Genomic DNA, 57,671 nt, shown 5'->3' with positions numbered 1-57,671 from the left:
GCCCTTGTCTCAACAAGATAATTAGAGAGGAGTCAGAGTCTAAAGCAGGGTCAATGCGCTTGAGGTGGTTACGCCATGCTGAAGGGCGGAAGAAAAGCCAGAAAAGTAGTTGCAAGCTACCGAGTATTAAGTTGGGGTGCTGTTGGGGTGCATCAGTGTAGGCGTTGGGGGGTAGTTGTGGTGAGGTCAACGTTTTTGCATTCCTAACGCGGTGTGCAACTTTCTCTCAAACCTAACCCCCAGCCCCTTCCCTACAAGGGAAGGGGAGCAAGACTTAAAGCCTCTCCCCGCTTCGGAGAGAGGTTTGGAGAGGGGTTTTAAGAATAAGTCGCACATCGCACACTCCTATTTAATACTCGGCTTTGCTGAATCAGGATATTAAAGAGCTTCACGCAAAAGCTCAAAGAATAATTTATAGGTTAATTAGCAACGCTAACTTTTATTTCACTTTTTGATAGTTTGCACCCCAGGATATGCAAGAATTTTGGCGTCAACAGTTAGCAAAGGAGAGTTGTAAATTCTGGCAGTGGCTACAATAATTTGGTCAGATGGATCTCGGTGAAAACCTGTGAGTTTGGTTGATTCAACGATAATTGGTATTGTTAGTTCGAGTAGCTGCACTCCTGGATAAGCTAAAGCTGCTGTTAACCACTCGTCAACTGAAATTGAAAAAGCAAGTTTGCGATTCTCAACCAGTTTGGCGACTTCCCAACAAGAAATAATGCTGACTCCTAGTCCTTGAGATTGATATTCTTCAATGTAATCTCGATATTTCTGGTTTAGTCGTTCATTATTATCTACCCACCAAATCCAAATATGGGTATCTAAAATTATCATTGCAAGACTTCCCAATCCTCTATAGGTACAGCAGGCTCAAAAGGATCATCATAGTGAATAACCGTTCCCCGCAAAGGATAAGGATTAGATTCTGAAGGTTGGGGAAAACGTTCTAAAACAATGATTTCTACTGCTTCGCCAGCCTGAAACGGTAAATCCTCAAGAATCAAGGTTCCGTTTTTAGTTAACTTTGTTTCAATTCTGTGTGCTTTCATGGTTACTCTGCTAGTTCTGAAATTAATAAATCAGTAAATGGTTTTATTTGTCGTAAGCCTTCCCTGCGCCAATTATCATCATTCTCCCCTTCTTCTAAGTTAAATAATCTTTCTCTACACAGAATTTGTAACAACAGTGGCCAGCAGCAACTTTGTCTCAAAATCCACTCCACATCTTCGTCAGTGAAAGCAATGGGCGAACTTGCTATCAATTCTCGCGCTTCTGTCTCAGTCAATGCTTCCAGATATGCCGTGTAGCCAAAAATATTGAAAAAGGGCGAACTGTGTCCTGTGTTTCGCGCCATTTCAATCGGTGATTCGGGGGTAGCCAAGACAAATGCTAGATTCCCCCCTGTGCCGTTAGTTGCCAAAGACCGCAAACATTCCCAAAAGCCATCATCTAATTCTGGACAGCGTTGCAATCCAACGCCAATCTCATCCAATAAAATGACTGTGGGAAAATGCAAATTATCGCTGACTACCTGCATGAAACGATCTAAATCGCAAGGTGTCGGCACTTGCATCTTCAGTGATTCTAGGATGTACTTTAGTAGTCCTTCTCGGCTTTGCATTCGTGCGTCTTGCAAGTCTACAAAAATCCAACAGTAATTTTCTGGATGTGGTAGCCAGTCAGATTTTTGCTCAGGACGCAGCTGTTCTGCTGGCGTGGTGGTGATATTTTTTAAGTAGTGCAGCAGGGATGTTTTACCGCTACGCTTTTTGCCGATAATGGCGGAGTTTTGCAGTGGATGGCGTTTGAGTAAGTTGAAGAGGCGTTTTAATTCTTTTTCGCGTCCAAAAAAGTAACATGGCTGAGTGATGGGTGCGCCTGTGATGAAGGGTGATGCTTCCCCGTTAGTTGGCTGAGGTTTAGGCGGTTGAGTTTCTGGTTCTTGGTATGCAATGTCTTGCCACTCTAACCCCAGTTTTTTGCTAAGTTCTACAAAATTTAGATAGTCAACAGGTTTGCCAGTGAGAAAGTTTTTGACTGTGGAGAGAGAAAATCCTGTGTCAGTAGCCAAAGACTGCTGGCTAGGATAGCCGTTACGCTGAGGTGTTGACTTAACTTTTTCAATATACTCTGGGGCTACTCGGAGCGATCGCGCCATCATTCCTCATCGAGAAACTGCTGTGAGTATATCAGGTTTTTATACTCGCTAAAAAGCTTTGCTTTTTAGCGATAACCTCTTGCACTCCATAAATTATAGTCATCCTGAAGTTAACCGATAATCAACTAAAACTCATCTAATCAGTGAATCTGTCGCAACTTAGTTCTCAACCAGCACCTAGTTTTAATGGTGAATATAAGAGATTAAGGGCTTTAAAAATGAAACGAGAACTAGGAATTATGCAAATTATCTTATCACTTTGCGGAGTAATGATGTTTAGTACAGTAACCTACGCTGCTATCAATATGGTGAATGGTCAATACCAAGTTGAAATATCGCTCAATACTAAGGGACTCATTATTAAGTCAGATATTGACAAAAGACAATGCAAACCAGTAGAGGATATTGCCCAAAAGCAGGAAAGCACAAATTTAGGCCAGAAGACAATTAATTATGAGTAAAAATCAGTCATGAGCTAGAAGTTATTGACTCTAACTCATTGTGAATGAACTTCTGAGCTTCGTCGATGAACTTCTGAGCTTCGTTGATGAACCTCTAAGCTTCGTCGATGAACCATTGAGCTTCGTCGATGAACCATTGAGCTTCGTTGATGAACCTCTGAGCTTTGTTGATGAACCATTGAGCTTCGTTGATGAACCTCTGAGCTTCGTTGATGAACCTTTGAGCTTCGTTGATGAACCTTTGAGCTTAGTTGATGAGTCTTTCATACTCGTGAATGAACCTTTGAGCTTTATGGTTTTTTTACGAACCGCAAAGGACGCATTCGCGCAGCGTCTCGTCAGAGAAGAACGCAAAGAAAGAGAAGAAATATGTCTATAAATTAAATGAAGTAAAGCGGTGCGTTAGCCAAAGGTTAACGCACTCTACCAAAACACTAAAGGAGTTAGGAATAAATAACTCCTAACTCTTGTAAAGACGAGATTAATCGCGTCTCTAATTTTTACACCGCACAACTCAACTCGCCGGCTTTTTGACTGAAGCGGTGATTTTCCCGATAATCTACGGGACAATCTATCACGGCGGGTACATCTTGAGCGAGGGCTTCTTTGAGTACCGGAATCAAATCTAAAGCAGATTCAACTCGGTAGCCTTTCAAACCCATACTTTCGGCATATTTGACAAAATCAGGATTACTAAAATGTACAAAAGATGAGTTTCCTTTGCCAAAGTGATTTTCTTGCTTCCACTCAATTAACCCATAACCGCCATCATTGAAAATTATGGTGACAAAGGGTGTACCGACACGCAAGGCTGTTTCTAATTCTTGAGAATTCATCATAAAGCCGCCATCGCCTGTTACAGCCACGACTTTGCGGTTGGGATAAACGAGTTTTGCTGCTAAAGCTCCAGGAATGGCAATACCCATAGCTGCGAAGCCATTGGAAATTATGCAAGTATTGGGGCTATGGCAATGATAATGACGAGCCATCCACATCTTATGTGCGCCAACATCTGAGATGACGATATCATCTGGGCCCATCACTTGCCGTAAGTCATAAATTAACTTTTGTGGCTTAATAGGAAATCCGTCATCATGGGCGTACTGTTCGTAATCAGCCCGAATCTCTGATCTTAAACTAATGGCAAAAGGATCGGGTTTACCTTGTCGGTCTGCTAATTTTAAAATCTCATAAAGGGAATCTGAAATATCTCCCACTACTTCGGCGTTAGGAATATAACTACTATCAATTTCCGCCGGACTTACCCCAATATGCACAATGGGAATTTCACCATTACGATTCCATTTTTTGGGGGAAAACTCAATCAAATCATAGCCGATCGCAATTACTAAATCAGTGTTATCAAAGCCACAGGTAATATAATCTCTTTGCTGTAATCCCACTGACCACAAAGCTAATTGATGTGTGTAGGGAATAATGCCTTTACCCATGAAGGTATTGGCAACAGGGATATTCAGCAAAGTGGCAAATTGCGTTACGGCATCACTTGCGTGAGCGCGAATTGCCCCATTTCCGACTAGAATTAATGGGTTAACTGCTTGGCAAATTGCGGCCGCTGCTGCCCGAATGCTGGCAAAAGATGCATAAGTTTTTTCGCTATTATCCTTACGCAAAGGTTTGCCTTCGACGGGCATGGCAGCAATATTTTCTGGCAAATCGATATGAACTGCACCAGGTTTTTCTGATTGCGATCGCTTAAATGCTTTCCGCACTACTTCTGGTGTAATACTCGGTCGCACAATCTGCTTATTCCATTTGGTAACAGGTGCAAACATTGCCACCAAATCTAAATATTGATGAGATTCGATGTGCATTCGGTCTGTCCCCACTTGACCAGTAATCGCCACTAAGGGCGCACCATCGAGGTTAGCATCTGCTACCCCAGTCATCAAGTTGGTTGCCCCAGGGCCAAGAGTAGAAAGACACACTCCGGCTTTTCCTGTTAGGCGTCCGTAGACATCGGCCATGAATGCTGCACCCTGTTCATGACGAGTCGTAATAAATTTAATGGAAGAATGTTTTAGCGCTTCCAAAACGTGCAGGTTTTCTTCGCCAGGGAGTCCAAAAATATATTGCACTCCTTCATTTTCTAGGCACTGCACCAATAATTCTGCTGTATTCATTTTATTTCCTAACTATTTATTTTGTCATTTGTCCTTTGTCATTAATCATTTGTCATTTTTTTGGCTAATGACCAATGACCAATGACTAATGACTAATCATTTGACCCACACGGTTTTAAGATTGACAAACTCATGTATACCTTGGATACTCAATTCTCTGCCATATCCAGAACGCTTGATGCCACCAAAGGGCAACCGAGGATCGGATTTGACCATACTGTTGATAAACACTGCACCTGCTTCGATTTCCTCAACTAAGCGATCGCTCTCTTGGTTGTTGGTTGTCCAAGCACTTGCACCTAATCCAAAGGGGATGTCATTAGCGAGTTTAATGGCAGCATCGATATCTGGAACCCGGAATAACAAGGCTACCGGGCCAAAGAATTCTTCTTTGGCAATTGATGCTTCAAGCGGGATATCAATGATAATCGTTGGCGGATAAAAGTTACCTGGACGATCTGATAAAGGATGTCCACCGGTGAGGACTTTACCCCCGCTTTTGGTAGCAGCTTGCACTTGTTGGTCTAAATCCTGGAGAATACCAGGAGTTGCCAGTGGGCCTAAATCGGTATCTGATTGCATGGGATCGCCTACTTTTAGCGCCTCAAATTTTTCTAAAAGCAATTTTTCAAATTTGTCTGCGATCGCTTCTGCGACAATAAAACGTTTTGCTGCAATACATGATTGCCCGTTATTCAACATCCGTGCTGTAGTAGCTGTGACAACTGCTGTCTCTAAGTCAGCACTTTCTAACACAATAAACGGGTCACTTCCTCCTAATTCCAAAACTGTTTTTTTAATTTGTTTGCCGGCGGCGACGGCGAGGGATGCACCTGCGGGTTCGCTTCCGGTCAAGGTGGCAGCTTTTATGCGGTCATCAGCCATCAAATCGGCGACTTTAGCAGCGCCTATTAATAGAGTTTGAAACGCACCTTCAGGAAAACCTGCGCGTCGGATAATATCTTCAATTGCCAAGGCGCATTGCGGCACATTGGAGGCGTGTTTGAGTAAGCCGACATTTCCCGCCATGAGTGCCGGTGCAGCAAAGCGGAACACTTGCCAAAAGGGGAAATTCCACGGCATCACCGCGAGAATCGCACCCATTGGTTGATAACGAACAAAACTTTGGCTAGCATCAGTTTTTACACTGACATCAGCTAGAAAAGCAGGGGTGTGTTCGGCGTAGTAGCGACAGACGGCGGCGCATTTTTCGACTTCTGCGATCGCAGCTTTAAATGGTTTACCCATTTCTAGAGTCATTAACTTAGCAAAGTCTGCTTTGTCTTGCTCTAAAATCTCAGCAGCTTTTTGCAGCCAATGCGATCGTTCAGAGAAACTCGTCTGACGATACTTTTCAAAAGTCTGATTAGCTAAATCGAGTTTAGCGGCAATTTCTGCATCATTGAGTGGCTCAAAGGTTTTGAGCGTTTCCCCAGTAGCGGGATTAATGGTGGCGATCGCCATTACCTGACCTCCCGTTAAAAAATAGCTTCGGTAGGCTTCCTAGTGTTACACAGATCAATTCTGGAAGCTACCACCCAAATTCTAGTCTTTTAACCCAGAATTGGTTGCTTAATATTACAATTTTGCAATTATTTTTGAAATAAAATATACAAGATAACTATGTATTTATCTTGAGAAGTTTGTCATTTATCCTTTGTTAGTCGTTTTCCCAACACTTAACGACTAATCATTGTTGCCACTTGCTGCAAATTTGTTTGATAAATTTTTACTAATCGATCAATACCTTTGAAACGATAATCTCCCATTTCCTTAAAGTCTGAAGGCAGTGAAAGCATTTTATGAGTGGCTTGACTAATCACGCATTCACTAGGGGGACAAACTGCTTCCATGCGAGCAGCAAGATTAATCGTTGCGCCTAATGCCGTATAATCCACCCTTTGGGAACTACCAACATCTCCCACCACAGCTTTACCGCTATTAATCGCAATACGTAATTGCAGGGGTTCGTGCCAAAAACCATTGGCATTAAGATGTTCGAGACGAGTGAGCATTCCCTTGGCAGCAGCAACAGCGCGATCGGCGTGATCTGTTTGCGCTTCTGGAGCGCCAAAAAATGCCATAATACAATCGCCAATATACTTATCTAAAGTGCCGCCGCAGGTAAACACTTCTTTTAGCATCTCTTCAAATAAATTATTTAATAGTTTAGCGATCGCAGTTGGTGTTAATCGTTCAGAAATTGCCGTAAAGCCAACTAAATCTGCAAACAAAATACTGATTTCGCTCTCGGTGGGAGCTAAACGACCACCCGGTAATCCACCTACAGAGATCAACTGCTGTACAACTGCTGGAGAATGATAACGTTCTAGCCGGTGACGAATCATTTCTTCAGTTTTAAGTTTTTCTACCAATAGCCAACGTTGCACACTAGAAGCCACAAGGTTTGCTAAAGCTGAAAAAAAGCTCAATTCTTCCTCGCCTTCATTTGCCCAATGGTAAGAAGAAAGGTTGGCATCGGCATACAGTACACCCACAACTTTATTCTCATCCCATAAAGGCACCGCCATCGCGCTGCGGATGCCTTTGACCAAAATACTCTGTTCACTAGCAAACCGTTCATCCTGATGAGTATCACCGGTTTGAATGACGACTTTTTCCTCAAATACTTTTTGACAGATACTACGACTAATCCAACTACCATCAGAGGGGAGATGTTTCTGTTGGGAAACGTTTCTAGTGGCAGCATTCATTAGTTCCAACTGACCGCAACCATTGACATCAATTAATAATGCCAAGCGTTCGATACTATCAAGGTAACGAAAAACTACTTGCTGAACTTGAGAAAAAATCTCTTCTATGGACGCTGCTGCGCAGAGATTTTTCGCTATGTCTACTAAGTCTTTGAGACGGGCAATGGTTTGGTCTTTATTGCTGATGTTCCCATCCTTGCTATCAGCTGCAATCCATTGCTGTTGTAATTGTTCAACATTGTGAAGGATTGTTCTTTGCTCATTAATATCTGAAATTCCCGGATACTCTGGTTGGGAAACAGGATTTGTGAGCAATACTACCAGGCTAACATTGCCTAGCCAAAGGATATCGCCGTGATATAACTCTTGGGGAGAGTTAACAAGATATTTATTAACCTGCGTCCCGTTTTTGCTGCCAAGATCCTCAATAGTCCACACACCTTCAGCCGTTTTCACCAAGCGAGCATGGTTGCGGGATACTCCAGCAAAAGGTAAGTACAAGTTACATTCCGGCAAACGACCAATTGTAAATACATTTTGGTCAACTGCGATCGTTGTCTCGGTATCTCCCTCTTGTAGGCGTAGCGTGAGTTCAGTCATGAGTGTGATAGATCCATCGAAGCTAGAGGTCAAGCAACTTTAAGGTAAGTTATACCCTACAGGTTAACCTTCACCTTTTCTTTATGACACTGTTAACTGCATTCCGACAAGTGTATGTGACGGATATTACATCAAAGGAAGTAATTATGCTGGAGCGATCGCGTCTGGGGCATCGCCTGAAAATATAATATTTATTCAAACTCACCAAAGCCGAGCGTCCAGATTTTTGAACGCTATTCACTCGCTACTCAAAAACGGGCTGAAAATGCTTGAAATCTAGTTAGGTGGTAATTCCAAACTCATTTCACCCAATAACCCCTTGCGAAAATCTGTTAAAAGTTGCCTTGCAGCTCGCTCTATATCACCTTTGTAACGATGCTCTGCCAAGGCGTGCAAATAGGTATCTCCGGTGTCTGATGTCGAATCAAGTTGGTAACGGGACTGTAATGGTTTCTTTGGTAATAAATCTGCGGCTACAGCTTCTAAATAGTTGAGTAAATCCACTAGGGCTGCTGCTACTAGCTGATTATCGTAAGATGCTTCACCGATATCATCACAAATAGCTAATTTCAATGCTGCATCTTGGTCTTCCAATCTTAAAGGGATAACACCAGGAGCATCTAATAATTCCAAATGTTCGGAAATTCGCACCCAGCGCAGTTGTCGAGTCACGCCAGGACGGGCTGCACTTTCCACGACTCGCTTTCCCAACAGGCGGTTAATCAATGCTGATTTACCGACATTAGGAAAACCAATCACCACAGCCCGGACTGGACGAGGTAACATCCCGCGATCGCTTCTTCTTTGATTGAGTTCTACTCCAGCGGCTTGCGCTGCCCGCGCCACTTCTGCTATACCTTTACCATGTTGAGCGTTGGTAAAATAAGGGACTTCTCCTTGACGTTTAAACCAATCTATCCATAGCGATCGCATTTGTGGTGTAATCATATCTACTCGGTTAAGAATCAACACCCGTTTCTTACCCTCCACCCACTCACCTATTTGGGGATGGTGAGTCGCTAAGGGAATCCGAGCGTCTCGTACCTCAAACACCACATCTACGCGCTTCAGCTGTTCTTTTAGCTTCCTTTCAGCTTTCGCAATGTGACCTGGATACCATTGAATCAGGTTTAATCTATAGTTTTGAGTTATAGCCATAATCAATTACCAAATAAATTATTATCACTTATTAATTATCATTCACTGAGGCTTGATGTAAAATTAGACGATTGCCATCAGGGTCATAGGCATAAATTTCTCTGCCGTGGGAAGCAATGGAAATGTTTCCTGGTGGAGGATAGCCCAAAGTAGTTAGGTGAGCGATCGCATCTTCTAAGTTACTCACCTCTAAACACAAACTTATCTTACTTTTGGTATACACAGCTTCGCAAAGCGTATCCTCAAGAAGCTGCTTATCCTTAGACATGGCTGCAAATTCCGACTCGTTTGTCTTCTTCGGTTTAAAAATACCTAATCGCGTACTACCTAAATTAAACTCAGCATAGACATTCGGAATCAAAATAACTGGCTTTTCCTCTAGCAATTTAGTATAGAAATTTACTAATTTATCAAGATTAACCGATGCTATAGTGATAAATGCGTTAGTGTACTGGAAAACCATATTTGCCTATTGCCTTTTAAACTTTTAACTTACACAGCATAGGCAGCCAAGATGTCAACCTTAGAGAAATTTTATTTTACAGGTATTTTCAGATTAATAAAACATAGTGATTTAACTAACCGCAAGCATCATTTTAGGATTGGGGATAAATAAAATACCCGTATCAAAACTGATAATATTGAGCTGCTTGCGACATATTAAATTGTAATAGCTTCTCCTCTCCCAACTTGTATCGTAAACTGGGCTTGAAGGGCGAAATATCTAAACTGCGAATAATTTCTGCTGCCACAGCCTTGGCTAGTAGAGGTGGTACAGAGTTACCAACTTGCCTAAATCCGTGCCATTTGGTTACATGAAACCTAAACCAATCTGGGTAAGAATGTAATCTTGCCGCTTCCCTAACTGTGATACAGCGAGGCGTGGATGGATGAATCGGTCTAGGAGATGTGAAAGAACCCCTGTACTTGTCTGTTCCGGCTCTTAAAGTATTACAGACACCAGCAGGATGCAGCTTATAAAAACGACTAATTTTTTCTCTCTCACCTTGTTGAGTATCCTGAAAACGTTTAATAGTTTCCGCCGAATGTTTTGTTCTTAAGCTTGATGAAAGTATTCGCAAATCATCTTCTCGTTTGTAAGAATAATCATTATCTAGGCATTTAATACCACGAAGTACAAGAGCATAGTTACTAGGCTTTCCATATTCTGCTACAACCCAATCTCTTGTTAGTAACTCAGGATATTTTTCTATTTCAGGTAAATCTATAATTGCATCCGATACTGTAGGACTCAATGGAATCTCAGAAATTTTTTTAGTAGTTAAGTTATTTATTAGCGCCTGTTTAGTAATCGGCTGAGGGTATTTTGGTAATTCTACATCTTCCCTTGCACCTATAAGAAATAATCTCTCACGGGACTGTGGTACTCCATAATTTGCAGCGTTGAGAATTTGGTACTTTTCTTCTACCTTATAGCCATTAATTCTAAATTCGCTAATCAAGCTTTGAAGGATTTGTTTATGTTTACCAACTGTGATCCCCCGAACATTTTCCATTACAAAGAATTTCGGTTTTAGCTCAAAAACCAGCCGATGAAAGTGAAAAACCAAAGAGTTTCGCGGATCGTCAACAGCCCTTTTACCAATTAGGGAAAATCCTTGACATGGCGAACCACAAATTACCACATCAATTTCGCGATCGCCAATCTCAGACCGATTCCTAATTTCTTCCCCCGTTGTATCTACAACACTTTTACATAACACTGAGCAATAAGGGAAGTTAAACTCATGTGTTGCACAGTGTATAGGGTCGATTTCCACAGACGCTAGCACATCAAAACCAGCTTGCTCAAAGCCAAGAGTCATACCGCCCGCGCCAGCAAATAAGTCAACTGCGATCGCTCTTTGTTTTTTCATCTCATAAGCCATGACATCCCAATCTAAGTTCGTAATTTATAATGACGCTCGCGGACTCGCTACCGCTACGCTAACATAATTCGTAATTACCCAATGATAAATGCGGCTTCTGGCAAAAACAGGTGCTTCACACTTATTTTATTCATAAATAAACTGATTGATTCTCTATTTTTAATTATTTTTAATTACGAATTACGAATTATTTGGTCGCATTTGTAAAATTTCTTGAGCAGCGCGATCGCACACTCCAACTTCTCCCAAACTTCGCCGCATTTCCTCATAATCTAGCAAAGTTTGCTCTCTACGATGGGGATTGAGTAGCAGTTCCATCGCTGCTTGGATAATATTTTCTGGTGTGGCTTGTTCTTGTAAAAATTCTGGCACAATCGGCTTCATCACTACTAAATTAGGTGGTGATGCGAAGGTTATAGAACCTTTGAGGATTTTACGAGCTATCCAAGCAGTCAGGGAACTTAGACGGTAAACTACAACTTGCGGCACTTTGAACAGAGCAAGTTCTAAATTGACAGTACCAGATTTACTAATGGCTAAATCAGCCGCAGCAAAAACTTCCATTTGTTGACCTGATACAACTGTCGCCCGTAAACCGTAACGCTCAATAGCCTCCTCAATTGGCTGTCTATAGACTTCCAGCGACAGGGGAATCCAGAAACGAACTTCAGGTAATTTAGCTTGAATAGTTTGGGCAGCTTGAAAAATAGTTGGTAAAAGATATTTTAGTTCTTGGCGACGAGAAGCGGGGAGCAGTGCGATCGCAATCTCTTCTGGTGCAATCCCCAGTGTTACACGGGCTGCTTGGCGACTAGGAGCGTCTTGCATTCGGTCAACTAAAGGATGCCCTACCCAACTAACTTCTGCCCCTTTTTCCTGAAAGTAACGGGCTTCTTGTGGGAAAATTGCCAACAGCTTATCTGTAAAACCGATAATTCGGTTAGTTCTACGCAAACTTAATGACCAAGCCCACTCTTGGGGAGCGATGTAATATACCACAGGCACATCTGGTAACTGCCGTTTCATATAAGTCCCAATTTCCAGATTGGGAGTCATATAATCAATCAGCACCACTAAATCTGGTGGATTTTCTTTTAGGGAAGCGATCGCTTGACGTTGCACCTGGAGAGTCGGTAAAACATAAGGTAGCCCCTCTAGAATACCCATTGAGCCAATACTACTGGTATTTCCCAGCAGAATTGCCCCAGCCGCGACCATTTTTTCGCCACCCAGTGCCACAATCTCTAATTCCAACCCAATCGCCACAGCTTGACGCTTCAGCGCTGTAATTAGCAGCGACCCTTGTAAATCGCCAGATACTTCGCCAGTGCTGATAAATATCCGCATTTGATAATTGGAGTGAGTAGTTAGTAGTTAGGCAATAAATAATTAGGAGTGAGGAGTTAGGAGTGAAGAGTTAAAAATTTAAGCCATCAGCTCATAACTCCTAACTTATAATTCACGATTCATCACTAACGCCTTTTTTGCCTTTACCGGGAATCAAGCCACGTCTTCCAGGCATCTGAGAAAGTAGCAGAAAACGACGTAAATGCTGCAACTGTTCGCTATCCCCTAACAATTCCAACTTTTCCAAAGCATCCTTAAAGGACAAATCAGAACGGTAGAGAATGCGGAAAGCTTTTTTCAGCATAAGTAAATCTGCTGAATCCATACCAGACCGTTTGAGTCCCACAATATTCAGGGTTCGCACCCGCGCGGGATTTCCCTCCACCAGCATATATGGGGCTACATCCCGGTCAATACGTGCCATGCCTCCTACCATTGCGTGTCTACCAATACGTACAAATTGATGGACACCTAAAACCCCACTCAGCCTAGCGCGTGACTCTATATGGACATGACCAGCTAACGCCACAGAGTTAGCAATCACTACCTGGTCTTCAATCACGCAGTTATGAGCCACATGGACATAAGCCATCAACAGATTGCCGTCACCAATTACCGTCGCTTCACCAGCACCGGTAGCGCGGTTAATCGTAACGTACTCACGAATTAAGTTGTTATCACCAATTTTGACCCAGGTTGGTTCTCCCACAAACTTGAGATCCTGGGGTTCCATGCCGATGGCTGCACCTGTAAAAATCTGATTTTGCGCCCCAATTTCACAAGGCCCCTCTAGCACTGCATGAGCGCCGATTATTGTTTCAGGGCCCACTTTGACATGCGCTCCAATCACAGCATAGGCACCGACTTGCACTGTATGGTGGAGTTCCGATTTCGGATGAATTACAGCAGTTGGATGAATTAGCGTTTTCAAGGGTGAATCTCCAGAACTGTCTTGATAAGCCAATGCCGGGCCGGGTTTGTGAGGCAGCGCGTTACTCTGGTTAAGAGAGTTATACTGACTACCATCCCATTGAGGCGGCTGGCATTGTTGAGCGTGAAGTATTTCAGTGAACGTAAGTGTCGGGCAAAGCAAGTTAAATGTGTTTGTGAGTGCGTCTCGTACAGAGGGTGTCGAAAATCAAGAAATTATTAAATGCTGTTGTGGATTTTTTTTTACTGTTATCCTTTTTCGGGATTCAGTAGGGGCATTTCACGGCTATGCCCATACCACGAAAGCAAACTTTTAGTTAACTAAAGAAAACATTAATTCCCCTTCACAAGCAAGTTGACCGTCAACTTCGGCACGACTTTGCATCTTACCGAAACGACGTTGTTTTACCCATAACAGTTCCACCGTTATGACTAGTTGATCCCCCGGTACAATCTGGCGGCGAAAGCGAACTTTATCGATACCAGCAAAGACAAAGAGTCCGCCTTCTACCGAAGACATTTGAGTTAGGACAATACCCCCAACTTGTGCCATTGCTTCAACAATTAGCACCCCTGGCATCAGTGGACGTTCAGGGAAATGTCCTTGAAAATGGGGTTCGTTGATAGTAACATTTTTAACGCCAACAGCTTTTTTACCTGGAACGTAGTCAATTATTTTGTCTACAAGTAAAAATGGGTAGCGGTGGGGTAACAATTTCTGAATTTCTTCAGATGTGAAAGTTGTTTTAATTTCAGAACTGATTGTAGTCTCATTTATAGCCTGTGATTCAGTAGATGTAGGTGTAGTCGTATCGATTGTATTCACTTCAGTGAGGATTGACATTGGCCGTATAGTTAGTTGATTTTTCATCTGAAAGTTGAGTAGGCAAGCGTATATCGAAAGCCTTAATCATCGTGGATTTTAGACTTGAGAAGCAATCCCCAATCTAAAATCCCCAATCTAAAATTTTTTGAGCCAGTTGAATGTGTAAATTATGACTAGCTTTATACGCTAAAAAATGAGCGATCGGAAAAGTTCCTAATAAACTCAAATCTCCTACTAAATCCAAGATTTTATGACGGACTGGCTCATTTGCAAATCTCAATGGTGGATTTAGCCAGCCTTCTGGGCCACAAACGAGTGCATTATCCAAACTGCCACCTTTAATTAACCCTGTTTTTTGTAAGTGTTCAATTTGATGCAGTAACCCAAAAGTACGTGCCGGAGCAATTTCCGCAGCAAAGCTAGCAGAAGTTGTTCCTTGTTCTGCGGTTAGTGACCAACTATGCCATTGATTACCAATGGCGGGTAGGTCAAAATCAATACCGTAACTAAAGCGGGTTTCTGGTGCTGGGAGGGCAGATACAAAGGCATCTCCTTGATAGACCCATATTGGTTCTGTAACAACCAAGGGAACTTGGTTGTTAACGGGTTGTGATACTAAGCCAACTTGGGCAATGTTAGCTGTCCACACACTTGCTGAACCATCTAAAAGTGGTACTTCAGGGCCGTCAATTTCAATACGGGCATTATCCACACCCATACCCGAAAGGGCTGCCAACAAATGCTCTACCGTGCGAACTGATACCTCACCCTTACCCAACTGAGTTGAGAGAACAGTGTGACTAACTGCCGCAACTTGGGCTGGAATTATCGGTAAATCCGGTAAATCCACCCGCACAAAGTAGCGTCCACTTCCCGCCGAGGCTGGTAGTATCCGCACCTGGGTACTCACACCGCTATGCAATCCCACCCCTATTTGGGTGATTTCGGCTGCTAGAGTGTGTTGTTGCATAGCCGAAAAGTCAATATATTTCCTTTAGTATTGTTCATTGTCTGTTTTGGTAAAGTCCCTGATATTCCCCTAAAAATGTCATTAATCCCTTTATCGGAACAGTATTGAGGTAAATGTAAAAATTAGCAAGCTAATCCAGCAAAGTTAATTGTCATTTGTCCTTTGTCCTTTGTGATTCACTAATGACCAATGATCAATGACCAATGACTAATGACAAATTATTAAAACCTTTCGCCAATACCGAAATTAATCCGGCTATCACCGTCATCGTTGATACCGTAGTCAATGCGAATTGGCCCTAGTGGAGACTGGACGCGAACGCCAAGACCATAACCATAGCCGCTACCATTTTTGTTCAACACTTCAGCCGCCCTAGTACTAGTTCCCAGGTCACTGCCGAGATCAAAAAATAGTGCGCCACTGACTACTGAAAAAACAGGAAACCGATACTCAACTGATGCTTGCACATAAGAGCGCCCACTAGCTAATGCTCCTTCTTCATAACCCCGGACGGAATTGCTACCGCCAATGGTAAAGGCTTCGTAGGGGGGCAAGTCACCAAGGACGGTTCCTCCTTGTAGGTTAAATGCTAGAGTTTGTGGCCCTTTACTGAGGCTAATCAGCTTGATGGGTAAATATTGACTGTAGCTACCCCGTAATCTGGTAAGGAAAATGTTGCCTAGTCCAATGGGAACCGACTGATCGACCCCAAAACGCAGATAAGACCCACTAGTGGGTTGCAATGGGTTATTACGGAGATCGCGCTGTAGACCGACTTGCAATAGTAGTAAATCGTCTTGCCCTCCTGGAGATTCGGTCAGTGGAATTGTGATTGGTTGACCATTGCTGGTGGGGTTTCCATTTTCGTCAATGGGAATTCCATCATCATTGAATAGCCCTCCTCTTGGTCTGAGATTGCCATCAGCATCACGGGCAGAAACTCGTTGATACTGTATACCTGTTGAAGCAGTCCAGACGGAACTTTTGTAAGGATTAGCTGATAAGGGACGGGTAAAGGTGACACCACCACCTAGCCGGAGAATGCGGGGGCGATCCTGAGAATCTTCATTATTGACGTTGTTTGGTTCAAAAGTCCTAATATCTTGATCTTTGCCATCAAAAATCAATGAAATCGAACTGCGGCGGAAAAGATTGGTTGTGTAGGAAGTCCGGTAAGGATCTCCGGCAATCCAGGGGTCTGTAAACCGCACATCAAACAGCAGTTCCCGTTCTCCCACCTGTACTTCTGCTCCCAGTTTTTGGTTCCTACCGTTCAGGTTTTGCTGCTGATAGCTAACTGTTCCAAAAAGTCCGCTAGCAGAACTAATACCTGCCCCAGCCGCAATCGAACCACTGCTGCGTTCAGCTACATTCACTACTACATCCACTTTGCTGGGGTCAGTACCAGGGTCAAGGGAGACATTCACATCTTCAAACAGTCCCAGCCCATACACGCGCTGTAAGTCTCTTTGCACTGTGTTGCGATTGAATACTTGTCCTGGCTTCAACTCCACTTCTCGCGTAATGATGTAATCTTGTGTCCGTCCCCGAATTGGTTGTCCCTTCTCGTCTGTCTCCTGACCATCTTTATTGCGGAACCTGACTCTAATATTCTCTACTACACCTTCTGCTACTTGTAAGGTAACAACTCCGTTTTCAGAAACTTGTGGCGCTCCTATCACGTTAGCTAGTACGTAACCTTGGTCTTGATACCGCTTGTTTAACTGCTTGATGCCTTCTTGCAAGTCACGCAAGTTGAGGATTTTGCCATACTGCTCCTTAAATACTTCATCCACAGTATTAGCTGGGAGTACAGAAGCAACACCAGTGCCAGGATTAGCTTGCACTTCTACCTTGCTTAAAACAGGGTTAGGTTGCACAACAAAGCTTACTCGCACTCCCAAGGGGGTATCTTCTGGTGCTGCTTGGACGTTGGAGAAAAAGCCAGTACCAAAGATGGCATTAATATCTTCTTGGAGTTGACTGCGGGTTGTGGTTTGTCCTGGTTGGGTACGAATTACTCTGTAAACTTGGGCTTCTAGTTCTGGTGGTAGTTGCCCAGCTTGTGATCTAATTACTACTTCCGACACCAATACGCGGGGATCATTCGCTTCAGGGGCTGCGTTGGGTTGAGTATCTCCCGGAGTTGTTGTCGGCGGATTAACATTCTGCGGACTGGGAGTAGCGTCTGGGCGTGGGGCAGGTGTTCTTTGTTGACTATCTGGGAAGGGAACGTCTGGAGCAGCTGATGGTTCTGGAGTTGTGGGTAATAGAGGTTCCGTTGTCGATGGCTCGACATTTTCTGGGGCTGGAGTAGTTTCAGGTGTTGGGGAAGGCGTTGGTTGTTGAATTTCTGGCGGTGGAATGTCTGGAGCGGGAGACGGCTGTTGAGTAGGGCTAGGATTGATTGGAGGGGTTTGTGCAGTTTTTGGCGTTGTGGAGGTTGGTACTACTACCTCTGGGGTCGCGTGGGCGTAGCCTGCCGCAGGCATCGCTGCTGGATTGGCAGGGTAAATTGCAACAACGCGGGATTGCAGACGCTCCGCTTCTATAACCTTTGTGGGTTTAGCTGGAGATTCTAGACTTTTACTAGAGTTAGCTTGACCAGCGTCCTTTTCTGGCTGCTGATTTGTTTCTAATGTCAAAACTTCTGTTGTCTGTTTTGAACTGTTGGCGGTTTCTGCATTCGCACTCAATGAGTCGCCCAAAGGCGCTGCAATTGCTATTGCTGCCAGCAATACGGGAGATAAACGCATTTTACTTATGATTCCTCTTCACGACCACACACACACCATCACAAATTAGTCATTTGTCATTATTTATTGCCTATCAGTTATAAAAGATAACTGACAAAGGACAATCCACACGAGTTTAATTGATTTTTACCCACTTAACTATTACTCTCTACTGCTTTTAGCACTCTTTGTAAAACCTCCTGGTAGGCATCCTCTACATTTCCTAAGTCCCGGCGAAAGCGGTCTTTGTCCATTACCCGACGATTTGAGTCTTTTTCTGCGGTATCCCACAAACGGCAAGTGTCGGGGCTAATTTCGTCTGCCAAGAGCAACTGCTGTTGTGAGTCCAAACCAAACTCTAGTTTGAAGTCTACTAGGGTAATGCCGCACTGTAGCCAAAAGTTATTGAGAAATTCGTTGATTTGCAATGCTAGATGTGTAATTGCATCCACTTGTTCCGCAGTAGCTAGTTCTAGCAGGTACAGGCGATCGCGTGTCAACAAAGGATCTCCTAACTGATCGTTTTTGTAATAAAACTCTACCATTGGCTGTTTTAGAATTGTACCCACTGGTAATCCTGTTTGCTGACACAAACTGCCAGCAGCAATATTTCTGATAACCACTTCTAAGGGTAAAATCTTTACTGCCCTCACCCGCATCTGATTTGGGGCAGGGCTGTCGATAAAGTGAGTTTTTATACCATAAGATTCTAACTGCTTAAAAAGCTGGCTGGAAATGCTACAATTAATTTTTCCTTTCCCTTGGATGCTGCCACGCTTTTGGGCGTTAAACGCCGTGGCATCGTCCTTAAAATCAGCCAACAAGACTTCTGGATCGTCCGTTGTATAAAGAATTTTTGCTTTGCCTTCGTATAACTTGGTATTAACAGACATGGTGGCAGGTAAAGTTTTAGGCGATGGACAAAAGTTGTCCTTTGAGGCTTCACCATTTTATCTTTAGTTATTAACTATTAGCCATTGGTGATTATTTAAGAGAAAGCAGAGGTAGCAGAGGAGAATAACCAATGCCTTGTTATTGTTCACTTCTCAGTAGTCAGTTGCCAAAAATGCAGAACTTAATCTCTAACTTTCAATAGAAGACAACTGGTCTTAATATATACTATACTTATAACAGTATTTTCACTAGCAATTTTGTAATTATTTTTGCAGAGAATATTTAATTAAGACAGAGCAGTATGTTTTAATAGTTTGTAGGTCAGGGTTTCGACTGAAGTTGATTACACTTTAAACTTCACAAATTGAGATCAGATAAATTGACAACCGGAAGGAAAATCAAATATTCTCTTTAGTTACTTTAGGAAATTATTTTTGTAGCATTTGCAACTATAAAGATTTCAAGCTTTATCTTTTAGTCTCAAAATCTAAATCAACTAATTCCTGCATCACTCACTAGCAAAGGAGTTGGATAACTTGATTTAGCCTAGTCTGACAAAAGAAAGATTAGGTTAGTTAGTAATTCCGCTTTAGAGATTCAAACGGAATATGAATTGAATAAATGGAAAAAACATAGTGAATAAAGATGATTTTCTCTACCCTCGTGGTCGCTACTACGGTCAGGTAAAGCCAGAAAACTTGGTTTTTAATGCAAATCTACAAGAATTTGCCCAACGAGTAAGCTACATTTGCAACTTAGAAACAAATGGAAAACTGCCTCCAGGTGCAGCTTACGAACAAATAAAGGATTTATGGAAACAGTTGAAACGCTCAAAAGAAGAGCTAAGAATTGGCGAAGACCCGTTTCAGGATGACCAGGGAGAGGTTGAAGGTTGAATAGGGCAAATGACGACTATTTAGAAAGCATTGTCCAGACACCATCCCAGGATTCTGGGGGCGGCGCCTGTTGGTAATTACGCGCACGTTCTAGGTGCATATCAACAGCTTGGTCTTGGGGTTGGATACATTTGGCGGCTTCAAAACAGGCGATCGCTTGTGAGAAGTTACGCGATAAATAAGCCGCTCGTCCAGTATGATATTGGAATAAAAACTCTTGAGTGTTGGCATCTAGAGGGGTGGTGCGATCGCCAATTAACTCGTAAATATTAACTGCCTGGTGTTTCCCTTTGACTCGAATTTTATCTAATTGGCGCACCCAAATGCGATCGCTGCAAAGCTGATAAGTAAATTCGCTTAAAAGTATATCACAACCATAATCCTTAGTTACCGCTTCTAAACGCGAACTCAAATTTACGCCATCTCCAATTACGGTATAATCCATGCGTTTGCGGGAACCAATATTACCCGAAACCACATCTCCAGAACTAATTCCAATACCAATATGGATTTGTGGCTGCGCCTGGATAATTCGCCGCCGGTTAAATTCCTCTAACCGTTGTCGCATATCTAATGCTGACTGCACAGCCCTCCAAGCATGATTTTCTGTAAGTGGTAGCGGCGCACCAAATACGGCCATTAAGGCATCACCAATAAATTTATCGAGAGTGCCTTCGTGGTTAAAAACCGCCTCTACCATCGTTTCAAAATACTGATTGAGCAGCAATACCACTTCGGCTGCACCGAGATTTTCTGTAAGTGTGGTGTAGCCTCGGATATCAGAAAACAAGATGGTTACTTCCTTGCGCTCACCCACCATTAAAGCATCTTCCCCCAGAGCCATGATTTGTTCGGCTACATGGGGCGTTAGGTAGCGGGACATGGTAGTTTTCATCCGTTTTTCCTGGCTGATGTCTTCCAACACTACCAAACCACCCCGGACACCGCCTTCTGGGTTAGTTAAGGGATTAACAGTGAGATTTGTGCTGCGTTCTAATTTTTGTACTTCATTAGCAGTGAGAAACTCAGATTGGGAAGCCAGGGGTAGATTCCAGGGAATGAAAACATCGGGGTTAGTGCGATCGCGGACTGCTAAAATTGAGTCCAGAGTCCTGAATTTTGATTCTTGAGCCTCATTTTTAACTTCTAACTCCTCACTCTTAACTTGAAAAATTCCTACTATCAAACTTTGCTCTGGCACATAATGTTTAGCTCCAGTTTTTAAACTATCTTCTAGCCGCATTTGGAGATTTTCAATTGGCACAACTTCCCAAACTAGGCGACCAATCAAATTTTGTTCCCACGAAAGCTTATTGTTCTTACTATTAGCATCTTTTATAGGACAGCCCAGTAACTCTAGCGCCGCATCATTAATCGTAACAATGCGTCCTGCCATATCTGTAGAAATCACTGCATCTGATAAACTTTGTAAAATATCTTTTTGATACTGTTTTTCTAATAGCACATTTTCAAACAGGCGAGCATTTTCTAAAGCAACTCCTGCCTGAATGTTAAAAGCCCGCATAAACTCTTCATCAGAAGCGGTAAAACTGCTTTGTTGCTTATTAATTAATTGTGTAACGCCAATTAATTCATTTGCCGAATTAAATACTGGCAAACACAAGATATTGCGAGTTACATATCCAGTTTTTCTATCTGTAGTCGGGTCAAAGCGAGGATCTTTATAAGCATCGGAAATATTTAAGGCTTCACCGGTAGAGGCCACATAGCCAGCAATGCCACGGTTAGCCGGAATGCGGATTTCTATCAAGTTTGTACCATCTGCTGCCGCAGCAACTTTCGTCCAGAGTTCGCTCATCTCTTTACGATATAAAAACAGTGTGCTGCGGTCTGCTTGCATCAAAATTCGAGCTTGCTCCATGACTATCTGCAAAGTCGCTTCTAAATCCAGACTTTGCCCCAGTGTCTGAGTTGCCCGCAATAAAGCCGTTGCGCCTCTTTGATTACGAGCGGCTACATAAAAAGATTGGCAGCTTTCCAGAATAATACCAATAGAAGCGGCGAAGTCTCGAAACCGTTCTTCATCATCATGATTAAATGGAACATTCCCCGTTTTATTAGCCAGTTGCACTACTGCTACAGTCTGGTTTTTGCTACTGATAACAGGCATACATAAAATATTATGGATTTTGTAGCCCATTTGTTTTTCAAGTTCTGGGCTAAATAACGGATGAGTAGAAGTTTCAGATATATTTAGATATTCGCCTGTACTGGCAACATGACCGGGGATACCTACTGTAATGGGAGTCCGAATTTCTAAGAATTTTTGGGTATTATCTTGAGGAACTTTTGACCACAGCTGACCTTTGTCATAGTCAACTAAAAAAATAGCTGTGTGTTCTGCTTGCAGGATTTGACCAATTTTGAGTGTAATAGCTTCTAGCACCTTCTCCAACATAGTTTCTAGAGCTTCATTATTGATCAGTTCAATAGCTCTAAGAAATTGCTGGAACTCAGCAGTTATGAAGTCGAGTAAGCAAACAAATTCATTAACAGATAAGTCTTTAACACGACGCAGTAGGGCGTGAGTACGATTAACTTGAGTCAGTTCAGTTAATGTAGCCAAGACGCTGCCAGAATTGGGGAGTGTCACGTCGCTTTGCTCCGAATTCAAAATTCAAAATTAATAATCCCCATACTTCGGCTACGCTCAGTAACCATAAATAAATTTAGGGGCAAGTCAACGGACACCGTATTTCTCTCTACGAAACACCAAGGGCGAACGCGCAGTGCATTACTACATACATTTTTTTCTTCTCCATAAATAAATTTACTTGCTCTGTATCATGAGTCTGTTTCGATCACGGGAATTTTAAATTTTAGATTTTGGGCATGGAGCATGGGTCAATAATAGTTCTTCTTCCCCTGCTCCTCTGCCTCCCCTACTCCCTACTCCCTACTCCCTGATTTTGCCAATTTTTCAGAAAATATTACCTTTTGATAGTAATCTACTAGCTGTCTGGTAGCAGATGGCCAACCCCAACTTTCTGCCTCCTGGCGAGCATTTTGACGGATGATGTCTCGTTGTTGTTTTTGTTCTAAGAGGCGAACAGTAGCAGCGATGGCTCCGCCAACGCCAGGGGCGAACGCTCCTTGAACATCTGCTGTTGGCTCAAAAAGATATCCATTTACTCCATCTGTGACAATATCAGGAATCCCCCCGGAACGGGCTGCTACTACTGGACAGCCAGCTGCCATTGCTTCTAGTAGTACTAAGCCTAGTGTCTCTGTACGAGAAGGAAAGATAAAGGCATCAGCACTCGCAAAGGCAGAACCTAACTCTTGCCCCATAAGATACCCAACAAAATAAGTGTTTGTGCCAGCAAAGTGTTTTTGCAATGCTTCACGGTGAGGGCCATCCCCAACCAATGCTAACCGCGCTTCGGGAATTGCTTCTAAAATTGGTTTGATGCGCTCAATTTCTTTTTCAGCAGAAAGCCGCCCCACGTAGAGTAGCAATGGACTTTCTGGATGATTTTTTGATAGGCGCGATCGCATCTCTAGACTAGCTAAATCGGGGTGAAATAATTCCGTATCCACCCCACGCTGCCATAAATCTACACGTTCAATACCATGTGCTGTCAGCTCCTCCACCATTGCTGTGGAAGTACACAGATTTAAAGCTGCTTGATTATGAGCGCCTTTCAGCAGTTCCCAAAGAAAACCCTCCAGCATCGCCAAGCCGTAATGCTGGAGATATTGGGGTAAATGCGTGTGATAAGACGCTACTAAGGGGATTTTGAGGATTTTGCTGTAAAATATCCCAGACAAACCTAAAACTGCTGGATTCACGACATGAATAATATCTGGCTTGAACTCTTCTAAGGCGTACCCAATGGCTGGGCGGGGAAGTGCCATTTTCAATTCTGGATACAATGGCAGAGGAAAGCCAGTAACGCCGTAAACTTTAGCGCCTTTGTGTTCAGTGATGCCTCCATCAGGGGCAATTACCAGCACTTGATTACCACTGCGCTGTAAATGGTCAACAGTATGGCGCAGGCGCGTTACAATGCCGTCAACCTTGGGTAAAAAGGTTTCGGTAAATAGGGCAATTCTCATATAAAACTATTCAGTCCAGGCAGATAATCTCAGCTTTGCTTGTGTTTCGGTATCAAACACAGAGTAAACTATCTCCTGTGCTGTAATCAATTCTGCTGTGAAATTCTCCATTCAAGAAATTACTAATTGTAAAGGCGAAATCGCTGAAGGCATTTTGCGCTTGCTGCCTAATTGGTTCGGTACTGAGTCAGGGATTGTAGAGTACTGCCATCAGGTCAATGAACTCCCCCTATTTGCTGCTGTGACTCAGACAGATGCCATTATAGGATTCCTTTCACTTAAGGAACATAATGAGTTTAGTGGAGAGATTTACGTTATGGGTGTTGCGCCCGAATATCATCGTCAGGGCATTGGAAAGGCTCTCGTTGAACACTCAGTTAAGTACTGTCGAAACAGAGGCTTAGAATTTCTCCAAGTAAAAACTCTTGGATTATCTTGCCCTGATTCTTTCTTTGATAACACCAGGAAATTCTATCTTCAGGTAGGATTTCGACCTCTTGAAGAATTTACAAGCATTTGGTCTAGCAATCCCTGCTTGATTATGGTTATGGCGCTCTAGAACTTAGTTTTTCTCTCATTCCCATAGGGAGCATGGGAATGAGAAAAGACTAAGGGTGTCGGATGTCACGCCTCATATCGCCCTAACTTCTGTGCCAAGAGACTTTGGGCAGAATTTGTTTTTTATCGACTCGCGTCTGATACTTGATGGCAAAGTTTAACAGAGAATCGAGTAAAGAATCAGAAAGCAAGTGAGGCTGTAAACCTAAATCGAGCAATTTAGTGTTTTTAGCGTTGAAGTAATGTTCTTCTTTCTCGACTCTGGGATTATCTAGGTGATTGATTTCTACATTCAATCCCATAGCGTTACCAGCTTTTTTCACCATCAATGCCAAGTCGCCGACGCTGAATTGTTCGGTAAATTGGTTAAATACGCGGAATTCACCAGCTTCAGCAGGGTTAGCGATCGCTAATTCCACACATCTGACTGTATCCCGAATATCCAAAAATCCGCGAGTTTGTCCACCTTTACCGTAGACAGTTAAGGGGTGTCCGATCGCTGCTTGAATACAAAAGCGGTTTAGTGCAGTACCAAACACACCATCGTAATCCAGCCGATTAATCAATAGTTCGTCCATCCCCGTTTCTTCGGTTAAGACGCCATAAACTACACCCTGATTTAAATCAGTTGCCCGCAATCCCCAAATCCGGCAAGCAAAGTGGATGTTATGACTATCATGGACTTTGCTTAAATGGTACATCGAACCGGGCTGCTTGGGATAAGGTAGGGTATCCTTGCGTCCATTATGTTCAATGGTGATATACCCTTCTTCGATGTCGATGTTGGGTGTACCGTATTCGCCCATCGTCCCCAGCTTCACCAAATGACAGTCGGGGAAATCTTCCCGCATGGCGTACAGCAAGTTCAACGTACCAACTACATTATTGACCTGGGTAACAACTGCATGTTCTCGGTCAATCATGGAAAATGGGGCCGAACGCTGTTCACCAAAATGCACCAGAGCATTTGGCTGAAATTGCTGTAATGTTTTATGGAGAAATTCGTAATTTGTAATATCGCCGATGAATAAGTCGATCGATTTACCCGTCAAATCTTGCCAGCGCTGGAGACGTTGTTGAATTAGTGCGATCGGAGTGAGAGTTTCGACACCAAGTTCATTATCCCAATGCCGCCGCACCAAACTATCTAAAATTCCAACTTCATAACCTCGATTGGAAAGGTAAAGAGCAGTTGCCCAACCGCAATATCCATCACCACCAATAACCAGGACTTTCATCTTCACCAGTTTTTACTCGCTGATAGCTAAATCTATCAGGTTTCTGTCCCCTCTCAATCATCATTCTGGGAGAGATGTAAATTTTGGGAGCAGAGAGCAGGGGAAAATGGTGGAAAATAAACGGAATTATTCTAACTCTTCACTCTTCACTCCTAACTCCTAACTCAGGGCTTCGGAATGCGATACTGTTGGGCAATGTAATAAAAGAAACGATAGTAATCTTGAAATTCTTGGCTCTTGCTTCGTCCTTGCCAGTTGTATTTCACTTGACTCTGAGTTAGTGTCAGTGTCATTGAACCTACTTGTTGATCAACTTCTACAACCAGCATCCCAGACACTCCTTGGGCGGTTTGAAAGTTGGGTTTTATCTTTTTCACAGATTCTTGATTTGTAACAATCGAATTTGGTAACTGCTTACTTGCCCATCCCCGAATTTCCACTGAGTTATCCTGTGGTGAAAAAAACGCAATTCCATCAGCATTTGCTGGTGCTGCTAAAGAAGTCCAGTTACTCGGATATGGAAATTCAAAGCCATAACGGGAGTTGCTATAAGTTTTCCAGGCGATCGCTCCAGCGTTAAAATCATTTGCAGTACAACCCCACAAAATTATTAACAGGGCAATAACTCCGCTAACGCTGGCGGTAAACCGATAAATTCTTCGCCCCCAACTACAGATTTTATTAGCAGTAGCCATTTACATTACACATTTTGCCAAAGTCACTGATTGTATTGAAGTACCAGAAACTCAGATCAATACCTTCGCCAATTTACTAGCTATTCTCGAATCCGTAAACTGCTGAAGAAACAGCACCACAAGAGGGCTAATTAAAAATTCAATAATATTCAGGATATTTACCATTCTCTTTTGAGTTCTCAGTAGAGAAACTTATAAACAGTGCTTTATAAGACAATTTATGTACAGTGTATCTCAGACAGCCGAGCTAACTTTGGAGCTTTTTCACTTCCAAACCAACACATCTTTGCAATTTCCAGCAAATCTTTCTGTAATTTGCATCGGTAAGCCAAACGACCAAAAACCACCAGATATTGATATTTCTGGCTTACCAAATTCGGATGTGGCATCTCGCATCCACGCGCAAATTTGGATAAATGGGGATGAATACCATATCACCGATTTGGGCAGTTCTAATGGCACATACATTAACGGTGCGAAACTTCAACCTCAAGTTTTTTTCCCACTACATACAGGAGATAGAATTTCCCTTGGGCAGGGAGACAAAATAACTTTCATGTTTAGGGTGCAGCTGCACTCTGCATCTGCCGCAACAAATCCTCCGCTAAACTCCGCGCCCACAAAAATTACAGCGCCTACCATCGGCAAAGAAGAGGAGCAAGTAATCCTTGCCAGCAAGCTCATTGGCTTAGGGCTAATCCTAGCAGGCGTTACATTTTTAAGTACAAGTATTTATGTAAGTGTCTATTTACGCAGTACACCTGGAATTTTGCTGTGTATTGGAGGTGTAGTAGCTCTAAATTGGGGTGGGCGCGATAATCGGAAACTGGGATGGGTGTTGATTGGCATAGGAATTGCTCTATTCATCGCCAATGGTGTTGTAATGGGTTCTGTGTCCCTTTTTTCTATGCTGGTGTCATTTGCTGGCATATCTTGTGGATATCAGTTGTTTACAACCGGAAAGGTGTTCAACTTTAATCCGCTTACGCTCCAGATAGTTAAAAAATCAGCCAACTCAGGCAATCATTAAATTAGCGATCGCTAATTCACGTTCTGGTAAAAACCTTGGCTGCTCTCTTAACCAGAAGATCACACACCCAAGTTATTAATTCCTGTTGGCTTTTTAAACAGCTTTGATAAAAGACTTTTAAGGATATGTGGCAAAAGCGCCGGCCCTGGTAAAAAGACAATACCCAACTGTTGCATTAATCCAAGGGCATCTCCTTGTCCCCAATGCTCTACAATTTTGCTGTTTTCAACGCGATCAATATGCATGATTGATAACTTAATTTGCTTACCTGTTGAAGGAAGACCTTGGAAGTCACCAAGATGCGTAGCTGTAAATGTTCCACAAGTAACGACTTTATCTCCTTCAACAAGCACCTGGTCAAATTTATGTTGACCATTCGTAAAGGCTAAGTAGAAAGCCATACCGAACTGTTCAAAACCTTCACTGTCAAGAGGAGCAGATGTGCCAGCCATGTGAGCGACAAAATTGGGAGCCAGAAGCGCAAAGGCTTCGCTAATATTCCGCCTGTCGAAAGCTCCATAGAACTGAAGAACAATATCTTTATTTTGTTCAGTTGGACTTATTTCTTTACACATACAGCTTTACAAATAGCTTATCTAATAATTTATCGTCCCATTGTTGGGCAATGACTACGAGCCACAACCTATCAAATTTTCTAGTGTAAGCAGTTGATAATGGCTACTTAATAAACAGCATTTCCGCCTTTAATGTAAATAAATGTAACAAAATTAGCGCCAAAACGTTTTGCTGTCTTGACAAGCTAGAAAAGAACCGATACCTTGATATACATACCCGGGTAAGACCGTTAAAGAGTTATATGCAAACGCAAACTAAGCAAAAGGTCACTTTGTATTTATCGCCAGAGTTGCACAGAAAACTGAAGATTCGTTCAGCAGTAGATTCCGAACCAATGTCAGAACTTGCCGAACGTGCCCTTGGTTTTTACCTGTCTAATCAAGAATTGGTTGACGAGTTAGAAGACTCTTCTTATGGGCGGACTCATAGAGTTTATTCATGCCCAACTTGTGATAGCTCATTAGTCTTACGTGATGGGGAACTGGTTACTTTGGGCAATCAACCAGGAGTAGTCGGTCAACAACATCTTTCTATTGATGAAATGGATGAAGATGAAACCCATCCCAAGGGCGAGGAAGAGTTAGTTCCTTGCTAAATGGATTGGAATTATGAATTATTCATGATTCGGTTGTCTTTACCAGAAGCAATGTCTCTACTGTCTCTATAAGGTCTCAAGTAGGTCGAAGTATGAAAGAAGAGCTCAATATCCTAATTCAAGCTCAATACCCTTTAATCTACCTTGTGACCTCCGAGGAAGAGCGGGCCGAGCTAGCAGTTTCTACCATCGCCCAGTCGTTAAAGCCCCAGCGCCGAGTATTTGTTTGGACAGTAACGCATGGTATTGTGGAGTATGGTCAACCCCGGAATGTCACCCAGCACAACACCGTGTCTCCAGAGGCGGCGATAGAGTGGATAATCCGCCAGAAAGAACCCAGTATATTTATTCTTAAAGATTTACACCCCTTTATTGATGCGCCTGCAACAAATAGATCGTTACGTGATGCGATCGCTAGCTTTAAAGGTACGCAAAAGAACATCATTTTGATGTCTCCAATGCAACAAGTGCCTATAGAGTTAGAAAAAGAAGTTGTTGTTATCGATTTTACCCTGCCAGATATGGCAGAGTTGAATAAAGTACTAACTCATCATGTAGACCAAAACCGTGGTCGGCGGTTGACAACAGAAGCCAGAGAAAAGCTTTTGAGAGCAGCTTTAGGTCTAACTAAAGATGAAGCTGAAAAAGTCTACCGTAAGGCACAGGTAACTACAGGGCGTTTGACGGAAGATGAAGTAGATATCGTTTTATCTGAGAAAAAGCAACTAATTCGGCGTAATGGAATCTTAGAGTACATTGAAGAAGATGAAACCATTGATGCTGTAGGTGGCTTAGAAGAGTTAAAAAGATGGCTCAAGCAACGCTCTAACGCTTTCACAGAAAGAGCGAGAGAGTATGGTTTGCCTCAACCAAAGGGGATGTTGATTTTAGGTGTTCCCGGTTGCGGTAAGTCATTAATTGCCAAAACTACTTCCCGACTGTGGGGTTTACCACTGTTGCGGTTGGATATGGGGCGAGTTTACGACGGCTCAATGGTGGGACGAAGTGAAGCAAACTTGCGGAACGCCCTGAAAACAGCAGAATCTATTTCCCCAGCGATTTTGTTTATCGATGAATTGGATAAATCCTTTGCTGGTAGTGGAGGTTCTTCCGATTCGGATGGGGGGACTTCAAGTAGAATCTTCGGCTCTTTCCTAACATGGATGCAAGATAAGAAATCACCAGTGTTCGTAATGGCAACTGCCAACAGAGTAGAACGCTTACCTGGGGAGTTCTTGAGGAAAGGACGCTTTGACGAAATTTTCTTTGTCGATCTGCCAACACCGGAAGAACGGCAACACATTTTTAATATTCATCTGACCAAGCGCCGTGAAGACATCTCTCGATTCGATCTTGAGCAACTAGCCAAGATGTCTGATGGTTTTTCTGGGGCAGAAATTGAGCAAGCGATTGTTGCGGCAATGTATGAAGCTTTTGCCCAAGATCGGGAGTTCACCCAACTAGATATTATTGCTGCACTGAAGGCAACATTGCCGCTGTCTCGAACGATGCAAGAACAAGTAACGGCTCTGAGAGATTGGGCCAGACAGCGCGCACGCCCCGCAGCATCCTCCGTAGCTGAATATCAGCGAATGGAGTTCTAAAAGCTTTCCTCTGCCATCCCAGGGGGAAAGGCTAGCTCTGAATGCTAGCAGTTATAAAAAAAAGCCGCATCCTGCTAAGAGCGGCTTCGCCCGAAACAAACCGTTGTCGTTTTTCTCAATCTTCTCATTGGAGGAAACCCAAATGTCTCACTTTAGCACCCTGCGTACCAAGATCACCGATGCCGAAATCCTCAAAGCTTCTTTGCGCGACCTCGGTATCAGCGTAAAGACTGAAGCTGATGTCCGTGGTTATAACGGTCAGCGCGTCCGTTCTGACATCGTTGCTATGTTAGATGGCGAATATGACCTCGGCTGGTCTCGCAACAGCGATGGTTCTTTTGACCTAATTGCTGACCTGTGGGGCGTTGCTAAGAAGCACAACCAAACCGAGTTGATCAACTCAATCAACCAAAAGTATGCCGTTAACAAAACTTTGGCTGAAGTAAAACAGCGCGGTCTGCAAAACGCCAATGTGAAGTTGGTATTGCAATAACAATTTCTCTGCGCGTTCCCAAAGCTGCACGGGTTAACCATATAAATAGCGGTTAGCCCGCTTTTTTATCGGGACTGAGAAATAAATCTCAGTCCCGATTTTTTCGGCTTCATTTTTTTGTAAGCATTGGCGAAGTTTATCAGGTAAAACATTCACAAATACTAGAGCATCTTTGTAAAGTAGATAGATTTCATCAGATGTTTTTTCTAGAGAGAATGTACCAAAATCTTGATGAACTAATCTATTTCTTTCGCGTCCTATTTCAAGAAATGCCTTAATAGATGAACTCAGATGTTCGCTATTTTTAACTTCTTGTTTGATAAAATTTGAAAATATATCACCAAATAAACCAAAAAAACTATTTGCATTTGTATCTTTCCAATTGAAATACGTATGATATTGTCTACTTATAGCCTTATTACTGACAAAGGAAACTAAAAGCTCGTTTTTGTTAGATATTTCACCCATGTATTCGAGAATGTCATTAGTTATACGGTGTTCAAAATAACTTGCTGCGGATAAAAGTAAAGCTTTTCTAAAATTTTCATCTACTGTATTTCGGAGTGATATTTCATTTCCTTGTTCAATATATTCTATTAAAGTTTTAAACTCTTTATAGAGCCTATCAACACCTGTTTCTTCTAGCACTTTTCTACCCTTGAATACCTAAAATATCTTTAGCCCGTTTTAAACGAATTTCAACATTTGTCTTTTTTGTTGTGCCTTCTGAGGAAGCCTTTATAAACTGTCCATCGATTTCTATTTGCTTAATTTTACTAATGTCTACAGGAGAATCTAAAAACTCATGCTGTAAAAATATTGGTTTACATACACTGGCAAATACAGCTTCAAAAAGTGCTATATGAAAGCGTTTGTTACGTTTTCCAATAAATGGATCTTCAGGCAAAGATTCAAACTGCCTTAGAAATGATTTAAACAAGTTCTCAAGATAATCATTTTGCTCTTGAGTGTTTTTTCTACTCCTTCTTGAAAAATTATTTAAAAATTTTGGTAGTGAAGGAGCATAGTCTTCTCCATCAATCAGCATGGCAAAACCCCGAAGTAAAAGCTCAACGTCTTTCATGTGAATATCTGGCTCATTCATTTGTAATAATTTTCGCCATCCTTCTTCCATATTTAGACGATTAAGCATTTCGTAAAAAGGAGAATGATATAAGCTGGCTCTAATCTCTTGCGGATACAAATTAACACCACCAGAATTTAAACGATTAAATATTTCATATATTGAAGAACTATCATCTTTAGGGAAATTTTGTTTAACTATTACGTTCCGAATAGGTCTAAGCTCAAACTGTGTTTTGTAGTCACCTAAAGTGTGGTAATTAAGTCCTTTAAATTTATTAGGCTGTTCGGGAAGCTTTTGTGTAAGGCTTAGATCAAACTTACTAAAATAATTTTCGTTGCTCAAAATTTTATCAGGAATAGAACCATCTTTTTCAAATATTCTTCTTAGTTCAACACGTTTCTCCTTAAGAGGAAATCTACCTTTAATGAAATAGTATATAGACATTAATCGCTGCTGTCCGTCAATAATTAAAAACTTATTTCTTGCTTCTTCATATAGAAAAATTTGTGGAATTGGTAAACCTAAAATTATTGATTCAATCAGCTTAGATGCTCTGTTTATATCCCAAACATAATTTCTTTGAAACCCTGGTATTTTAACAGCACCAGATTCCATAAAATTGTAAATCGTTATTACATTAAAATCATTTGGTGTAGAGGTTAAATCATATTCATCAATTTGAAAATCATCCTCTTCGTCAGCATAATCATTAAACCAAATTTGTTCTTCATCAAAAGGGTAATTATTATCCATAACAATAATTGTTGCTTTTACTATGCACTGTTCGGTTAGTAATACATTATACTCACTCTTATACCTCACATCTATAGCATCTTCCTTTGTTCAGTGTTTTAGGGTAATCTAATACCTCAACCGCAATATTAGGACGATAAATAAACGCTTGGCGTTGTTTTCTATTAATTAACCAACCAGTTGCGTGTCATTATCAATATACTCTTGCATCTTATCTTGCAAAACTTGTAAGCGATTATTAGCCGAGGCTTAAATTTTTGGCGGTTTAAGTATTTTCGCATTGAAGAAGAATTCAGAAGTCAGAATACATCCGTCTGAATCAAGACGCTATCTGCAATAAGTAATCAAGTAGACATAGTAGAACTCAACATCTTGCAGAACGCGGCAGCATAAATTTCTCGCCTTCCGCTGTAAATTTACCGCGAACCATCAGCACAGTTTCATCAAATGCATGGGCGAATGTTTGCACATCTTTGACAGAAAGAAGTTCTGGACTAAAATAAATAACCACTTCTTCGATGAGTTGAGGCATTCTAGCAAGAATATTCTTCAAAGGGCATATCTGCGTTGTAACTAAATCAAAAAGATGAAGTCGGGTATTTTCTGTCTCCATACAGGCGATTAAATCTAAATCTTCTGCATAATATAAGGGACGACTTGCTTCATTGACGCAGAACAAAGGTTTTTCCTTGACTACACCAACTATATTAGAGACAGGAGCGCGTGTTTCCAAAAGTCTGTGTAGCAATGTGCAATCTCTGGTATCTGTAAAATCTAGTCTTCTGAAGCTATCAGTGCTACCTCTAAAGCCACATTTAACTTTGAAGATGTGTTCTTTGACAACACGAAAGCCAAAAGGTAAGTAAAACTCTGGTTGTGATGTCGTCAGCACCAGCGTCTCATAAAAGCAATCGCAATATTCTAGCACTTCCTCCATTACTTCACGATAATACCCTCTCCTGCGAAATTCTAGACGCGTAGCTACTGCATGAATTCCTCCGACAGTAAGTCTTTGTCCCATAATTTGCATGGGAATTTCTAACACTCCTACATGAGTAATAGCTATATCATCATGAAAGCGGATAAACGGAGTTGAAGCTGTTTCCCAGGATGCACCTATTTTTCTTGCACATTCTGCTAAACTGCTAAGTCCGGGAAATGTGACTTCCAATAAGTCAAAAAGCTTATTGCTTAAGCTGGAATCACCAGAGAATGACTGTTTGAAGCGATACTGGCTCATCATTCAAGTATTACTATCAATTTACTCTAGACAAGTTTAATTGATAACCACGCAATATCACTGTGCGCTTGTCGTATCTCAATCCTGATGTTAGTTTCTTTCTGGGAATGCGCTTAAATTTAGTTGCTTTGATTCCTTCAAAGGGACTTATAAAAGATAAATTATCCCAAATTCTTTCTAGATTTGTAGGGGCGCAAGGACTTGCGCCCCTATAATTGGATATTTTTTTAACTGGAAGTCTCTAATGCGTTGCCCCTCACCGTTTGCAACAACGCAGAAAGCAGACTCAGATATGTAACCTTAAGAGGGCGTACAAATCTTTGTGTGCCTTGTTTTTGTTAAACGTTTTCTTCCCTATCGCCCAGTCAAGATGTGCATTAAATATTAATGCATGTTTTTGCATCAGATTTAAAATCTTTTATCAGGTAAGTTGACTAGGATAGAAACAGTACGGTTCACAATTAACCGTTTTGCTCTTAGAGCAATATTTCGTAATGAGTATCAGTAAAGGGTATCTAACTTCACCTTTTAACCGTGCTTATATCCCCACCGACAAGCGGATGGGGTTTTACACACGATTAATAAAAAAATGCTAATAGAATTGTGACTACTTAATAGTCACCTTACCACCAGCTTCTTCGATGCGCTTCTTAGCATCTTCAGCAGCATCCTTAGCAAGACCTTCTTTAACTGCTTTGGGCGCAGCTTCTACCAAGTCTTTCGCTTCTTTCAGACCCAAACCGGTCAATTCCCGGACAATCTTCAGTACGGCAATCTTCTTATCAGCTGGGACTGATTCGAGAATCACTTCAAACTCGGTTTGCTCAACAGCTTCTTCAGCCGGAGCTGCACCACCAGCGCCAGGCATCATCATCATGCCGCCAACGGGTGCAGCTGCACTCACGCCAAAAGCTTCTTCAATTTGCTTGACTAACTCAGAAGCTTCCAACAAAGAAAGGGTTTTTAGTTGTTCTAAAATTTGATCGGTTGCAGCAGACATTGATATAACTCCTGTAATTTTGATTAATTATTAGTCATTAGTCAAAAGCTAATGACTGTTGACTGATGAACCACGAAGTCTATTCAGCAGCAGTTTCGGTGCTGCTATCGCCTTCAGTAGCTGTTTCGGTGCTGCTATCTTCGACAGCAACTGTTTCGGTGCTACCACCACTTTGCTCTTGGTCAGACACAGCCTGCAAAGCACGAGCCAGTGAACCAGGAACTTCGTTGATACCCACAGCAATCTTGGTAGCCAAGGCGTTGATAGCCCCGGCAATTTGGGCGATGAGTTGTTCCTTAGATGGCAAGTCTCCCAGTACCTTGACATCAGGTTCTTTGAGTAGGCGACCTTCCAGTACACCACCACGAAGTTCTGTTTTCTTGGTGACTTTTTGGAATTCTTGGTATGCCTTAATTGCCGATGAAAAATCTTCTTTTACGAGCAAAAAGGCGGAAGAACCGTTGAGCAATTCCGACATAGGCTGCCATTTTTCATCATCTTTAATGGCAATGCCCATTAGGGTGTTCTTCGTCACCTTACAAACAGTACCACTGGGACGCAGCCGCCGCCGTAAATCGCTAATTTCAGCAACAGTTAGTCCCTGATACTCTATTACCAGTGCCAGAGTTGACTCACTCAAAGTTTCTTTGAGGTCAGCTACTATCTCTTTTTTATTTTCTAGTGTTCTACCCATTCCAATCTCACCTCCTTAAAATAATCGGTGAAGTGCCCTATTTGTACGTTTCTTCTAAACCTGAACCCAAACAACAAACCCCAGCTAATTTAGCCGGGGTTGAGTATTAAGACTCTTAATGCCATACTTATCACACCTTTAAGGGTGGTAATTCTGACTATTAGAGTTTTAACCTCGGCAGGATATTTAAGCTTTTAGCACCTGCTGTCTCCGGCTTTGCCTATTTAATTTTGTCATTGGTCATTAGTCCTTTGTCCTTTGCCTTTACAAATGACTAAGAACTAATGACTAAAAATTAACCAGCTTCGCTCAGTTTCAAATCTCGTAGGGCGGTGACATCAATTTTAATTGATGGCCCCATTGTGGCTGACACATAAAATGTGCGCCAATAACGACCTTTAGCCCCTGAAGGACGGTTACGGTCGATCGTCTCTTGCAATGCCTTCAGGTTGACTAACAAATCTTCAGGCGAGAAAGTTGACTTACCAAACATAACATGAACAATACCAGTTCGGTCAGCTCGGAATTCTAATTTACCAGCTTTGAATTCTGCGATCGCACCTGCTAAATCAAATGTTACGGTTCCACCCTTGGGCGATGGCATCAAACCACGCGGCCCAAGCAACTTACCCAGTTTTGCCACTTGTGGCATTACATCGGGTGTGGCAATCAGCTTGTCAAAATCCATTCTACCTTTCTGGATTTCGTCAATCAGTTCTTCTGATCCGACTATATCAGCACCAGCGTTGCTTGCTTCGTTTACCTTTTCGCCTCTGGCTATCACTGCTACCCGGACGATTTGTCCTGTACCTTTGGGCAGTGCTACTGTTGTCCGCAACTGTTGGTCTGTATACTTAGGGTCAATTCCCAACCGGATATGCGCTTCCGCAGCTTCGGTAAATTTAGCTGTTGCTGTGTCTTTAAGAAGAGCTAAAGCCTCTAAAGGATGATAGTCCTTATCTTCTACTTTTGCTTGCAGTCCTTGCAAACGACGCGATATTTTTGGCATTTTGTTCTCCTGGGGTAATTCCGAAGCCTCGCCTCTCCCCCGATAATTTTTAGTTATTTGTCCTACCCTGCGGGAAGCCGCTAAGGCGTCTATGTCATTTGTCCTTTGTCCTTTGTCAGTCGTTTATTTTCTCCTGACCAATGACTAATGACCAATGACCAATGACTAATCCGTGATTGTTACACCCATATTTTTAGCCGTTCCTGCCACAATCTTCATTGCCGCGTCGATGTCATTGGCATTGAGGTCGGGGAGTTTCGTTTGGGCTATCTCTTGCAATTGGGCTTTGCTAATTGACCCAACCTTCTTTTTGTTGGGTTCATTCGAGCCTTTTTCAACTTTCGCCGCCTTCCGAATCAGCACTGATGCGGGTGGCGTCTTGAGTACAAATGTAAAACTCCGGTCTTCAAAAACCGAAATTTCTACAGGTATCACCATTCCAGCTTGATCTGCTGTTTTGGCGTTGTACTCCTTACAAAACATCATGATGTTGACACCATGTTGACCCAAGGCGGGCCCAACTGGCGGTGCTGGGTTGGCTTTTCCAGCATTCAAGGCCAGTTTAATGACCGCCACTACTTTCTTCGCCATTTGTATTTAACTCTGTTTCTCTACCTGATTAAATTCCAATTCTACTGGTGTATCCCTGCCGAAAATTGAGAGCAAAGCTTTAAGTTTACTCCGTTCTGGAGAAACTTCAATTACTTCGCCTTCAAAATCTTTAAATGGGCCAGAAAGCACCATTATCTTATCACCAGTAGCCATGTCAATTTTGACAACCGGCTCTTGTTCGCTGGTTTGTTTAAATATACGTTCGACTTCTGAAGAACTCAGTGGTATTGGGTTGACATGACCGCGACCTTTACTGCTACCACGCTTTTGTTCTGCACCGACAAAGTTAATTACATGAGAGGTGTTGCGTACCACCTGCCAGGTATCATCATCCATCATCATCCGCACCAGCACATAGCCAGGGAAAACTTTCTCTTCTGTATGCTGACGACTGCCATCTTTACGGATTTTCACCGCTGGTGTCTGCGGAATTTCTACCTGGACAATTTTGTCGGCTACATCAAAAGTTTGAATGCGTTGCTCTAAGTTAGTTTTTACACGCTTTTCACAGCCTGAGGCTACTTGCACTGCATACCAGCGTGCTTCTTTTGACGCTGCTTCTGCTGTTTCTCCTGTTTCCTCCGACTGCAACATTGAGTTGCGCGGTTCGTCTGTTGCAAAAGTCATCAGAACACCTGTTTAGCTGCCCAAGCAAACAATCCATCGACCAAGTATATCAAAGATGCCGAGAGTGCCACCATTAACAACACAGCGGCGGATTCGCTCACTATTTGTTGCCGACTGGGCCAAACTACTTTTTCAAGTTCTTCTTTGGTTCCCTGTATGAAGTTACCAAAGCTAAACCCGTTTGGAGGTTCTGGCAATTCTGCTTCACTTTTTTTGGCCACGACCGTTTCTCCTCTCTTTGTAACTCAATTTTGGATTTGGTATTTTAGATTTACCCCGTGCCTTAAGGCAAAGGAGCTTAATTTTAAATTTTGGTTTCTCGATTTTAAATTTCTTATCAATCTTAATATCCAAAATCTCAAATCTAAAATTCGGTCATCTAGGTTTACAGTTTCGACTCTATTTCACTTAACTGGAAGCAAAACAACTGCAAATTCAATAAGTTTACCCGAAATTATTAACACCAACTGCTAATATAGCAGTTGCGTAATTATTTCGGGCTTTTTTTTGCTCTTGAGCGCGCCCTGGAGGACTTGAACCCCCGACATCAGGTTTTGGAGACCTGCGTTCTACCAACTGAACTAAGAGCGCACAAGCTGTTTTTGATTCAGTTATTGCGCTGAACTAAATTTCAGTTTAACGCAACACGCGATTTTCATCATACCTCAATTTCGTTGGGAAAACAAGTCAGCGGCAGATGCCGCTTAAGATTTCTCCCATAATGATTGAAGGACGAATCACAAAGGGCGGTCAAACCGTTGCTTGATCCGGGTTGCCTTACCTACGCGATCGCGGAGATAATATAGTTTAGCACGGCGGACTTTACCGCGACGTAATACCTTGATGCTGTCAATCCGGGGAGAATGCAACAGAAATACCCGCTCAACGCCCACGCCTTGAAAAACCTTACGAACTGTAATAGTTTCGTTGATGCCACCATTGCGCTTGGCAATTACTACTCCCTCGTAGGGTTGTACGCGGTATTTTTCGCCTTCTTTGATTTTTACTCCCACTTTTACGGTGTCGCCTACATAAATGTCGGGCAAATTCGATTTTATCTGTTCCGCTTCAATAGAGCGGATAATCTCTTGAGCATTCATAGTCTTTCTGTCTGCTTAAAAAAATCTCACGATCATCAATGATAAATCGATAATCCTATTTCAGTCTACCTATTTGGACATTGATAATTTTACTGATACAACAGCCAAGAGATCAAAGCTATATTGCAGAACGTTGCACCACTGGGGAAATTTATGAAATTTAGCGTCGTCATCAGTACCTATAATCGCTTGAATTTGCTGCAAAGAGCAATTGATTCGGCTCGTAACCAAACAATCGAGTGCGAGGTGGTTGTTGCCGACGACTGTTCTTCTGATGATACCCAAATATATCTCAAAAGCTTAGGGGACAAGGTTGTTTACCATCGTAACGAGGTGAACCTTGGTCATGCGGCAACGGTAAATGCTGGAGTTGCCAAAGCTAGCGGCGACTGGATTAAGTTTTTAGATGATGATGACTATTTAGCACCCAACTGTATAGAAGAGATGGCTAAGGCGATCGTACTTCGTCCCGATGCTGTAATCTGCTCTTGTGTGGCGGCTCAGGTGGATGGTAATGAAGTTGAACTCAGTCGCACCCCGCAAGTTGGCCCCGGTTTAGCTTTTTATATCCCACAAGCCGATATTCATTACGGTATGCTTTTAGAGCTTGTACCCTTTGGCACGCCTGTACAAGTAGCTTGCCAACGTGATGCTTTCTTACAAACTGGTGGTTGGGACTCTACACTTGATGCTAATTGTGATGACATCGATTCCTGGATTCGGATTGCCCAGTTTGGCGATGCTATTTTCTTCAACCAGTGTCTTGCTTACCGGACTATCTGGCCTGGTGCTTATAATCAAAAGTTTTCTTTGTCTCGGCGGTTGGCGACAAATATCTTGATGAAAGAAAAAATTTACGCTTTGGTAAATGACCAACATCGCTCAAAGATTCCCGTCTTTGAGGATATAAAAAATTACCTGAAACTCCATTGGATTTTAGTAGCACTGAAGCAAAAAAATCTCAAGAGTTTTCTTTCAATGATAGATTATTCTATACTTTCTCCTAAGTCTTGGAAGTTTTTGCTCACTGCCGTTTCATCACGCCGCACTCAGGGAAATAATTCTCAGGTTCGTAAACTTGTGTTGATTGAGTCGTAAGAAACTCCAAAAATAAATTATTCAAAATTATTTGTCCATTTGTAGGGACGCAAGGACTTGCGTCCCTATAATGGGATATTTTTTTACTGGAGTCCCTAGTTATGATGTCCAGCAAAAGTGTGTTTACGGCATACTATGTTAAATCTGAGTGCTAGACAATGACATTAGTGCCAACTATCAGATTGGTAGCCGTAAAATTACTCAAGGTTGCCAATGTGTAATAAAAGGAACCACTACTAGAGAGAATAGAATTAACTTGTGTAGAAGTACCCGATTGCACAAACTGTATGTAACCATCACCGATGGGATTGCTGCCACTGTAGCCTAGACTCTTTAAGAGGTCAGTGAGGACTAACTTATCCTCGCTCTCATTAAAGTCAGTGATGGTATCACCACTAAAAGGGGTTTTGTAGATGAACTGGTCATGACCGCTACCGCCAGTCAGGATATCGGTATCGTAATCTGTATCACCAACAAGAATGTCATTACCTGCACTACCCGTAAGACTATCGCTACCTGCACCACCAACAAGGATATCATCGCCAGCACCACCAATGAGGGTATCATTCCCTGTACCACCTCGTAGCAGGTCATTGCCACTCTTGCCGTTAATGCGGTCATCACCCTCTTGACCATTAATCACATCCGCTGAGTTGTCAAAGCCATTGACATTATTGTTGAGGTCATTGAGAAAGGTGACTGTGTTTTTGTTGAAAATGGTGCTTTGGGTGGAGTTGGCGTTAAAGACATCAAAGCTGTCACTAATGCTGCTTTGCCCATCAAACAGGATATTACCGACAGTAGAGAGGTTGTCTAGGTTTTCTAGAGCAAAGTTTTGCAGGATAACTTTATCATCAGCCACTCCTTCAAAGGTGATTTCTAGATTGTTAGCATTCTGGGTGAGTTGCAGATTTCGGGCTGTTAATGCAGCACTTTGGAATTTCAGGGTATCTAATTCGCCAATGACTGCTGCCGAGGGATTTGAGCCTTTACCTAACCCGCTGAAATCGGTAATGGTATCAACACCGTCACCTAAGTTGTAAACAAATTTATCTTTGCCGCCGCCGCCAGTTAGAATATCGTTGCTTTGATTACCTGTGATAGTATCATTCCCGGCTTGAGCGTTAATTATGTCACCATAGATGTTGCCTACTAGATTATCAGCGCCATTGGTTCCATTTACCCCGTTGAACTCTAATGCACCAATATCAACTTTACCCTGAGATATTCTGTCAAATCGATCACCTCGCTGATCAGTTGTAATACCTGCTGAAATTAGGGCATTATTACCTGCGTCAATGGCAGGACTATCCCCAATTAAGGCATGAGTAAAGGTTGCACCGCCGTTATTTTGCAGGGGGCTGAGTTTAGGATCAATTGGGTTGGCGCTAGTGCCGACGAGGGTGCTAGTAGTAAAGCCAGTGCTATCTGTATTGTCGCCAATCAGGTTATTGCCAAGGTCGGTGAAGTTGCCTTCAACGTCGCCAGTGGAAAAACCATATACCAAGTTGCCTGCAATGATAGTGTTTCCAACAATAACAGTGCCATTAGATTTATTGAAAACGCCCCCATTCTCAGCTTCAATGTCGTAGAAACCTCCTCTTGCCTTGTTATTGGTAATAGTGTCGTTAGTGAGGGTGAGAGTGCCGTTGTTGTTATAGATGCCACCGCCCCTTAATCCTACATTATCAGAGACAGTACTGTTAGTCAGGCTAAAAGTACCATCATTAAAGATACCACCACCGTTCCCTGCTGTATTATTAGAGAGAGTGCTTCCTGCTATATTGACAGTGCCGGAGTTATAAATGCCACCACCATAAGACGGGTAGGGGTTAGGAAAGCGGTACTCGATACCATTGGCATAAGCACTATTATTAGAGACAGTGCTTCCTGTTATGTTGAGGGTGCCTGTGTTAAATATGCCCCCTGCGTAGGCACTGAATGATCTGTCGATGTATGCCCTATTATCAGAGACAGTACTGTTAGTCAGGGTAAAAGTGCCTGTGTTAAATACACCGCCGCCTAATGATGACCCCCAATTGCTAGAGACAGTGGTGTTGGTTAGGTTGAGGTTGCCTCTGTTAAAGATGCCTCCTACTGCTCCTTGATTGTTTGAGACAGTGCTATTAGTTAAGTTGAGGCTAGTATTGCTATTGAGGAAAATACTCCCATATATGACATCATTAGCATTGGTAATCTTCAAGCCATCAATGCTGACATCTGTCCCTGTCCCCGTGATCTCGAATACACTGAAGGCATTATTGCCGCTAATGGTCAGATGAGATGCTCCAGTTCCCACAATGGTTACATCATCAGTAATCGTCAGTTGGCCAGAGGTAAGGGTGATGATATCTGGGGTGGCATCAGTGAACACGCTGTCTGCAAAGGTTATTATATCTGCGCCAGCAGTTGCATTGGCATTTAAAAGCGCTTGCCGCAACGACCCTGCCCCAGAATCATTGGTATTAGTCACCACTGTATCAGTGTTAACAGGTAGCGGGGTGATGGGAGACTGGACTTCATAAGCACCAATATCAACTGTACCACTGAAAATTCGGTTAAATCCATTACCTCTTTGGTCAGTGGTGATATTAGTTGCAACTAGGGAATTATTGCCTGCATTAATAGCGGGACTACCTGCAAATAAGGTAGAAGTTAAGGTTGCACCACCGTTATTTGCCAACGGCCCGAGTTTTGGGTCAATGGGGCTGGCGCTCGTACCTACTAAGGTGCTGGTAGTAAAATTAGTGCTACCAGTCTGATTACCAATCAGGTTATTGCCCAAATCGCTGAAAGTACTGCCGGACACGTCGGGGTTGATGTCGCCGGAGCTAGATTTGTCAAAGTTGCCTGCAATAATGGTGTTCCCGACAACGGCGAGTGGCGCGTTGTATATATCAGACTCACTACTGAAAACGCCACCACCGTTACCAATACCATCACCGTTTGAGTCACCAGTGTTATTAGTAATGGTGCTGTTGATGATACTAACCCTTGTAAGGTTAAAAATGCCACCGCCATCCTCTAATGCCTGATTGCCAGAGACAGTGCTATTAGTCAGGGTAGCCGTACCGTAGTTAAAAGGAATTTCATCTCCTCCGTTATAAATGCCTGCACCATAAATCGAGGTATTGTTAGAGATAGCGCTATTGGTAAGCTTTAAATCGCCATCGCTATAAATGCCACCACCTCTGGAGGTTGCCGTATTGTCAGAGATGCTGCTTTTATTTAGGCTGAGGATGCCTTCGCTATAAATGCCACCACCTCTGGAGGTTGCCGTATTGTCAGAGACGCTGCTTTCAGTTAGGCTGAGGATGCCTGTGTTATTGATACCGCCGCCATTAGAGGTTGCCGTATTGCCAGAGATATTAGTATTGATAAGCTTAAGGCTGCCTTTGTTATTGATACCGCCACCGCTTGAGGTTGCAGTATTGCCATAGACATTACTATTGGTCAAGCTAAGGAGGGTATTGGTATTAATTAAAATACCGCTATCATTACCATTAGCGATCGCTAAACCATCAATACTGACATCTCTCCCTATTCCCGATATCTCGAACACCCTGGAAGCATTATTCCCACTCACGGTAAGCTTTGATGCCCCAGTGCCTAAGATGGTGATATCATCCGTAATGGTCAGTTTCCCAGAGGTGAGGGTGATGACATCTGGGGTGGTATCTGTGAACACTCCCCCAAAGGTAATGACATCATCCCCAGCAGTGGCATTGGCTAGGTTTATTGCTTCGCGGAGTGTCGTGATACCGTTGTTCGCATTACCGTCATCTGCGTCTCCGGTATTATTCACTGTGAAGGTCGCTAGTAATCCTGCGTAAGCCTGTCGCGTCGTTTCTGCAAACGCTAGAGTAACTTCCATCTGGGTAGTACGTACTTCTAGTTCCCAATTACCTCCTAATGCCGCATTGCCTATCAACTTACGCGAAGCAGCAATATTTGCTCCTGTAAGTTGGTGCAGTTTGGCAATAAATTCTGCCCCCACATCACCAGAAGCTACGTTGCAACCATAGATGAGTAAGTTAACTACAGATGTTGTTGCAGATGTAACTAATGATTTAAGGGTTTTGGATGAGGTGGAAAATATTTTCTGCCATTGTTGCAGTTGCTGGCTATGGTATTCGAGGGTATCAAGTCCCAAGTGAGTGTTGCCAAGTTGCAAGCTCCCCGGGACACCGTGGCAAACAATATGAATGCTGCTAATATTTTGTCCAGCGCGGGTTGCCAAAATCTCCGTAATTTGCTCAACACCGTTCTGTGTCGGGTCAATAACAAATACTTCGGTGTTGGGGATAACACCGTTAATTAAACTCTGATAGTCTTCAACCGCCGTGTCAATGAAGACTAAGTTATGTCTATATAAGGTGGTAATTACGGGATTTGATTGAAAGGGTGGAGTATGTAAAGTTAACATTTTTTTACTTCAAGCTAAGGTTATGAGGGGAACTCAAACTGACTGAAGCATTGTCATTAGGAAGCTTTCACACACTTGTTAAGATTAATAATCAATTACTTTTGAGTATTAATTTCCTTTTTTATCATCAGGCAAATTGCTGTTTTTGTAAAGTCATAAAAGTATGTAATTTTACTAAGTTAGTACAATCAAGCCAATTGGTACTCTTTGCAAAGAAAGAGAAGTATTTAAACTTACGCAAAGATTGCCCGACGCGATCGCACAAAAAAAACGGGTATTCTGCGTAATATTACGCAAATTATATATATTTTGAACTCAATATGATCAAAGCAGTTATGCGTTACCGGGCGATCGCAACTGAAGTAATGCCGATATGCTGCACAATTGGAAACAACGGGCAAATAAAAGCCTAGAACGGCTGAGTTTTGCCCGTGTCCATCAAAAAACACTGGTAGTTTATCGTGAGTTAATTACAGAATGAGGGCATTGGGAAGAGACAAGGAAGAAAATTGTTCAATAATTTTCCCTCATCTCCCCAGCCCCCCATAAGAGTGTTAACAGTGTAGCGATCGCTTTAGTTTTAAAGCTACGCCTAAAGAGCCAAAAAGCAGTACACCCAAAACGTTAGTTGATTCAGGAATGGCGGTGTAATAAGTACCTACCCTAATCGGCCCATCTTGATCTGCTGGTGGGGGTGGTGCTGATGGGATGATTCCACCACCTGGAGTTAAATTGGGCTGGGTAGCAAATCGATTGAAAAATACGGTTCCGTCTGGTATTTCGCCACCACTATAAGTAATAATACTGCCTTCAACAGTAACATTTTTAAAGATATCGTCTAGACCAGGAATACTAGAGAAACCAATCCTTCCATCTCCATCAACATCTCCCCACTCCACCGATTCATTATTAAATGGTGGATTAGAATCGGGATTAGTGTAGGGCAGTGTTTGTAAATCAAATACCAAGCTTCCCATATTATTCCCAGTGTCATTTAGCAAGTTATTAGCTCGATCTGGGACACCATATTCTATTCTTAGCCCTGGTAAAATATCTTCTCCAAGGGTTCTTGGGTCTCTCATTAGGAGTATATCTTCATTCGCAGTCGTCACTATGGGTTCTACCAATATGACGGCTCTCGCTGGTGTCAAAGACAAAAAACTAATTCCTGCTGCTCCTAGAACAGACAAGGCTATTTTGGTGGCGATTGTAGTCATATTTGTGTCCTTTTTATGTTGATTAAAAGAATGCTATACCGAGTGGGTTAAATCAAAGAGTAAAAACTCACTTTTGACCTGCTATCTACCTGCTAGATAAATAGTGGTCAAAGTACGTCTACTCACAGAGTTTATATCTACTCATAGCTTGATTTATAAAGCAATTCTTGTAATGCTTTATCATGATAATTAGTAATTTCACGCAATCTTTATAAAAAAACTAAATTAGAATTAATACATTGACAAATTAGACAATATGTGAATATTAAATAATTTTCTAATAAACTGTGGTTTATTACTGTCTTAGGAGGATACCACGTAACAGGCTTGAGGTGAAATAGTTATAAGGTTTAAAGACTATAACAAACGGCTTTTTGATTTTGAGCAAGAAATTTTAGTTTGTTGTCCACAGTGCGATGCCTATGACGGGCTGCGCCTACGCACTGCTAAGGTATTGGGTGTAAACTCTGAGCAATCAAGTCTCAGTTCAATCAAAAGAATTACCTGTCAGCACTGTAGCTATACAAAACAACAGTCAAATATTGCTAAACGAAAATATAGATTGTAGCAAAACAATTACATAGCTCAAAGAAATTCCAGCTATGGAATATTAGACCATTTTTTTAGATTGCCTCTGTCGCTCCAAATCTCTTGTTGCAGTCAGGTACTATGGGCGTATAATGAAGCGCATTTGAGCTTTTTGGAAAACTATGTTCAATCAACGTTGCGAGAACGCTTGCCAGATGACACATTAGGCTGGCATAATAGCAGCCTTGCCAGTCGCCTACCCCGATAGCTCAAGCTGACGCAGCATCGGGAAAAAGTTTTACAGAAAATTCAACAGTTAAAGCATAGGTTGTAATTAAAGCTTTAAGGAATTACTTTAATCTTGTTGGTGAGCGAATTTATAACCACCCCACAGAGAAAGAGCGATCGCAATCACCAACAAAATCGGTATGGTATACCAAGGAAACTGGGACAAAGGTAAATGGGCAGCTGCACGCAATCCAATGCTGGCGTAGGTCAACGGCAACAGGTAAACTACGACTTTGAGGGCAACTGGTAACGTACCAGGGTCAAAGAAGGTTGCTCCTAAGAAAGACATGGGGATAATGATAAAATTGTTGTAAAGTCCAACTGATTCGAGCGATCGCACACTCAAACCCACAATTACCCCTAAGCCAGCAAATACTGAACAATTCAGCACTACCAACAATAAAAATAGTGGGTTGAGAAAATTCCAGTTCCCAGTCAAAAGCACTGCTACCAAAATCACAGAACCGGATGTCATCAACCCCCGCACGACTCCCGCCAGCATTTTACCGATGTGCAACGCTAAGGGGTGAATGGGAGTTAACAACAATTCCTCGAAGGTTTTGCTAAATAGTCTGTCTCCACAAATTGAAAATGTCGTACCACCAAAGCTGATTGTCATCGATGATAGTGCTACCATCCCCGGTAGTATAAATTCCAAATAGTTGTTATAGTCACCGCTAATCCCTGAGCCTGGTTTGATAGAACTACCCAAACCCAAGCCAAAAGCTAAAATATATATCAGTGGAGAGATTAAGCCTGATGCAGCAACTTGTACGATTCTCACACGTAAATCTAACCAATCTCCCCAGAAAATAGTCAGACTATCAGCTAGAAGGATTTGAAGTTGCGAAGTTTTGAACTTCTTGCTTGAAAATAACGCTTTTTGAGATGTCACTTGCTTCTTTTGATTTATTAAAACTTTCTTAAATTTTAAGTTACCTTATTTGACATATCAATTACTAGGGGGAACAAAAATCTTTCATCCGAATACAAAAAATTTGTCTGGGATAGTTATAAGGGCAAATATCCTCCGCTCATACTCTTCGGAAAATTACAAAGAAAAAGCTAGATAATCCAAGCATAGTGACTGCATCATCTGTGCAAATTAAACTGGCAAAGAGTTTTTTTCCCAATTCCCAGTACCCAGTTGCAGAGCGCGCAGTATTCCCCAACAAGCTTTAGCTGAAATTGGGGAATACTGGGCGCAACCCATTGAATCAAGACTATCTGATAGATATCAAAAATATGTTATACTTGGTTAATGAAATATAGAAATTAAAGACAGTTACTCTGTGGTTTAAATGTGAAGCAGCATAAAAGTAATAACCATTCCTTAATCGGCAGATAAATAAAAATACTTCCCAATTGTTCAAGATGGAAACAATAACCAAAAAGGTTGAAATTCTGTCAATATATCTAAATAAGTTCCTGGTTTATCATTCTAAGAAGAATACTGCCCAAAAAATCGCAGACAATTACAGTCAAGAATAGGCATACTGAAAGAGGGAGAAAACTTTAGACTACTCCCTGCCAAACGGCGTGAAGGTGATTAAGCAACAATGAGACGTAAACCCACTGGTAGATCGGCTACTACTTCTAAACCCTCGATTTTCCAATCCCCTATGTTTAACCTCTTTACCATTGCAATTATGGGAGGAGTGTTGATTTTGGGAATTGGAATTGGTATTGCTTTTAGTTCTACAACCACGTTGGCTCCATCTAATGTGGCTTCCCGTGAATTTATTGATTTGAAAGCACCTAACCCTGAGATTTGCGTGCAGAACGGAGCCAGCGCGATGGTGATGGATGCTAGGCTGTTCGTCACTCTCAATCCATTCAACGTCTATGTTTCGCAGCCGAGTATGCGTCCTGGCTGTGTGATCCGACAAAATAACTGGGCGCTTTTAGAGCAACGTAAATTGGTGACATCTGAGCAGGTAAGAGATTGCAAAAATCGCCTGAACACTTTTGGCTTTACAGGTAGTTTGGACAGTGATAAACCTGATATTAGGTGTATATATCAGAATGAAGCTGCTCAAAACTTATTTACCGCTCAACCAGGAGCAGTTGGAACGCCTCAAGAAACGGATAGATTTTAGAATTGGGAATTTCTCCCCCTGCTCCCCCTGCTCCCCCACTCCCTCATCCCCCCACTCCCTGCTCCCTATCTATTTTTAGGAAGGGGTTGCCCAAACTCGATCACTGGGGGATTGGGAACATTGGGGATTGTTGGAACTGGAAATTCCGACATACCAAAAGGAGGAATGCTGTTCAAATCACCGGGTTGATTTGGAAAAGAAGGAGGGGGAAGAATCAAAGCAGGTTGTTGAGAGGATGTGTTCGGACTTAGGGGAGGTACAGTGACAAAAGGCTGCCCTGGGTTATTAGTAATTGTTGACGGCAGATTATTTGATATAGGCGGAACTGTGAGTTGTGGATTAGTAGTTATGGGTAGGTTACTAGGCGGCTGCGACTTATAAGGTGTTTGAGGTTGTTTTTTAACGGCAGGTGGGGATTTTGTTGGTTTGACGGCAGTAGTTTTACCAGAAAGAACGGGACGTAATACCCAACGAGTGGAGTTTTTTCGGGAAACGGGTTGCAGTTGTACCTGCTTAGGATTAAAAACAGCCCCTGGTGCTAAATCTAGGACAATGCGTGTCTGGTGATGGTTGAGTTGAGAAACGCGAATACTTTTGATTGCTCCAGAATAATTTTGTTGCGTGGTAACTTTGCCCAACTTGGTATTCGGTAAATCTACAACCAGACGAGAGGGTTGGGTCAGGAAGAAATAACGGGGGGTTGTGCCTGCTGAGAGAGTGATTTCGAGTTGCTGTGTTTTGGGAGAAAAACGCCAATTATCTAGCTTTGCTACTGGTGTAGCAGCAGTGCTGCAAGTTTCGAGGGCGATCGCTGCATAAAAGCTTAATATACTGATATTAAATAGCTGCTTGCCCCATTGAAAAAATTGCTTAGTCTTTAGTCCCTGATCCATTCTTTTTATTTGCTCCATAAAACCCATACAATGCGCTGACATTGCTGTTTACTAGGCGCTTTCACAGGCGCGATGAATTGCGTCTCTCTGCACCCCAATTCAATTAGCTTTTTGTGGCACAGCAGTAAATTTTAAAGTTTGGGGAATGCTCTTTACGGTTAATTCACCTGTCATATTACCTTTATCCAAAAGTTGCATTTAAATTGTGACTGAGTTCAGAGGATCGTTTTGGGGGCGAGGAATATTACAAAGGATTAATTTACCAACTTTTCCAGATAAATTTAATTGTTGATTTCTGAAGATGCCTGCCAGAGAGTGTTTTTCGTTAGCATCGGCGTTGCTAGTTGCCGATAAGACAGAGGCATTTAAGTAAATACCTAACTGCTGAATGCTTAACGTCAGGGTATCCGATTTTTCACAGTTAGGCAAATTCTCAGTTAGGGATTAAGGGGGAAATTACCCTTAACTCTAGACCAATGTTTAGCACTATCAGTTCGGTCAAACCGCGTGTATTCATTAACCAAGTGCTGAGGCTTCCCGTTTGCTAATGCCACTGACACGATCTGCGACATAAGTGCCAATGTATTTGCCTGCGATCGCCACTCCTAAAACCAACGCACACAAAAGCCACAATTAACCTCTTAGATACAACCAAGAATAATTTAATTTGTACTTCCTGATGATGTGAATTATTGTGACGGTGCAGTTGCAGGCATGAAACAGGAATTTTGATAATTTGAGAAACTACATCTCGAAGAACCGAGAGGCTCAGATCCCCGGCTTATTTAAGAGGGCGGGGATCTTTTTGTTCATAAATTTTTCAGATTGCTATAGCCAGAATCAATGCAGAGAATTTTACCAAAAAGATGCGATCGCTCCTAAAATAAAAGGAGTGATAATTCCAGCAGAAGATAGCAAACTTGCACTTTTGATATGGTGTTTTAAGAGTTTGGTGTTGAACTCTAAAGCAATCAAAAACATATAAATTACCAACCCAATCTGGCTTATAGCATATAAAATTGACATTGATGGATTGGGTATCTTGAGTCCGACAGCAGTAATAATGGGAAGCTTAGGAAACAGCCATTGCTGAAAATCTGGTGCAATCAATCCTAAAAGTGATGACCCTAGCATTACACCTGCAATCATTTCGCATATTCTAAGTGCAAAAACGTTCTATATAGTAGTTATTTTAGTATGTATGCAAACATTAATTATTGATAATTATGATTCTTATACCTTTAATCTTTACCAAATGATTGCCGAGGTAAATGGGGAATTACCTTTAGTAATTCATAACGATCAGTTTACCTGGGATGAATTGAAAGAAATTGCATTTGATAATATTGTGATTTCACCTGGCCCCGGTCGTCCAGAAAGGTCAAAAGATTTTGGAGTCTGCCAACAAATAATTGAAAACGTTGATGTGCCCTTGCTGGGAGTTTGTCTGGGGCATCAAGGGCTTGGCTACTTACATGGTGGCAGAGTGGTTCATGCACCAGAAGTTAGACACGGTAGACTCAGTAAAATTTATCATAATAATTCGGAACTATTTCAAGGTATTCCTCATCAGTTTTCTGTAGTGCGGTATCATTCGTTGTTAGTTGCCGATCAACTCCCTGAGTGTCTAGAAAAAATTGCTTGGACTGAAGAAGGACTAGTGATGGGATTGCGTCATCGGTATCTACCTTTTTGGGGTGTGCAGTTTCATCCAGAGTCTATTTGTACAGAATATGGACAAAGATTATTAGAAAACTTTCGAGATATTACGCTGCAATTTACAGATAAATCGTCAATAAATCGAGAAAACCAGTATTGGAGCGGATATGGATTTATTGCTCCTCCTAGCGATGAACCTTGTCAAAGACAAGAGGAGAAGTTTGAACTTCACAGACGCAAATTAGATATTTGTCCGAATACAGAACAGATATTTGTCCATTTATTTCGGCAAGCACCAAATGCTTTTTGGTTAGATAGTAGCCGTGTGGAAACCGGTTTATCTCGCTTCTCGTTTATGGGCGACGGAAACGGAGAAAACAGCCTTTTGGTACGCTACCATACCCAAAGGCAAGAACTCACGATCGCACACTCAGATCGTGTTAGCCATCATAGCGAAAGTATTTTCGACTATCTTAAACGAGAAATTGACCTCCGAAGTTGCCAAGCTGATGAGTTACCGTTTGATTTTAACTGTGGATTTGTTGGCTATTTTGGCTATGAACTCAAGGCAGAATGTGGCTCGTCATTGGTGCATTCTTCAGCATTACCTGATGCAATTTTCTTACTTGCCGATCGCATGATTGCCATCGATCATCAAGAAGAATGTCTTTATTTGTTGCAATTAATCAAAAAAGGGCAAACAGAACAGGTAGAAACTTGGTTTGAGACTATCCAACAACAACTCGAAAATCTAGATCCTCTTTCTTCAGATGTACCGCCGGAAAATTCTCAGCCAGTTAAATTCCATTTGAGTCGCACTTATCAAAACTATATTCAAGATATTCACCAATGCTTAGACGAGATTCACGAAGGGGAAACCTATCAAGTTTGCCTGACGAATCAGCTGCATACCAATGCGACACCCGATCCATTGACCTTCTATCGCACATTACGTAAAATCAATTCTGCTCCTTACTCTGCATTTTTACGCTTTGGTGAAATTGCGATCGCCTGCTCATCTCCAGAACGGTTTCTACACATTGATCGTCAAGGTTGGGTAGAAACTAAGCCTATTAAGGGAACCCTACCACGAGGAGAAACCCCCGAAGCAGATTTTGTCCTCCGTGAAAAGCTACGCAACAGCGAAAAAGACCGCGCTGAAAATCTGATGATTGTGGATCTATTACGCAATGATTTGGGACGAGTCTGTCAAGTTGGTAGCATTCACGTACCAAAATTAATGGATGTGGAAACGTATCCAACACTACATCAGTTGGTGACAACGGTACGCGGACGGTTACGCGCAGACGTACAAGCGGTGGATTGCGTGCAGGCTTCATTTCCCGGAGGGTCGATGATCGGTGCGCCAAAAATCCGTACCATGCAAATTATCGATCGCTTAGAACAAGAGGCGCGGGGAGTGTATTCAGGAGCGATCGGCTTTTTGGGCTTGAATGGTTCAGCCGATTTGAATATTGTGATTCGGACTGCTGTTTTGACTCCTGAGCAAACCTCCATTGGTATCGGTGGCGGCATCATAGCGCTTTCTGAGCCGGAGATAGAGTTTCAGGAAACGCTGCTTAAAGCCAAAGCATTAATCGACGCTCTGGTTCTGACAATGCACGGAACATCTGAACCAGATATGTATCGCATTTTGGGATTAGAAACAACAACTGCTGATGGTTATGAAAAATTAACTGCCTAAATTAGAGCTTGAAACAAATAATTCATAACTAATAGTTATTAATTCATAAAGAAAATCTAATATATAGATACACTTTATTTGATTGAGGAATAAATTTAAAGATAAAGAGTATCTACCGCAAATCAGGGTTAAAAACATGATGATAAAGTTGATAAATGGCACAAAATAGAGTGAAATTAGCCTAGAAAGACGACCTTTGACAAACAAGTCATCTGTAAAAGTTTACGATTCTTCATCCAGGAAAATTCTTGTAGATATAGCTTAAATAAGAGCAATCTGATAAGATTTCTAACAAGTAGAATAATAGCTTGTTCTCTTTTTCTTCAACCCACTGATTTTGGGTCTTTTTTAGGAAAGGAAAATAAAATAATGTCTTATCTATTGTGGAAAACTCTGGTACTAACTCCAGTAGTTTTGGGAGTGACGGTGTTGGTTTCTGCTAGGGCTATGGCTGCTGAAGTAGCAAGCTCTTCTGAAGATATAAAGGCAAAATCTGCTCAGGTAGAAGCAGCAATAGCTTCTAATGCTTCAATATTTATTCCAACCGAGCAACCAAAAGTTAATCAGCAATTGGTTGCCCAAAAAACTGAAGATAATAAGGTTTTAGAACAAGTTAATCGCTACAGCAGCGAAGGCAAAAACCAAAATTCACTGTCTCAAGTCACATCAGTTTCTCAGTTTTCTGATGTACAACCGACTGACTGGGCATTCCAAGCTTTACAGTCTTTAGTTGAGCGCTACGGTTGTATAGCAGGATATCCAAATTCTACTTATCGTGGCAACCGGGCCCTGACTCGTTATGAGTTTGCCGCAGGTTTGAATGCTTGTTTAGATCGGGTTAATGAACTGATTGCCACAGCAACTGCTGACTTGGTATCAAAACAAGATTTAGCGACCCTCCAGCGTTTGCAAGAGGAATACTCGGCAGAACTGGCAACTCTGCGTGGTCGAGTAGATGCTGTAGAAGCACGGACTGCTGAACTAGAAGCTAATCAGTTTTCCACTACCACAAAATTGGTAGGTGAAGCTATTTTTGCTGTTACTGATATTTTTGGTAGTACCACTGGCGATGTTAACAATACTGTCTTCCAAAATAGGGTACGTTTAGACTTGCAAACCAGCTTTACGGGTAGAGACGTTTTACACACCCGTCTTGCAGCCGGTAATGCACAAGCTTTTACCCAAGTAGGGAATGATGGTGCTGCAATTGATACTGCTGAGGGCACACAAACGTTTCAAGTCGGCACCACTGGTAACAACGGTGTGATTATAGACTGGCTAGCGTATTACGTACCCATAGGCCCCGTCCAAGCTTACTTTGCAGCCACCGGAGGTATTCATAGCGATTATGTTGCCACTAACAACCCTTACTTTGAAGACTTTGATGGCGGTAATGGTGCTTTATCTACCTTTGCTTCTGAAAGTCCCATCTATCGCATTGGTGGTGGTGCAGGTGCAGCGCTGACTTTACCCTTTGGTAAAGGCGGTGGTTTTTTCCAACCAAGTTCACTGACTATAGGATACTTGGCATCAAATGCTAATAATCCTGGGCCAAGTCAAGGTTTGTTAGAGGGTAACTATGCAGCTCTGGGACAGTTGAACTTTAGTGTTGGCGATCGCTTGGCGATCGCTGCTACCTACGTTCATGGTTATCATGGTGCTGGAAGTATCGGTTTATTTGATGCAGGTAGTGGTTTGCCTGGTACTAGCCGCGTCGTCGGTACTAATCAAGCTAATACTCTCTTAAACGCATCTTCCAGTAATTCTTATGGTGTATCGGCAGCCTTCAGACCCAGCGACAAACTGTCAATTAGTGGCTTCGTTTCTTACCACGATATCTCAGGTGTTGGTGCAGGTGATGATTATGAAGCTTGGAGCTACGGTGTTGGGGTAGCCTTACCTGACTTCGGTAAACCAGGTAATGTATTGGGTATTTTTGCTGGTGCAGAACCATATTCCTTTAACCGAGGAGGAGTTTTTGCTGGCACTGGTAATGATATACCTTATCACTTTGAAGGCTTTTACAAGTATCGCTTGTCGGATAACATTTCTATCACCCCTGGTGTTATCTGGTTGACTTCTCCTGGTCAAAATAGCGATAACGATGATGCAATTATCGGTACATTGAGAACAACTTTCACCTTCTAAAGGTTGGCGATAGAGGCGCACAGATGTGCGCCCCTACTACGGGAATTTGATTTTCTAATAAATTAGACAGCTGGTGAAATTAAATATACGCTATCCAAAACCTTTGTAGAGACGTAGCAATGCTACGTCTCTACAATCTTTTGGGAGTAGCAGCCCAAGTTTTCAATACTGTGATCATTCTCAGCTGAGGCGATCGCTGTGTAGGTGGAAGGCCATTGGAGGGTTGTATTATGGGTATCGGGTTTATTTGATTTGACAAGCGATCGCTATGACAATATTACTGATAAAATATCCAAAATGCGAGAACTTTACCCAGCGATCGAGCCTTACTTAGAAGGTAGTTTAAAGGTTTCCGACCTTCATACCATTCATTTTGAAGAGTCAGGGAATCCACAAGGTGAACCCATCGTTTTGCTGCATGGGGGCCCTGGTGGTGGATGTCCAGCTTTTTATCGGCAATATTTTCACCCCGAAAAATGGCGGTTAGTGATGTTTGACCAGCGCGGTTGTGGTCAAAGCACACCTCATGCTGAATTACGAGAAAACACCACTTGGGATTTAGTTAGTGATATCGAAAAACTGCGCCAACATTTAGGTATAGAAAAGTGGGCGGTCTTTGGTGGAAGCTGGGGTAGCACTTTATCATTAGCCTACAGTCAAACCCATCCCTCTCAATGCACGGCATTAATTCTCCGTGGTATCTTCATGCTGAGACAAAAAGAGTTGCGATGGTTTTACCAAGAGGGTGCTAGCTATATTTTTCCTGATGCTTGGGAAGAGTATATCAAACCGATTGCGATCGCAGAACGTGATGATCTGATCGCAGCATATTACAAGCAGTTGACCAGTCCAGATTTAGAAATTCAATTAATAGCAGCGCGTGCCTGGTCAATTTGGGAAGCTAGTACAAGTAGACTTTTTTTCGATGCAGAACTCATGCAAAAGTTTAGCGAGAGTGAATTTGCTTCAGCTTTCGCACGTATTGAATGCCATTACTTTATGAATAAGGGATTTTTGGAAACAGAAGATCAATTACTCTTAAATATAGACCGCATCCGCCATATTCCCTCTGTAATTGTTCAAGGACGTTATGATGTAGTTTGCCCAATGATATCAGCTTGGGAATTACATCGAGCTTGGCCAGAAGCAGAATTTATAGTAGTTCCTGATGCCGGACATTCGATGAGTGAACCAGGAATTCTTAGTGCTTTGATTGAGGCAACAGATAATATTTAATTTTCAAAGATATTGGATTATATACTAATGCCATTGATAGGCATTTCTCTGAGTCATATCAGGTTCGGTTAAACACTTGTAATATTTGTAGGTTGGGTTGAGGAACGAAACCCAACACTTGATCCTTGTTCATATTGGGTTTCACTGCCATACCCCTGCGGGGAAGCAAGCTACAACCCAGCCTACATTGATAAATTTTATTATAACTAATCACCCGGACTTGATATCAGTTAGGAATGCAATTGTTAATTTACAAACATCTAAGGCATTGTAAGCTGATGCAACTATCGGTATAAAAACTTAGGTATTTACTATGGATTTAGAACGGAATATACACTCACTAAATTAAATGATTAAAGGTTTTTACTAAGCACTTCCAGCCTTATTTGCCCAGATGGAGCCACTTACTACAAGCCAATTTAATTAACCTGACATTGTGTAACATAGTTTGATTGATTCTTGCTTACTTAGTTAAAAGCGAAATCCACAAAAGTGAGATTTAACTTGAAAAAAACTTCTAAGGATTCGTTTAAGTGAATTAAACTTAACCCGCCTGATAGCTTTATTTACTTCTACCCATTGTCGTTTTCTTTTATTTGCTTCTGGATAATCTTCACTCAGCATATCCACTGATAACAAGTACATCTTGACGCGGTAAGTTTTGCCTTGTTTGCGGTACTTGTAAGTGCCTAGTTCATTCATGTCTACCTGCCCAATCACCCCTGCTTCTTCCCACGCCTCTTTTGCTGCTGAATCAGGCGGACTCATACCATTAGGAATATCTCCTTTCGGAATCACCCAGTGTTGAAAGTTACGGGTTGTGATCAGCAAGATTTCAATTTTACCATTGTTTACTCTGTAAGGAATTGCCCCAGACTGGGTAAACACTTTGCTGACTTTTTGGCTCATGTAATTTGCATCCAGTAAGGTCTAGCTTTTTTGTACAACTTTTACTCCAGAAAGTCGAGTGCTGATACTGGATAAATTTTAGTTAATCTTAGGTTATTAAAAGGTTAAAAAAATACCTTTAGCTACTAAACATTTTATGTGTGCAGCAGCATCCGTTGCCCAGCCATTATCTATTGCAAACATCTAATAACAATTAAACTTCTACAAAAAACTTCTCAACTTTTAGAAAAGTCGGGAATCTTGGTCTTAGAACGATCGCAAACCCAATACAAATAAGTAATGTATAATGTGATGTATACATTATTCAGAACTTAAATTGTGTCAAGCAAAATCCGTAAGCAGATTTATATTGAACCACGTCAAGAGCATCTGCTAAAAGCGATCGCTCAACAGGTGGGTGTAAGTGAAGCAGAGATTATTCGCCAAGCCATTGACCTTCATCTTGGTGAAATAACTTTACCCCAAACCAATCTTGTAATGTGGGAAGCCGAAAGAGAATTTATTGACCAAATCAAAACTCGACCTGTTCAACTTGGAGGTCGGGATTGGCAGCGTGAAGACCTTTATGAACGGTAAGATTTTACTAGATACCAACATTCTCGTTTATATCTACGACCCACTAGATAAGCTAATCGGCACTTAAGTTGCATAATAAGAAGAGGAAGTCGTTTAAAAGCAACTATGCCACCAGCAGCTAAAAACTTTTTAACGTCGGAGCAAGTCAGTAAGCTACAGGAAGGTCTAAAAGA

52 protein-coding genes, 1 tRNA gene, 1 pseudogene and 1 other annotated feature (1 of these 55 running past the window's edge) are annotated in these 57,671 nt (G+C 42.1%); of the genes and pseudogenes, 14 read left to right on the top strand and 40 right to left on the bottom strand.

The features are described from left to right. From H6G97_RS12040 to H6G97_RS12025, 4 genes are all read right to left on the bottom strand, one after another. A protein-coding gene (locus tag H6G97_RS12040) for an nSTAND1 domain-containing NTPase (protein WP_190940836.1) crosses the window boundary here: on the bottom strand, positions 1–190 show its 5' portion. Its footprint begins 1,958 nt before the window's first position; 190 of the gene's 2,148 nt are visible here — the first part of the coding sequence; the start codon lies at positions 188–190; its stop codon lies beyond the left edge, outside the window. Between the two features lie 254 nt (positions 191–444). Continuing rightward, positions 445–837, bottom strand: a complete 393-nt coding sequence (locus H6G97_RS12035; RefSeq protein ID WP_190940835.1) for a type II toxin-antitoxin system VapC family toxin — start codon at positions 835–837, stop codon at positions 445–447. Beyond that, entirely contained in the window at positions 834–1,052 is a 219-nt protein-coding gene (locus H6G97_RS12030) for a hypothetical protein (protein ID WP_094352538.1), read from the bottom strand. The genes H6G97_RS12035 and H6G97_RS12030 overlap by 4 nt, the downstream gene beginning before the upstream one ends. A 2-nt stretch (positions 1,053–1,054) precedes the next feature. Further along, positions 1,055–2,164: an ATP-binding protein gene (locus H6G97_RS12025; RefSeq protein ID WP_338421668.1), complete on the bottom strand. Its 1,110-nt coding sequence runs from the start codon at positions 2,162–2,164 to the stop codon at positions 1,055–1,057. Between the two features lie 215 nt (positions 2,165–2,379). Between H6G97_RS12025 and H6G97_RS12020 the strand changes: the two genes are divergently transcribed. Continuing rightward, positions 2,380–2,622, top strand: a complete 243-nt coding sequence (locus tag H6G97_RS12020) for a hypothetical protein (RefSeq protein ID WP_190940834.1) — start codon at positions 2,380–2,382, stop codon at positions 2,620–2,622. Between the two features lie 40 nt (positions 2,623–2,662). Further along, the gene (locus H6G97_RS12015; protein WP_190940833.1) at positions 2,663–3,001 is read left to right on the top strand and encodes a hypothetical protein; all 339 of its coding nucleotides are present in this window, start codon (positions 2,663–2,665) and stop codon (positions 2,999–3,001) included. 121 nt (positions 3,002–3,122) lie between these two features. Here the strand turns inward: H6G97_RS12015 and H6G97_RS12010 are convergent, their stop codons facing one another. The 12 genes from H6G97_RS12010 to purC form a co-directional block, all read right to left on the bottom strand. Beyond that, positions 3,123–4,766 carry an acetolactate synthase large subunit gene (locus H6G97_RS12010; protein WP_190940832.1) on the bottom strand — a complete coding sequence of 548 codons (1,644 nt, stop codon included), beginning with the start codon at positions 4,764–4,766 and terminating at the stop codon, positions 3,123–3,125. Positions 4,767–4,862: 96 nt separating this feature from the next. Further along, the gene (locus tag H6G97_RS12005; protein WP_190940831.1) at positions 4,863–6,230 is read right to left on the bottom strand and encodes an NAD-dependent succinate-semialdehyde dehydrogenase; all 1,368 of its coding nucleotides are present in this window, start codon (positions 6,228–6,230) and stop codon (positions 4,863–4,865) included. Between the two features lie 215 nt (positions 6,231–6,445). Further along, positions 6,446–8,080, bottom strand: a complete 1,635-nt coding sequence (locus H6G97_RS12000) for an adenylate/guanylate cyclase domain-containing protein (RefSeq protein ID WP_190940830.1) — start codon at positions 8,078–8,080, stop codon at positions 6,446–6,448. A 276-nt stretch (positions 8,081–8,356) separates the two neighbouring features. Beyond that, the gene (ylqF, locus tag H6G97_RS11995; RefSeq protein ID WP_190940829.1) at positions 8,357–9,238 is read right to left on the bottom strand and encodes a ribosome biogenesis GTPase YlqF; all 882 of its coding nucleotides are present in this window, start codon (positions 9,236–9,238) and stop codon (positions 8,357–8,359) included. A gap of 31 nt (positions 9,239–9,269) precedes the next feature. Further along, complete coding sequence (locus tag H6G97_RS11990; RefSeq protein WP_190940828.1) at positions 9,270–9,701, bottom strand: VOC family protein; 432 nt, start codon at positions 9,699–9,701, stop codon at positions 9,270–9,272. Between the two features lie 163 nt (positions 9,702–9,864). Then, entirely contained in the window at positions 9,865–11,115 is a 1,251-nt protein-coding gene (locus H6G97_RS11985; protein ID WP_242054905.1) for a DNA cytosine methyltransferase, read from the bottom strand. Positions 11,116–11,307: 192 nt separating this feature from the next. After that, positions 11,308–12,474, bottom strand: a complete 1,167-nt coding sequence (gene lpxB, locus H6G97_RS11980) for a lipid-A-disaccharide synthase (protein WP_190940826.1) — start codon at positions 12,472–12,474, stop codon at positions 11,308–11,310. Between the two features lie 112 nt (positions 12,475–12,586). Then, positions 12,587–13,405 carry an acyl-ACP--UDP-N-acetylglucosamine O-acyltransferase gene (lpxA, locus tag H6G97_RS11975; RefSeq protein ID WP_190940870.1) on the bottom strand — a complete coding sequence of 273 codons (819 nt, stop codon included), beginning with the start codon at positions 13,403–13,405 and terminating at the stop codon, positions 12,587–12,589. Between the two features lie 312 nt (positions 13,406–13,717). Then, positions 13,718–14,248, bottom strand: coding sequence for a 3-hydroxyacyl-ACP dehydratase FabZ (gene fabZ / locus H6G97_RS11970; RefSeq protein WP_190940825.1), 531 nt, complete (start codon positions 14,246–14,248; stop codon positions 13,718–13,720). A gap of 103 nt (positions 14,249–14,351) precedes the next feature. Further along, positions 14,352–15,200, bottom strand: a complete 849-nt coding sequence (lpxC, locus tag H6G97_RS11965) for a UDP-3-O-acyl-N-acetylglucosamine deacetylase (protein ID WP_190940824.1) — start codon at positions 15,198–15,200, stop codon at positions 14,352–14,354. 221 nt (positions 15,201–15,421) lie between these two features. Next, positions 15,422–17,956, bottom strand: a complete 2,535-nt coding sequence (locus H6G97_RS11960) for a BamA/TamA family outer membrane protein (RefSeq protein ID WP_190940823.1) — start codon at positions 17,954–17,956, stop codon at positions 15,422–15,424. A gap of 134 nt (positions 17,957–18,090) precedes the next feature. Further along, the gene (purC, locus tag H6G97_RS11955; RefSeq protein ID WP_190940822.1) at positions 18,091–18,828 is read right to left on the bottom strand and encodes a phosphoribosylaminoimidazolesuccinocarboxamide synthase; all 738 of its coding nucleotides are present in this window, start codon (positions 18,826–18,828) and stop codon (positions 18,091–18,093) included. A gap of 636 nt (positions 18,829–19,464) precedes the next feature. On the opposite strand from purC, the gene H6G97_RS11950 reads away from it, so the two are divergent. Beyond that, positions 19,465–19,725 carry a DUF7219 family protein gene (locus H6G97_RS11950; RefSeq protein ID WP_190940821.1) on the top strand — a complete coding sequence of 87 codons (261 nt, stop codon included), beginning with the start codon at positions 19,465–19,467 and terminating at the stop codon, positions 19,723–19,725. A gap of 16 nt (positions 19,726–19,741) precedes the next feature. Here H6G97_RS11950 and H6G97_RS11945 read toward each other — a convergent pair whose 3' ends face one another. Together H6G97_RS11945 and H6G97_RS11940 are read right to left on the bottom strand one after the other, a co-directional pair. Then, the gene (locus H6G97_RS11945) at positions 19,742–22,339 is read right to left on the bottom strand and encodes a GAF domain-containing protein (RefSeq protein WP_190940820.1); all 2,598 of its coding nucleotides are present in this window, start codon (positions 22,337–22,339) and stop codon (positions 19,742–19,744) included. Positions 22,340–22,635: 296 nt separating this feature from the next. Next, a complete protein-coding gene (locus tag H6G97_RS11940) occupies positions 22,636–23,805 on the bottom strand; it encodes a glycosyltransferase family 4 protein (protein ID WP_190940819.1) in 1,170 nt (389 codons plus the stop codon). A gap of 97 nt (positions 23,806–23,902) precedes the next feature. Here H6G97_RS11940 and H6G97_RS11935 point away from each other — a divergent pair, with 97 nt between their 5' ends. Continuing rightward, positions 23,903–24,364: a GNAT family N-acetyltransferase gene (locus tag H6G97_RS11935; protein WP_190940818.1), complete on the top strand. Its 462-nt coding sequence runs from the start codon at positions 23,903–23,905 to the stop codon at positions 24,362–24,364. A gap of 82 nt (positions 24,365–24,446) precedes the next feature. On the opposite strand, the gene H6G97_RS11930 is transcribed toward H6G97_RS11935, so the two are convergent. Beyond that, on the bottom strand, positions 24,447–25,601 hold the full coding sequence (locus H6G97_RS11930; protein ID WP_190940817.1) for an NAD-dependent epimerase/dehydratase family protein: 1,155 nt from the start codon (positions 25,599–25,601) through the stop codon (positions 24,447–24,449). 164 nt (positions 25,602–25,765) lie between these two features. Continuing rightward, positions 25,766–26,296, bottom strand: coding sequence for a hypothetical protein (locus H6G97_RS11925; RefSeq protein WP_190940816.1), 531 nt, complete (start codon positions 26,294–26,296; stop codon positions 25,766–25,768). A gap of 220 nt (positions 26,297–26,516) precedes the next feature. Here H6G97_RS11925 and H6G97_RS11920 point away from each other — a divergent pair, with 220 nt between their 5' ends. Continuing rightward, positions 26,517–27,326 carry an FHA domain-containing protein gene (locus H6G97_RS11920; RefSeq protein ID WP_190940815.1) on the top strand — a complete coding sequence of 270 codons (810 nt, stop codon included), beginning with the start codon at positions 26,517–26,519 and terminating at the stop codon, positions 27,324–27,326. 59 nt (positions 27,327–27,385) lie between these two features. Here H6G97_RS11920 and H6G97_RS11915 read toward each other — a convergent pair whose 3' ends face one another. After that, positions 27,386–27,901, bottom strand: coding sequence for an ester cyclase (locus H6G97_RS11915; protein ID WP_190940814.1), 516 nt, complete (start codon positions 27,899–27,901; stop codon positions 27,386–27,388). Positions 27,902–28,143: 242 nt separating this feature from the next. Between H6G97_RS11915 and H6G97_RS11910 the strand changes: the two genes are divergently transcribed. The 3 genes from H6G97_RS11910 (at position 28,144) to H6G97_RS11900 (ending at position 30,594) form a co-directional block, all read left to right on the top strand. Further along, positions 28,144–28,497: a slr0373 family blue light stress response protein gene (locus H6G97_RS11910; protein ID WP_190940813.1), complete on the top strand. Its 354-nt coding sequence runs from the start codon at positions 28,144–28,146 to the stop codon at positions 28,495–28,497. Positions 28,498–28,589: 92 nt separating this feature from the next. Then, positions 28,590–30,101 (top strand): stress-responsive protein Ycf46, encoded by a 1,512-nt coding sequence (gene ycf46, locus H6G97_RS11905; protein WP_190940812.1) that lies wholly within the window; start codon positions 28,590–28,592, stop codon positions 30,099–30,101. Positions 30,102–30,243: 142 nt separating this feature from the next. Beyond that, on the top strand, positions 30,244–30,594 hold the full coding sequence (locus H6G97_RS11900) for a DUF1257 domain-containing protein (protein WP_012407317.1): 351 nt from the start codon (positions 30,244–30,246) through the stop codon (positions 30,592–30,594). Between the two features lie 33 nt (positions 30,595–30,627). On the opposite strand, the gene H6G97_RS11895 is transcribed toward H6G97_RS11900, so the two are convergent. From H6G97_RS11895 to rplS, 11 genes are all read right to left on the bottom strand, one after another. Further along, positions 30,628–31,242 (bottom strand): HEPN domain-containing protein, encoded by a 615-nt coding sequence (locus H6G97_RS11895; protein WP_190940811.1) that lies wholly within the window; start codon positions 31,240–31,242, stop codon positions 30,628–30,630. Between the two features lie 4 nt (positions 31,243–31,246). Beyond that, the gene (locus H6G97_RS11890) at positions 31,247–32,434 is read right to left on the bottom strand and encodes a GmrSD restriction endonuclease domain-containing protein (protein ID WP_190940810.1); all 1,188 of its coding nucleotides are present in this window, start codon (positions 32,432–32,434) and stop codon (positions 31,247–31,249) included. Between the two features lie 364 nt (positions 32,435–32,798). Further along, the gene (locus H6G97_RS11885; RefSeq protein ID WP_242054904.1) at positions 32,799–33,677 is read right to left on the bottom strand and encodes a GNAT family N-acetyltransferase; all 879 of its coding nucleotides are present in this window, start codon (positions 33,675–33,677) and stop codon (positions 32,799–32,801) included. A gap of 604 nt (positions 33,678–34,281) precedes the next feature. Beyond that, positions 34,282–34,674, bottom strand: coding sequence for a 50S ribosomal protein L7/L12 (rplL, locus tag H6G97_RS11880; protein WP_190940809.1), 393 nt, complete (start codon positions 34,672–34,674; stop codon positions 34,282–34,284). 79 nt (positions 34,675–34,753) lie between these two features. Then, complete coding sequence (gene rplJ, locus H6G97_RS11875) at positions 34,754–35,368, bottom strand: 50S ribosomal protein L10 (protein WP_190940808.1); 615 nt, start codon at positions 35,366–35,368, stop codon at positions 34,754–34,756. Between the two features lie 63 nt (positions 35,369–35,431). Then, positions 35,432–35,600: a sequence feature (ribosomal protein L10 leader region), on the bottom strand. 63 nt (positions 35,601–35,663) lie between these two features. After that, positions 35,664–36,377, bottom strand: coding sequence for a 50S ribosomal protein L1 (gene rplA, locus H6G97_RS11870; protein ID WP_190940807.1), 714 nt, complete (start codon positions 36,375–36,377; stop codon positions 35,664–35,666). A gap of 165 nt (positions 36,378–36,542) precedes the next feature. Continuing rightward, the gene (gene rplK / locus H6G97_RS11865) at positions 36,543–36,968 is read right to left on the bottom strand and encodes a 50S ribosomal protein L11 (RefSeq protein ID WP_100898684.1); all 426 of its coding nucleotides are present in this window, start codon (positions 36,966–36,968) and stop codon (positions 36,543–36,545) included. A gap of 6 nt (positions 36,969–36,974) precedes the next feature. Beyond that, positions 36,975–37,616: a transcription termination/antitermination protein NusG gene (nusG, locus tag H6G97_RS11860; RefSeq protein ID WP_190940806.1), complete on the bottom strand. Its 642-nt coding sequence runs from the start codon at positions 37,614–37,616 to the stop codon at positions 36,975–36,977. Beyond that, complete coding sequence (secE, locus tag H6G97_RS11855; protein WP_190940805.1) at positions 37,616–37,837, bottom strand: preprotein translocase subunit SecE; 222 nt, start codon at positions 37,835–37,837, stop codon at positions 37,616–37,618. Before secE ends, nusG begins: the two co-directional genes overlap by 1 nt. 297 nt (positions 37,838–38,134) lie before the next feature. Beyond that, positions 38,135–38,207: transfer RNA gene (locus tag H6G97_RS11850), tRNA-Trp, on the bottom strand. Between the two features lie 146 nt (positions 38,208–38,353). Then, a complete protein-coding gene (rplS, locus tag H6G97_RS11845; RefSeq protein WP_094348921.1) occupies positions 38,354–38,716 on the bottom strand; it encodes a 50S ribosomal protein L19 in 363 nt (120 codons plus the stop codon). A 153-nt stretch (positions 38,717–38,869) separates the two neighbouring features. On the opposite strand from rplS, the gene H6G97_RS11840 reads away from it, so the two are divergent. Continuing rightward, on the top strand, positions 38,870–39,814 hold the full coding sequence (locus tag H6G97_RS11840; protein WP_190940804.1) for a glycosyltransferase family 2 protein: 945 nt from the start codon (positions 38,870–38,872) through the stop codon (positions 39,812–39,814). Positions 39,815–39,965: 151 nt separating this feature from the next. Here H6G97_RS11840 and H6G97_RS11835 read toward each other — a convergent pair whose 3' ends face one another. From H6G97_RS11835 to H6G97_RS11825, 3 genes are all read right to left on the bottom strand, one after another. Further along, positions 39,966–44,240 carry a DUF4347 domain-containing protein gene (locus H6G97_RS11835; protein WP_190940803.1) on the bottom strand — a complete coding sequence of 1,425 codons (4,275 nt, stop codon included), beginning with the start codon at positions 44,238–44,240 and terminating at the stop codon, positions 39,966–39,968. A gap of 554 nt (positions 44,241–44,794) precedes the next feature. After that, positions 44,795–45,457, bottom strand: a complete 663-nt coding sequence (locus tag H6G97_RS11830) for a hypothetical protein (protein ID WP_190940802.1) — start codon at positions 45,455–45,457, stop codon at positions 44,795–44,797. Between the two features lie 883 nt (positions 45,458–46,340). Beyond that, a complete protein-coding gene (locus tag H6G97_RS11825; protein WP_190940801.1) occupies positions 46,341–47,168 on the bottom strand; it encodes an ABC transporter permease in 828 nt (275 codons plus the stop codon). 664 nt (positions 47,169–47,832) lie between these two features. Between H6G97_RS11825 and H6G97_RS11820 the strand changes: the two genes are divergently transcribed. Further along, positions 47,833–48,372, top strand: coding sequence for a DUF3172 domain-containing protein (locus H6G97_RS11820; protein WP_190940800.1), 540 nt, complete (start codon positions 47,833–47,835; stop codon positions 48,370–48,372). Positions 48,373–48,437: 65 nt separating this feature from the next. On the opposite strand, the gene H6G97_RS11815 is transcribed toward H6G97_RS11820, so the two are convergent. The 4 genes and pseudogenes from H6G97_RS11815 to H6G97_RS11800 all read right to left on the bottom strand — a co-directional run bounded on the left by H6G97_RS11815 (position 48,438) and on the right by H6G97_RS11800 (position 50,414). Continuing rightward, positions 48,438–49,265 (bottom strand): AMIN domain-containing protein, encoded by an 828-nt coding sequence (locus H6G97_RS11815; protein ID WP_190940799.1) that lies wholly within the window; start codon positions 49,263–49,265, stop codon positions 48,438–48,440. Between the two features lie 198 nt (positions 49,266–49,463). Continuing rightward, the gene (locus H6G97_RS11810) at positions 49,464–49,694 is read right to left on the bottom strand and encodes a hypothetical protein (protein WP_190940798.1); all 231 of its coding nucleotides are present in this window, start codon (positions 49,692–49,694) and stop codon (positions 49,464–49,466) included. 13 nt (positions 49,695–49,707) lie between these two features. Next, positions 49,708–49,898: pseudogene (locus tag H6G97_RS11805) on the bottom strand (hypothetical protein); the annotation flags it as partial. Between the two features lie 222 nt (positions 49,899–50,120). Further along, entirely contained in the window at positions 50,121–50,414 is a 294-nt protein-coding gene (locus H6G97_RS11800; protein WP_242054903.1) for a cation:proton antiporter domain-containing protein, read from the bottom strand. 52 nt (positions 50,415–50,466) lie between these two features. Between H6G97_RS11800 and pabB the strand changes: the two genes are divergently transcribed. The 3 genes from pabB (at position 50,467) to pip (ending at position 56,013) form a co-directional block, all read left to right on the top strand. Beyond that, positions 50,467–52,629, top strand: a complete 2,163-nt coding sequence (pabB, locus tag H6G97_RS11795) for an aminodeoxychorismate synthase component I (protein ID WP_190940797.1) — start codon at positions 50,467–50,469, stop codon at positions 52,627–52,629. A 369-nt stretch (positions 52,630–52,998) separates the two neighbouring features. Beyond that, positions 52,999–54,777, top strand: coding sequence for an iron uptake porin (locus H6G97_RS11790; RefSeq protein ID WP_190940796.1), 1,779 nt, complete (start codon positions 52,999–53,001; stop codon positions 54,775–54,777). A gap of 297 nt (positions 54,778–55,074) precedes the next feature. Further along, complete coding sequence (gene pip, locus H6G97_RS11785; protein ID WP_190940868.1) at positions 55,075–56,013, top strand: prolyl aminopeptidase; 939 nt, start codon at positions 55,075–55,077, stop codon at positions 56,011–56,013. Between the two features lie 471 nt (positions 56,014–56,484). On the opposite strand, the gene H6G97_RS11780 is transcribed toward pip, so the two are convergent. Further along, positions 56,485–56,922, bottom strand: a complete 438-nt coding sequence (locus H6G97_RS11780) for an NUDIX hydrolase (RefSeq protein WP_190940795.1) — start codon at positions 56,920–56,922, stop codon at positions 56,485–56,487. Between the two features lie 318 nt (positions 56,923–57,240). Between H6G97_RS11780 and H6G97_RS11775 the strand changes: the two genes are divergently transcribed. Beyond that, positions 57,241–57,498 carry a ribbon-helix-helix domain-containing protein gene (locus H6G97_RS11775; RefSeq protein ID WP_190940794.1) on the top strand — a complete coding sequence of 86 codons (258 nt, stop codon included), beginning with the start codon at positions 57,241–57,243 and terminating at the stop codon, positions 57,496–57,498. Positions 57,499–57,671: the final 173 nt, after the last annotated feature.

The sequence above is a fragment of the Nostoc flagelliforme FACHB-838 genome (assembly GCF_014698065.1).
GTDB classification, from domain to species: domain Bacteria; phylum Cyanobacteriota; class Cyanobacteriia; order Cyanobacteriales; family Nostocaceae; genus Nostoc; species Nostoc flagelliforme_B.
Note: the sequence above shows the minus strand (reverse complement) of the source record. Positions and strands in the feature narration are given on the sequence as shown.

Coding starts and splice junctions, on each gene's coding strand:
- H6G97_RS12035 (WP_190940835.1), bottom strand. CDS start 837: ATGATAATTTTAGATACCCATATTTGGATTTGGTGGGTAGATAATAAT.
- H6G97_RS12030 (WP_094352538.1), bottom strand. CDS start 1,052: ATGAAAGCACACAGAATTGAAACAAAGTTAACTAAAAACGGAACCTTG.
- H6G97_RS12025 (WP_338421668.1), bottom strand. CDS start 2,164: ATGATGGCGCGATCGCTCCGAGTAGCCCCAGAGTATATTGAAAAAGTT.
- H6G97_RS12020 (WP_190940834.1), top strand. CDS start 2,380: ATGAAACGAGAACTAGGAATTATGCAAATTATCTTATCACTTTGCGGA.
- H6G97_RS12010 (WP_190940832.1), bottom strand. CDS start 4,766: ATGAATACAGCAGAATTATTGGTGCAGTGCCTAGAAAATGAAGGAGTG.
- H6G97_RS12005 (WP_190940831.1), bottom strand. CDS start 6,230: ATGGCGATCGCCACCATTAATCCCGCTACTGGGGAAACGCTCAAAACC.
- H6G97_RS12000 (WP_190940830.1), bottom strand. CDS start 8,080: ATGACTGAACTCACGCTACGCCTACAAGAGGGAGATACCGAGACAACG.
- ylqF (WP_190940829.1), bottom strand. CDS start 9,238: ATGGCTATAACTCAAAACTATAGATTAAACCTGATTCAATGGTATCCA.
- H6G97_RS11990 (WP_190940828.1), bottom strand. CDS start 9,701: ATGGTTTTCCAGTACACTAACGCATTTATCACTATAGCATCGGTTAAT.
- H6G97_RS11985 (WP_242054905.1), bottom strand. CDS start 11,115: ATGAAAAAACAAAGAGCGATCGCAGTTGACTTATTTGCTGGCGCGGGC.
- lpxB (WP_190940826.1), bottom strand. CDS start 12,474: ATGCGGATATTTATCAGCACTGGCGAAGTATCTGGCGATTTACAAGGG.
- fabZ (WP_190940825.1), bottom strand. CDS start 14,248: ATGTCAATCCTCACTGAAGTGAATACAATCGATACGACTACACCTACA.
- lpxC (WP_190940824.1), bottom strand. CDS start 15,200: ATGCAACAACACACTCTAGCAGCCGAAATCACCCAAATAGGGGTGGGA.
- H6G97_RS11960 (WP_190940823.1), bottom strand. CDS start 17,956: ATGCGTTTATCTCCCGTATTGCTGGCAGCAATAGCAATTGCAGCGCCT.
- purC (WP_190940822.1), bottom strand. CDS start 18,828: ATGTCTGTTAATACCAAGTTATACGAAGGCAAAGCAAAAATTCTTTAT.
- H6G97_RS11940 (WP_190940819.1), bottom strand. CDS start 23,805: ATGAGAATTGCCCTATTTACCGAAACCTTTTTACCCAAGGTTGACGGC.
- H6G97_RS11930 (WP_190940817.1), bottom strand. CDS start 25,601: ATGAAAGTCCTGGTTATTGGTGGTGATGGATATTGCGGTTGGGCAACT.
- H6G97_RS11925 (WP_190940816.1), bottom strand. CDS start 26,296: ATGGCTACTGCTAATAAAATCTGTAGTTGGGGGCGAAGAATTTATCGG.
- H6G97_RS11920 (WP_190940815.1), top strand. CDS start 26,517: ATGTACAGTGTATCTCAGACAGCCGAGCTAACTTTGGAGCTTTTTCAC.
- H6G97_RS11915 (WP_190940814.1), bottom strand. CDS start 27,901: ATGTGTAAAGAAATAAGTCCAACTGAACAAAATAAAGATATTGTTCTT.
- H6G97_RS11910 (WP_190940813.1), top strand. CDS start 28,144: ATGCAAACGCAAACTAAGCAAAAGGTCACTTTGTATTTATCGCCAGAG.
- ycf46 (WP_190940812.1), top strand. CDS start 28,590: ATGAAAGAAGAGCTCAATATCCTAATTCAAGCTCAATACCCTTTAATC.
- H6G97_RS11900 (WP_012407317.1), top strand. CDS start 30,244: ATGTCTCACTTTAGCACCCTGCGTACCAAGATCACCGATGCCGAAATC.
- H6G97_RS11890 (WP_190940810.1), bottom strand. CDS start 32,434: ATGGATAATAATTACCCTTTTGATGAAGAACAAATTTGGTTTAATGAT.
- H6G97_RS11885 (WP_242054904.1), bottom strand. CDS start 33,677: ATGATGAGCCAGTATCGCTTCAAACAGTCATTCTCTGGTGATTCCAGC.
- rplL (WP_190940809.1), bottom strand. CDS start 34,674: ATGTCTGCTGCAACCGATCAAATTTTAGAACAACTAAAAACCCTTTCT.
- rplJ (WP_190940808.1), bottom strand. CDS start 35,368: ATGGGTAGAACACTAGAAAATAAAAAAGAGATAGTAGCTGACCTCAAA.
- rplA (WP_190940807.1), bottom strand. CDS start 36,377: ATGCCAAAAATATCGCGTCGTTTGCAAGGACTGCAAGCAAAAGTAGAA.
- rplK (WP_100898684.1), bottom strand. CDS start 36,968: ATGGCGAAGAAAGTAGTGGCGGTCATTAAACTGGCCTTGAATGCTGGA.
- nusG (WP_190940806.1), bottom strand. CDS start 37,616: ATGACTTTTGCAACAGACGAACCGCGCAACTCAATGTTGCAGTCGGAG.
- rplS (WP_094348921.1), bottom strand. CDS start 38,716: ATGAATGCTCAAGAGATTATCCGCTCTATTGAAGCGGAACAGATAAAA.
- H6G97_RS11840 (WP_190940804.1), top strand. CDS start 38,870: ATGAAATTTAGCGTCGTCATCAGTACCTATAATCGCTTGAATTTGCTG.
- H6G97_RS11835 (WP_190940803.1), bottom strand. CDS start 44,240: ATGTTAACTTTACATACTCCACCCTTTCAATCAAATCCCGTAATTACC.
- H6G97_RS11830 (WP_190940802.1), bottom strand. CDS start 45,457: ATGACTACAATCGCCACCAAAATAGCCTTGTCTGTTCTAGGAGCAGCA.
- H6G97_RS11820 (WP_190940800.1), top strand. CDS start 47,833: ATGAGACGTAAACCCACTGGTAGATCGGCTACTACTTCTAAACCCTCG.
- H6G97_RS11815 (WP_190940799.1), bottom strand. CDS start 49,265: ATGGATCAGGGACTAAAGACTAAGCAATTTTTTCAATGGGGCAAGCAG.
- H6G97_RS11800 (WP_242054903.1), bottom strand. CDS start 50,414: ATGATTGCAGGTGTAATGCTAGGGTCATCACTTTTAGGATTGATTGCA.
- pabB (WP_190940797.1), top strand. CDS start 50,467: ATGCAAACATTAATTATTGATAATTATGATTCTTATACCTTTAATCTT.
- H6G97_RS11790 (WP_190940796.1), top strand. CDS start 52,999: ATGTCTTATCTATTGTGGAAAACTCTGGTACTAACTCCAGTAGTTTTG.
- pip (WP_190940868.1), top strand. CDS start 55,075: ATGCGAGAACTTTACCCAGCGATCGAGCCTTACTTAGAAGGTAGTTTA.
- H6G97_RS11780 (WP_190940795.1), bottom strand. CDS start 56,922: ATGAGCCAAAAAGTCAGCAAAGTGTTTACCCAGTCTGGGGCAATTCCT.